Raw genomic sequence first — 55668 nt, 5'->3', positions numbered from 1 at the left:
TCCCGCGAACTGCCGGGCGATGCGCGCGTCCTCGCCGAGGCGGGGGAGCGGCTGATCGCGGTGCGCCTTTCCGACCTCGGGGGCTCGTCCCCGGGCGCCGAGAGGCCGGAAGCCGACGCGGACCGCCCGGACTCCGTGCTGTACGTCAGCGGTGAGCGCGAGAGCCTCACCGCGCGGCTCGTACGGGAGATGGGACGGCCGCTGCTCGTCGTACCCGGTGTCGCGGCGGAGGCCGCCGCTCGCCTCGGCCGCGGCCGCGCGGACGCGGTCCGGCACGTCGACGACGCCGCGTTCTCCGTGACCGTGGACGGCGAACTCGTGAACGCCGCGGCCCTCGGCGAGCCCCTGGTCGAGGAACTGCCCTGGCTCACCCTCGCGGTCGGCGTGCTCGCCGACCACGTGGCGGAAGGACCCCGGCCGAGCGACGCCGAACTGGCCGGGCTGACCGCCGCGGTCCGCCGCGTGCGCCTGCACCGCTACCGCACCTGGGAGATCGCCCTCGACGGCAGGCCGGTCACCATGCCGGGGCGGCTCGGCGGGGTCCTGCCCCTGCCCGACGCCAAGCATCCCCTGCTCCTCACCCGGGACGCCGAGCCGGGCTGGGCCGAGACGGCCCGGCTCGCGCCCGCCCTCGCGGATCTGCTCGGGCACCGCGACTTCGGCATCCGGCTGCGCCTCGCCGCCCTCCACCTCGCCTCCTGCCACGCCGATCCGCGCACGCCCGCGCCCGACGAACTCGCCGACGCCCTCGGCGTCACGCGCTCCCAGGTCGACGAGACGAGCCGGCGCGTCGACGGAGCCGTCGGCGGGGTCCTGGAGCGCTGCTTCCCCCTCCTCGTCCATCTGCTCGGCCCCGCCGCGGCGCAGGACCTGACCGTGCCGCCGCCCCGCGACACCAGGGAGTTCCAGACCGCGCTCGACGGCTGTGCCGACGAACTTCCGCTGCCGCCCGAGGAGTTCGTCCGCCTGGCGCGCACGGCCCGGGACCTGGACGAGCTGCGGCTCCTGCTTGACATCGACTTCGCCGCCCTGAACGACACCCTGCGCACGCTGCCGGGCCCCGGCCCCGTCAGCCACGCCGAGGCCCACGAGGAGGCGGTGCGCGGCCATCTGGACCTGCACCGCAAGGCCCTCGTGAACCGGCTGCGCTGGGCCGCCCTCGACGCCTTCGACGCGTGCGAGCCCCTGCCGGCCTGGCCGGCGCTGCGCTCCCTGGACTGGATCACGGCCCCGGAGGCATGGGCGTACACCGTGGACACCGCCGAACCGCCGCTGATCGAGGCCCACGTGGAGGAACAGCTCGCCCTGCGGCTCGGCGCGCCCGCTCCCCGCGAGGGCGAACACCTGCCTCCGGTCGACCAGGTCCGCAGCGGCAACCGCCGCGCCGTCGTCGGGGCCGTCGCGGACCTCGTCGCCCTGGTCGAGGCGGCCGGGCACCCGCTGCCCGAACCCCTGGCCGCGGCGAACCCGGCCGAGGCCGTCACCGACCGGCTCGACGCGTCCGGAGCACTGGACTTCCGCCTCCTCGCGCCGGACGACGTCGTCGGCCGGCTCGCCGCGCTCGGCCACTGGCCGGACGGCATGCCCGCGACCGTCGCCCTCGACGCCCACGGGCTCACCGCGGCCGCCCTGGACCGGGTGCGGAACGCGGCGGAGCACGAACGCCGTGAGCGGGAGCGCCGCAGCCGCACCCTCTCCGTCGGCGGCAGGGACATCGACCTGCGCACGGACGACCTCACCGACCTGACCGCCACGCTCCAGCGCGCCCTGGACCGGGACGGGATCCCCGGCCTCGGCGGCGGCCGCGTCGCCTTCACCCGGCCCCAGGAGCTGCCCCCGGCGCGCCGCCCGTCCGGCGGCGGCCGCCGCGGCACCGCGGGCCGCCGGGGCGGCGCGGACGCCGGGCTCTCCCCGGCCCAGCGCGACGCCATCGGCTACATGGGGGAGTGGTACGCCTACCACTGGCTGTGCCGGGGCTACCCCGAGGCCGCGGACGAGACGAGCTGGGTGTCCACGAACCGCCGCAGGCTCTTCCCGGGGTCCGCGGGCGACGACGGCCTCGGCTACGACTTCGAAGTCGGCTCCGGCAAGCGGCCCTTGATGTTCGAGGTGAAGGCGACCCAGGGCGACGGCGGCCGGCTGGACCTCGGCGAGAGCGAGGTCCGCGCGGCCCAGCGGCACGCGGGCAACGACCGCTGGCGGCTCCTCGTGGTCACCTGCGTCCTGGAGCCGGAGCGCGTGGGCGTCCGCATGCTCCCGAACCCCTTCGGCAGGCGCGGTCGCGGCCGCTACCGGGAAGAGGGCGGCGCCCTGCGCTTCTCGTACCGGTGGTGATCGGCGTCGCGGAGGCTTCTTTAGTACATATGTCTTGAAGTTCGCCCGGCCTGAGCGGGTCGGTGAAACTTCCACTTCTTGAGCCGGTTCGTGCGCCGACCAGGGGCTTTGCGGTGGGTGATGTGCGCGCAATGTCCGTATTGCGCTGATGTCTGAGTCGTTGTACAGTACGTATGTACCACTCATTCGGGGGCTCTCCCCGAGGTCCTGCCCCCAGCGAAAGGCTCGTCATGAAGATCGCAGTTCTCGGTACCGGCGGCGGTGCCCGTGAGCACACCGCCAAGCTCGTCGAGCTCGGCCACGAGGTGTTCGTCGGCACCCGCGACCCGGAGGCCACCCTGGCCCGCACCGAGCCCGACATGATGGGCAACGCGCCCTACGGCCAGTGGCTCGCCGACCACCCCGGTGTCACCCTGCTGAGCTTCGGCGACGCCGCCGCGGCCGCCGGCGAAGTCGTCATCAACGGCATCGACGGGCACAACGCCGTCGCCGCCTTGACGGGCATCGCCACCAGCCTGAGCGGCAAGACCCTCATCGACTACGCCGTGCCGTTCGTCTACCAGCACGAGGCCGAGCACCCCTGGCCCACGCCGTGGGGCGTCATGCCGAAGCTCGACCCCTGCGACACCGACAGCCTCGGCGAGCGGATCCAGCGCGCCCTGCCGGAGGCGAAGGTCGTCAAGAGCTTCGTCACCCAGGAGCAGTCCACCGTCGTCAACCCGAAGGCCGTCGGCGACGGCGACCACACCATGTTCGTCGCCTCCGACCACGACGACGCCAAGCGGACCGTCACCGAGCTGCTCCAGTCCTACGGCTGGACCGACATCCTCGACCTCGGCCCGCTCGTCTGCTCGCGCGGCATGGAGATGTACGCCCACATGCACTCGGCCATCGGCTTCGGGCTCGGCCAGCAGTTCGGCGGCCACTTCGGCGTCAAGGTCGTGCGCTGAGCGGCCCGCCGCCGACGCGACACGACCAGAAAGGACCTGCCATGACCAGCACCGACACCACCGGCACCCCGTTGGCGGGGAAGATCATCTGCCAGGCCCTGTGGGCCGAGGACGGCCGCCGGCTCGCCGACTTCTACGCCGCCGCCCTCGGCACCGAGGTCAGCGCCACCTTCCCCGACGAGCACGGCACCGACGTCGCCTTCGCGTTCTACGTGGGCGAGGCCATGCACCTCTTCTACACGAGCGCGTCCTTCACGGCCCCCAACTGGCCCGAGGATCCGCTGCCCTTCCACATGGACCTCGTCTTCGACGACGCGCGGGCCGCGGAGGAGCGCCTCCTGGAACTGGGCGCGACCAAGCCCGACTTCCAGCCCGGCGGCGAGCACTGGACCGTCCTCTTCGACCCGTCCGGCCAGCCGTTCTGCGTCCACGGCGCCCGCTGACCCGGCCGCACGCCCGATCGACCACCAACCCCGGGATCCCGCATGACCGCCCTGCCCGGCGTCACCGCCGCCGAACGCCGCTCCCGCCTGGTCCAGCGGCACCTGCTCACCGCCGCCACCAGGGCCGCCTCCGCCCGGGAGGTCGCGCACGCCCTGACCGGCCTGCACGCCACCGACCCGGCGACGGTGTTCCTCGCGGCGGCCGCCCGTATGCGGGCCCCCACGGTCGCCGCCGTCGACGCCGCGCTCTACGACCTGCCCGCGGGGCCCGGCACGGAGCCGGACCTCGCGCGCGTACGGTGCATGCGCCGCACCATGTTCGTGGTCCCGGCCCCACTCGCCCCGGCCGTCTGGCACGCGACCGCCAAGAGCAACGACCCGCACCGCGCCGACGCCACGGCGAAACTGCGCGAGACCCTGGGCTGGGACGAGCGGCGCTACGCCGACGTGGAACGCGCCCTCCTCGACGCCCTCGCGGCGCGCGGCGAGGCCACCGCCGCCGAACTGGCCGCCGACGTACCGGACTTGCGCGAACAGTTCGTCGTCAACCCCGGGAAGTCCTACGCGTCGCGACAGCGGGCCAGTTCACCGGTGCTCGGCGTGCTGGCCGCCGAGGGGCGGGTGCGGCGCTCCCGGCCTGCCGGCTCGTGGACCTCCGCGCAGTTCCGCTGGGCACCGGCGCGGCCGCTGCCGCCGCTGCCCGCCGCCGAAGCCAGGGCCGAACTGGCGCGCCGCTATCTGGCGGCCTTCGGACCGGTCACCGTCGACGACCTGAAGTGGTGGACGGGCTGGACGCTCACCGCCACCCGCGCCGCGCTCGCGGCCGTCGCCGCGCAGGCCGTCGAGATCGACGAGGGCACGGGCCACGTGCTGCCCGACGACGTGGACCCGCTGCCCGCCGCCGCGCCGGAAGTCGCGCTCCTTCCCGGGCTCGACCCCACGGCGATGGGCTGGCGCCACCGCGACTGGTACCTCGACCCGGCGCACACGCCCGAACTCTTCGACCGCAACGGCAACATCGGGCCCACGGTCTGGTGGGGCGGCCGCGTCATCGGCGCCTGGTCCCAGACCTCCGACGGACACCTGCGCCACCGCCTCCTCGCCGACCCGGGCCGCGAGGCCCGGGTGGCCGTCGAGGAAGCCGTCGGCCGCCTGGCCGCCTTCCTCGACGGCACCCGCGTCACCCCCTGCTACCGCACCCCGCTCGAACGCCGCCTGAGCGGCGGGTGAAGCCGCTGCTCAGCACGCCTGCGGCCGCGTGCGTGCGCGGGCGGGCGGCACCGCGCGCAGCGGGCCGCGTCAGGCCGTGAAGGCGTTGAGGCGCGCACCGGTCACCGGGGCCTCAGGCTTGAAGGTGTAGTCGAACGTGTACGTCGCCTCGTGCGTGCTCGTGAAGTGCGGGCACACCAGCGGGCCGATCTTTCCGCCCTTCGCGCCCATCTCGATCCACCAGCCCGCGCAGCGCCCGTCCGGCTTGCCCCAGCCGCCGCCGGGCAGCAGGTCCTCGACCCAGCCGGTGACACGCGTGGTGCCGTCGCTCTGCGGACACAGCGATATCTCGCCGCGCCCATAGGACTTCGTGTCGGCTGCCGTGACGCACGTCGACGCGGCGGCCGGTGCGGCCTGGGCGGTGGGGGCGGACAGCAGCGCGAGGGCGCCGACCGCCGCGGTCGCTCCGGTCAGGGCCAGGGTGCGGGCAGAGCGTCTCATGGGTCGATCCTTCTCTTCTGAAGCGGCCTTCGGGCCGTCGGGACGGCGGGTATCGATGCACTGGCTCGGGGGGTGCCGACAAGGCGGCGATGATCATGATCACGTGCCGGGCCCCTCGGCGTCCAGCCTTGACCGGGGGGTTCGCCCCGCACGGCGCTCGCCCTGCGGCGGAACTCCAGGACGGCGTCTCCGCCGTGCGGGGGAGGCGAATCATGCGCAGGTCCGATCTCCGCGCACGACGGGTCCGGGACGCTGATCCCATGGCGATCAGCGGGACGAGTCCGACGACGGCGGTCGAGGGGGCCGGGACGATGAGGGCCGGGACGATGAGGGTCCGACCGTGACGGTGTGGCTCATGTCGTTCCCGGCGTTCGCGTGTCTGCTGGCCTTGTTCGCCCTGGTGGAGACCGCGTGGCGGTGGTTCGCGGGCCTCGGCCTGATTCCGTGGCTGCGCAGGCGCGCGGGGCGCTCGTTGTCGAACATCGCCTTCGACGAGTTCACGGCGGTCGTGAACGGGAACAAGACCGCGGAGCTGGAGCAGCGGCGGGTGGAACTGCTGCGGCGGGACGACGAGAGCGACGGTGCGCCGCCTCGCTCGAGCGTCGACCTGACCCACGGCACCGCGTTCATCGTGGCGCCACGGGAAGCGGACAGCCCATGACCGGGGTTGCGCCGTCCGTGCCGTGGGGGCGTATCGCATGCCTGTGGGCAAGACCTGGACGCCGGCCCTCTGGAACCCCTGGTTCATCGCCGGAGGGCTGGCTTTCGGCCTCGCCACCCTGGCTCGTCGGCCTGGGGTGCGGGCACGGAACATGTGTGCGTCGTACAGGAGTTAGCCTCGCCCCATGCACTGGGACGAGAAGCGCCTCCTGGCGGCGGAGGTCGACGCGGTCCACGGCCTCGTGCCCGGCTCCGGTGACCCCCCGAGGGTCCGCGACCCGACGGTGCTCGCCGTGTGGGCCTGGTCGCCGCGGGCGCGGCTGCTGGCGCTCGGGCCCGGTGCGCCGCGCGAGGGCAGCGCCGGAGCGGCGGCCATCGACGGCGGGCCGAGCTGGGTCTTCCCGGCGCACGTCGACGTGCCGCCCGCCCCGCTGCCCGTCGTCGTGTCCACCCCCGAAGGGCGGCGCGCCGCGCGGCGGTTGATCCGCCCCGGTAACTGGCGGCCCGGCGAGTGGGGCGAACTGATCGGCGGGCGCCTCGGGGAGTGGGCCATGGCCGTCCACGGCAGGGAGCCGGTGTCGATCTGCCACACGCCCGCCGCCGGTGTCACCGCCGCCGAGGCGGGCATCTGGACGCGCCCGGACTTCCGCGGCCGCGGCCTCGCCCCCGCCTGCGTCGCTGCCTGGTCCCACCGCGAGCGCCGGAACAAAGAAGTGCTCTTCTACAGCACCACCGACACCAACCACGCCTCCCAGTCCGTCGCCCGCCGCCTGGGCCTGCGCCGCCTCGGCTGGATCTGGACCGCACGGTGACCGGGCGTCGCCGTGGGGTCGTGAGTGAGCCGGGCGATCGACAATGAGCCGGGCGGTCATCTGCGAACCGGCCGTTCGTCAGTGAACCGGCCGCTCGTCAGCGAACCGGCCAGTGGGCTGACGATCCGTCACCGTGCTTTTGTCCGAGACTGGTTGCGCCGTCCCCCTTGCGAGCCTTGTGGGTGATGGACACCTCCCCGCGCCGCCGGGACAGTAGCGACTCGTCGGCAACTCCTTACGCCTCTTCGCGTCCTGGCGCCGCGTGCTCCGCGCCCCGGGGTCCCCGGCACCGGGCGCGAAGGGGTTCCACGGGAGTCCCGCGAACGACAGAGGTCCCTCGAACCACGGAAAGGGGAGCAGTGTGAGCGGCAGCCACGTAGGGGAGCCCGCGCCGCAGGTGGCCGGAGCGGGCCAGGACGAACCCGCGGGCCCGGGCGTGGCCCCGCCCAGCGCCCTGTCGGAGGGCGCGGACCAGGCCCCGGAGGCCGGTGCGAGCGCCCTGGCCCCCGCGGTGCTCGAAGCCGCGGACGACGAGGCGGTCTGAGTTCGGCGGCCGGACGCGGCGAGCGGCAGGACCACAGGAGCGGACAGACCACAAGCAGCGGAAAGAGGGGACATGAGCACGGTTATCCGGCGGGTGTTCAACGGCAATGGACGCGGCAGCTTCGTACAGCCCATCAACTCGCCCGTCGCCTTCAAGGGAAGCACCATCGTCGCTTCCATCACCGAAGTCGACGCCAACGGCGACTCCTTCGTCGGCAGCGCGCGCATGACGGTGCACAACGTGGCCCCGAGGGACGGCCAGTACGTCATCTGGGTCAACATCGAGTGGCCGGATCCTCTGAGGTACCGACTCAACGTCCTTGTCAGCAACGACTAGCGCGGGCCGTGGCCCCGTCCCGGGGGCGGGGCCACGGCGGTCCGGGCGGCACCGGTTCAGTCGATGACGGCCGTGGCCTCGACCTCGACGAGATGGTCGGGCACGTCCAGGGCCGCGACGCCGAGGAGCGTGCCCGGCGCCACCGGAGTCACCCCCAGCTTCGCGGCGGCGCGGGCGATCCCCTCCAGAAGGAGGGGCATCTTGTCGGGCCTCCAGTCGACGACGTGGACGGTCAGCTTCGCCACGTCGTCGAAGGAGCCGCCGGCCGCGGCCAGGGCGGTGCCGACGTTGAGGTAGCACTGCTCGACCTGGGCCGCGAGGTCGCCCTCGCCGACCGTCACTCCCTCGGCGTCCCAGGCGACCTGCCCGGCGATGAAGACCAGCTTCGACCCCGTCGCGATCGACACCTGCCGATAGGCGTCGACCTCGGGCAGTCCGGTGGGGTTGACGAGAGTGATGGCCATGGTGTGCCTCCGAAACCAAGACGCGAGTGCTCTCTCGCGGTTACTCGGGAACCGTAGGAGAGCAGCCGCTGACATGGAAGGACGCACTTTTCGGTGACTGAGGAACCTCAAGGTGACCCAGCGGTCCTGACGATGGATCAGCTGCCAGTGAAGACGGCGTCGCGCCGCTCGGCGAAGGACCGGAGCCCCTCGGCCCCGTCGGAGGTCGCGACGAGCCGCGCGATGTCGGGGCGCATTCCCGGCCGGGGAGGATGCCGGGACCGGGCCCTGACCGTGCGTTCCGCGCCTCAGTGCAGCCGGCCGGGCTCGTAGCCGCCGGCGGGCTGCTGGATGATGACGTTCCCCCGGTTGAAGGCGTTGATGAGCGCGATGGCGCACACCAGGGCCGCGAGCTGGTCCTCGTCGTAGTGCTTGGCGGCGTCGGCCCAGGCCTCGTCGGTGACCCCGCCCGCCGCGTCGGCGATGCGGGTGCCCTGCTCCGTGAGCTCCAGGGCGGCCCGCTCGGCCTCGGTGAACACGGTCGCCTCGCGCCAGACCGCGACCAGGTTCAGGCGCGTCGCGGTCTCCCCGGCGTGCGCGGCGTCCTTGGAGTGCATGTCGACGCAGAAGCCGCAGCCGTTGATCTGGCTGGCGCGGAGCTTCACCAGCTCCTGGGTGGCGGCGGGGAGGCCCGACTCCGCGAGCGCCCTGTCCGCCGCGACGAGGTGGCGGGCGAACTTCATCGCGACGGCGTTGGTGAAGAAGTTCAAGCGAGCAGTCATCGTGCGCTCCTGTGTCGTTGTTGCGCTTCCACACCCTTGGACGAGACAGCCCCGGCCGTCTGTGACATCCGTGCGTGTGACGGGCGTCTCATCACCTGGCACGCTCGGGGTGGCGCCGGCATTCCGGCAGCCGTCCTGTGCGGCTGTCACAGATCCGGCCGCTGCCCTGTCTTGATGGTGTGCGCCTCGGCGCACCGGATCCGGTGGGGTGCCGCCCGCACCCCTTCGGACACGTGCGAGCGGACGACAGCGAACGGAGACAGTGATGAAGATCGTGGTCATCGGCGGTACGGGGCTCATCGGCTCCCAGGTGGTCGCGCTGCTGCGCGACCGAGGTCACGAGGTCGTGGCGGCCGCCCCCTCCACGGGTGTCGACACCTTCACCGGCGACGGCCTGGCCCCGGCCCTCAAGGGCGCGGACGTGGTCGTGGACGTGTCGAACTCCCCGTCCTTCGAGGCCGACGCGGCCCTCGACTTCTTCACGCGCGCGGCACGGAACGTGACCGCCGCGGAGCGCGACGCGGGCGTCCGCCACCATGTCGCGCTCTCCATCGTCGGCGTCGACCAGGTGCCCGACTACGGCTACTACCGGGCCAAGGTCGCCCAGGAGGAGGCCGTGCGCGCCGGCGGCGTGCCGTACAGCATCGTGCGCGCCACCCAGTTCTTCGAGTTCGTAGGCCCGGTGATGGACATGTCCACCCAGGGCGAGGAGGTGCGCCTGCCCTCGCTCCGGCTGCGCCCGATCGCCTCCGCCGACGTCGCCGCGGCCGTGGCCGACGCGGCGCAGGGCGCGCCGTCGAACGGCGTGCGCGACATCGCGGGCCCCGAGGTCCACCGGCTCGACCGGCTCGGCGAGATCGCCCTGACGGCCAAGCCCGACGGCCGCTCCGTCGTCACCGACGAGACCGCCAGCCTGTTCGCGGGCTTCCCCGACGGCGTGCTCACCGGCGACGCCACGGTGCACCCCGCCGCCACCCGCTACGAGGACTGGCTCCGGCGGAACTGACCGGCGCGGCTTCTGCCCCGGGGGCTACGACCGGCCGGTGCGCGCGCGTACCGACCGCTCGTACGCCCGCAGCTTGTCGGGCGCCAGGACCCAGTAGAGGCCGTCGATTCCGTCCGGACCCACCGTGACGCTCACCAGGGCGACGGCGGTCCCGTCCCGGACGAGCAGCAGGCTGGGCAGGCCGTTGGCCTCGACCAGGACGTACTCGGTGCCGGGGAAGAACTTCTTGGCGAAAGAGGTGACGCGCGCCACGCGCCCGGCGCCCACGACCTCGAGACGGGCCACGCCCCGCATGCCGTTGCCGTCCGCGTAGGAGACGACATCGGCCGACAGGACGTCCTCGAGCGCGGCGACGTCACCGTCGCGCGCGGCGGCGACGAAGGCTTCCAGGAGCCGCCGGTGCTGCGCCGCCTCGACGGGTTCGCGGCGCTCGGCGGCCAGGTGCTTGCGGGCCCGGCTGACGACCTGCCGCGTGTTGGCCGGGCTCAGCCGCAGCATGCCCGCGATGTCGTCGTAGGCGTAGTCGAACGCCTCCCGCAGCACATAGGCCGCCCGCTCCACGGGGTTCAGCTTCTGCAGGACGAGGAGCACGGCCAGCTCGACGGCCTCGCCGCGCTCCGCGCCGAGCTGTGGGTCCACGCTGGTGTCCACGGGCTCCGGCAGCCAAGGCCCCACATAGGCCTCGCGGCGCACCCGCGCCGACTGCGCCACGTTGATCGCGAGCCGCGTGGTGATCTTCGCGAGGAACGCCCCCGCGTCCAGGACCGCGCCCCGGTCGGCGCCCTGCCAGCGCACCCACACGTCCTGGACCACGTCCTCGGCCTCGGACACGCTGCCCAGGACGCGGTACGCGATGCCGAAGAGGCGGGGCCGCAGCCGCTGGAAGGCGTCCGCCGCCTCGTCCAGCGAGTCGTAGGTGAGCTCCCGGTGCTCGTCCATCGTGCCTCCGCAGGTGTCGACCACCGTGCCCCCGCCCAGGCGGGCGGCCCGCCCACGGTGATCCTACGGCGATCACGCGGCCAGGATCCGGGCACCCGGCTCTGTATCCGCCGTGTATCAGGGAGCGCTTGATCGGCCCTCGGACCGGGGCGCGGCACTGTGCCCGCTGAGCGCGGGCTACGCACCGGTCTCGACATGCCTGACCTGCGGATTCGTAAGGTGACGCAAGGGTGGGAGGCGTGTCGAGGACCCCACCGCGGCCCGGTCGCCGTGCCCGGTGTCTGCCGTATCGTTCCCTTCAGGTCACCGGCCGCACCGATGCGGCCGGCACCGCCGTCGCCTCCCCGCCCACGAACAGGAGCCACCCGCCCGTGTCCTCGTCAGCCCCGGCCGGTGCCGCCCCGCCCGCTGTCCGCGTGCTGCTCGTGGAGGACGACGATCTGATGCGCCGGTCCTTCGCCGTCGCCCTCGAGCGCTACGGGTACGCGGTGGGCGTCGCGGCCGACGGCCTCACGGGCCTCGAACTGTTCCGCGACGAGAGCTTCGACCTGCTGATCCTGGACGTGATGCTGCCGGGGCTCGACGGGATCGGCCTGTGCCGCAGGGTCCGCGAGACCAGCCTGGTGCCCGTCCTGATGATGTCCGCCCGCGGCGACGGACTCGACGTCGTCGCCGGCCTGGAGGCCGGGGCGGACGACTACGTGGTCAAGCCCGTCGACACGTACGTCCTCGTGGCCCGCATCCGCTCGCTGCTGCGGCGGGCGACCTACGCGCCCGTCCCGGCACCCGGGAACACCGCGGCTGAAGCGCGGCCGCCCGAGGGACACGCGCTGGTGTTCGGCGACCTGACCATCGACACCGAGGGCATGGAGGTGGCCGTCGCCGGAAGCCCGGTGGCGCTGACCCCGACCGAACTGAAGCTGCTCCTGGAGTTCGCCGCGCGCCCGGGCGTCGTCCTGGAGCGGCACACCCTGCTGCGGGACGTGTGGGAGTACGGCTGGGACGGCGACAGCCGCGTCGTGGACCTGTGCGTGCAGCGGCTGCGCAGGAAGCTGGGCCGGGACCGCATCGAGACGGTCCGCGGCTTCGGCTACAAGCTGCGGCGCTGACCGTGCGTCCACTCCTTCGGCTCCGGCGGGGCCGCACCTCCCTGCGCTGGAAGATCGCCGCCCTCGCCGCCGCCACCGCCTTCCTGGTCGTGGCCGCGGTGGGCGTGTTCGTGCACGTGTGGACCGGGCGGGACATCCGCGACCGGGCCGACGCGCGGGCCGTGAACAGCGTCTACTCGGCCATGGACGTCTACCGGCGTACGGGAACCCTGGTGGACGGGGCGCGGCTGGATCCGGCCGGACTGCCCGCGGCGCTGCGCGACCCGGCCGACGGCGACCGGCACACGGCGTACGACGGACGCGTCGAAGGAAACGTGGGGCCGAGCGTCTGGGCCGCCCAGCGCGTGGCGGGGCCGGGCAGCCCGGTGCTCGCCTTCCAGGTCAACATGAGCAACGACCTCCACACCCTGCGCCGGCTCGACGCGACCATGACGGTGGCCTCGCTGCTCGCGCTCGCCGCGGCCGCGCCCCTCGCGGTCCACGGCGCCGGGCTGCTCGCCCGGCGGCTGCGGCGGGTCTCCGAGACCGCGGGCCGCATCTCGGCCGGGGACCTCGACGCGCGCACCGGACCCACCAAGGGGCGCGACGAGGTGGCCGAGATCGCCGCCACCGTCGACCGCATGGCCGACTCGCTCGGCAGACGGCTGCGCACCGAGCGGCAGTTCACCGCGGACGTGGCCCACGAGCTGCGCACGCCCGTCGGCGGCCTCCTGGCCGCCGCCGACCTGCTGCCGCCGGGCGAGACGGAGGACCTGCTCCGGGCCCGGGTACGGGATCTGCGCGGCCTGGTCGAGGACCTCCTGGAGATCTCCCGCCTGGACGCCGGGGCCGAACAGCCGGTCCGCGCCCGGGTGCCGCTCGGGGCCGTCGTCGCCGAGGCCGTGACGCGCACCGGCCACGCGACCGAGGTCACGGACGCCACCGCGGTGGGCGTGCACGGCACGGCGGGCGATCCGACGGTGGAGACCGACCCCCGCCGTCTGGAGCGCATCGTCAGCAACCTCGTCAGCAACGCCCACCGGCACGGGGCCGCTCCGGTTCACGTCACCGTCGAGGAGCGCACGGTCGTCGTCCGCGACCACGGCCCCGGCTTCCCCGACGACCTGCTGCGCCACGGCCCCCGCCGCTTCCACACCGGCGCGACGGAGCGCGGCTCGGGCCACGGTCTCGGCCTCACCATCGCCCTGGGACAGGCCCGGCTGCTCGGCGCCGAACTGCGCCTGGACAACGCCCCGGACGGCGGCGCCGTCGCCACGCTGCGCCTGCCCGACTGACCGTCACGACAGCCCCCTACAGAACCGATACACACCGAAGCGGGCGCCGATACACGCTGGCCCAGGCCCCGATACGTCCTCCGGACACCCTTCGAAGTGCACTTGCCCGCACCCGAAGAGGAGCCTCCGTTGACCGCCGACGCCCTTGCCCCGTACGCGCCCCGCTCGATGCCGGGGATCGCGGCCGCCACCACCGACCTGTCGAAGGTCTACGGCCGCGGCGACACCCGGGTCGTCGCCCTCGACCGGGTCAGCGTCTCCTTCCGCGAGGGCGAGTTCACCGCGATCATGGGGCCCTCCGGCTGCGGCAAGTCCACCCTGCTGCACTGCGCCGCCGGGCTCGACACGCCCACCTCCGGCTCCGTACGGGTCGGCACCACGGACCTCGGCACGCTGGACGACCGCCGTCTGACCCAGCTGCGGCGCGACCGGATCGGCTTCGTCTTCCAGGCGTTCAACCTGCTGCCGACGCTGACCGCCCTGGAGAACATCACGCTGCCGCTGAGCATCGCGGGACGCCGCCCCGACCGGCAGTGGCTCGACCGCGTCGTCTCCATGGTCGGTCTCTCCCAGCGCCTCGGCCATCGTCCCGCGCAGCTGTCCGGCGGGCAGCAGCAGCGCGTCGCGGTCGCCCGTGCCCTGGTGTCGCGGCCCGCGGTCGTCTTCGGCGACGAGCCCACCGGCAACCTCGACTCCCGCGCAGGGGCCGAGGTCCTCGGCTTCCTGCGCGACTCGGTGCGCGAGCTCGGCCAGAGCGTGGTCATGGTCACCCACGACCCCGTCGCCGCGGGCTTCGCCGACCGCGTGCTCTTCCTCGCCGACGGCCGCCTGGTCGACGAGATGACCCGGCCGACACCGGACCGGGTCATGGACCTGATGCTGCGCACCTCCGGCGGGGAATCCGGCGCTTCAGGCGCCTCGGGAGCCCGCACCCGCTGAGCCGGCCCACCCCTCCAGGACCGAACCCACCCCCGCCCCGCTCGCGGTCGCCGAGCCCACGCCTCCCTCCCCGGAAGTCACCCATGTTGAGAACAGCCCTGCGCGGCATCCTGGCGCACAAGGCCCGTCAGATCATGACCGTCCTCGCGGTCTGCCTCGGCGTCGCGTTCGTCAGCGGCGCCCTCGTCTTCGCGGACTCCACCACCGCCGCCCACCGTGCCGCCGCCTCGAAGAGCTTCGCCGGCATCGCGGTCACGGTGACCCCGAAGGCCTCCCCGTCCCGGCCCGCCGCGCACCAGGAGGCCACCGCGCTCGACGACGCCCTCGCGCGCAGGCTCGCGGACGTCCCCGGTGTCGCCGCGGTGCGCCCGGCGGCCGACGGCACGGCCACCATGAACGCGGCGGACGGCACCCCGCTCCGCGCCGGGAAGACATGGGCCAACCTGGGCGCCGCCTATGTGCCCGGACCGGACGGCAAGGACGCACGGCACCCCCTGGCCGAGGGCCGCGCCCCCAGGAACAGCGGTGAACTCGCCGTCGACCGCGGCACCGCCGCCGCCGGGCACCTCCGCCTCGGCGAGGCGGTCACCCTGGCCACCGACGGGCCGGTCATGACCAAGCGGCTCGTCGGCATCGTCACCACCGACGACACCCGGGTCACCGCTGGCGGCACCCTCGCCCTGTTCGACAAGGCCACCGCCCAGAAGCTGTACGCGTCCCCGGGCCACTACACCGGCATCGACCTGTCGGCCGCACCCGGCACGTCCGCGCCCGACCTCGCCCGGCGGGTCACCGACGTCCTCCCCGCCGACCGCGCCGAGGCCGTCACCGGCGCCGCCCAGGCCGACCAGCAGTCCGTCCTCGTCGACACCCTGACCCGGGGCTACGCGAAGCTGCCGCTGGTGTTCGCCGGAGTCTCCCTGTTCGTCGGCTCGTTCCTCGTCGTCAACACCTTCACCATGCTGGTGGCGCGGCGCACCCGCGAGATCGCGCTGCTGCGGGCGATCGGCGCCTCCCGCCGCCAGGTGTCCCGCTCCGTCCTCCTGGAGGCGCTCCTGGTCGGCCTGATCGCGTCCGCCACCGGCTTCCTGCTCGGCCTCGGCGTCGCGTCCGTCCTGCCCGACGTGCTGAGCACCGGCGGGGACCGGCTGCCCCGCGGGCCGCTGGTGATCGGTCCCGCCTCCGTCGTCGCGGCGCTCGGCGTGGGCGTCGGCGTCACCGTGCTCGCCGCGTGGCTGCCGTCCCGCAGGGCCGCGAGGGTCGCGCCGATCGAGGCGCTGCGCACGGCCGCACAGCCGCCCTCCGCGGCCCGGACCCGGGTCCGCGGCGCGGCGGGCCTCGTCCTCCTCGCCGTCGGCGCCGGGTGGCTGGTGTCGCTCACAGGGGCGCGGGACGCCTCGGAGGACAACCTGCGGAGCGCGATGTTCGGCTGCGCGCTGTTCGTCGTCGGCCTGACCGTGCTCGCACCGCTGCTCGCCGCGCCCGTGATCCGCCTCGCCGGACGGCTGACCGGCCGCTTCGGCGTCATCGGCAAGCTCGCCCGGGAGAACGCGCTGCGCGACCCCCGCCGCACCGCGGCCACCGCGGCGACCCTGATGGTCAGCACCGCCCTTGTCGCCGGGCTCGCCGTCATCGGGCACTCCACCGGCCAGGCCCTCGACCGGCAGGCCGCGGCCGGGCTCGGCGCCGACTACGTGATCAGCTCCCGCACCCCCACGGCCGCCATCGACCCGGGCGCCGTACGGCGCGTGGCCGAGGCGCCCGGCGTACGGACCGCGTCCGCCGTGACGGACTCCACCCTGTTCGTCGGCGGTGGCGTCCGGGAGATCTCCGGCGTCGACCCGCGCACCGTGAACGCCGTCATGAAGCTCGACTTCGTCAGCGGCTCCGGCAAGGACATCGGACCGGGCCGGATCGCTGTCTCCGCCACCTTCGCCCGGGAACAGGGCGTGCGCACGGGCGGCCGCATCGCCGCCCGTACGGGGCAGAGCCAGCGGGTCGAGCGGTACACCGTCGTCGGCGTCTACCAGGACAACCCCGTCGCCCGCGACGCCCTCGGCGCCCGTTCCGATGTGGCACGCGACAGCCTCGTCCCCGGCTCCGTCCAGCGGATCCTCGTCCGCACCGACGGCGGCACGGTCTCCGAGGCCGCAGAGCGGCGGCTGCGCACCGCCGTGGGCGACAGCCCCCTGCTGACGGTGCGGGACCGGCCGCAACTCGTCCGCGAGGCCGCGGGCACCATGGCCGACCTGCTGAACGTGGTGTACGGGATGCTGGCGATCGGCGTCGTCATCGGCGCGCTCGGCATCGTGAACACCCTGGCCATGTCGGTCACCGAACGCACCCACGAGATCGGCGCGCTGCGCGCACTCGGCATGGACCGCGCGGGAGTCCGGCGGATGATCCGCGTCGAGGCGGTGACCGTCGCCGCGTTCGGCACCGCACTGGGCCTCGCGGGCGGCCTGTTCGCCGCCTGGGCCGTCGGCTCGCTCGCCAACGGCGCCCTGGAGCAGTACTCCTTGCGGCTGCCCTGGGGGACGCTGCTCCTCATCTGCCTGCTGTCCCTGACGGCCGGCGCGCTCGCGGCCACCGCCCCGGCCCGCCGCGCGGCCGCCCTGAGCCCGTTGGAGGCCGTCGCCGAGGCGTGAGACACGGCTACCGGCCCGCGGGTGGGGAACGTACCCCCACCCGCGGGCCGCTCACCTGCTGAGGCGTCAGATGCGGCTGTCCTCGACGACCGGCACCAGAGGAGTGCGCGGCTCGGGGCGCGTGGTGTTCACGTCCGCCGAGCGCGGGGCGCCCTTGGAGCTCTTCGCGGCCGGGGACGGCTTGCTGCCGCAGAAGGCCGGTTCCAGGGTGTTCGTCAGGCCCTGCGTCACCGCGCTGTTGTTGGAGGCGTTGGCGAAGACCACGACCGTGCGGTCGCCCTCGCGGGTGGAGAAGGACTGGGTCTGGTAGCCCTGCACGATGCCGCCGTGGCCGTAGACCTTGCCGCAGGACAGGGCGATCTCGCGCAGGCCGAGGCCGTAGCTCACCTTCGCCGTCGGCGTGGGCAGCACGGTCGTCATCGCGCTCCGCGACTTGTCGGAGATCAGCTCTCCGGAGTCCCCGGCGAGGAGCGCGGTCAGGAAGCGGTCCATGTCGGCGGCCGAGGAGATGACGGCGCCCGCGCTGCCCACCCAGGAGCCGTTCTGCTTCGTGGAGTCGAGCAGCGGCTTGGTGCGGTCGTCGTTCGTCAGGTAGCCCGTGACGTGCGCCCCGGAGATGGTCTTCTTCGGGACCACGTACGTGGTCTTCTTCAGGCCGAGCGGCTTGAGGATCTCCTTGCGCAGCACGTTCGCGTACGTGTCGCCCGTGAGGTGCTCGATGGCCATGCCGAGGACGACGTAGTTGGTGTTCGAGTACGCGTACTTGGTGCCCGGCGCGGACTGCTGGCCGTGCTTGACCGAGCGCGCCACGAGGTCGGCGGGCTCGTACACGGTGTTGCGGATGCGCTTCTCGAACGCGGCGGTGGTCTCCTCGCCGGGCTGCTCGAGGAGGTCGTTGGTGTGGTCGTAGATCCCCGAGCGGTGCTGCATCACCTGGCGGACGGTCATGTTCCAGTCGGCGGGCAGGGTGCCGGCCGGGAGGTAGTCGCGCACCGGCTTGTCCAGGTCGACGCGGCCCTGGTCGGCCAGGCGCAGCACCAGGGCGGCGGTGAACATCTTGGTGTTGCTGCCGACCCGGAAGCGCCACTCGCCGTTCATGGGCGTGCCGTCGAGGTTCGCCTTGCCGACGGCGACGGTGCGGTCGACACCCGGGGTGTCGTGGTCCCGGATCACCGCGAACGCGCCGGGCGCGCCCGCCGCGACGGTGCGCTCCAGGGCGGCCTTGACCCCCGCCGCGTCCGGCACCGGCTGCGCGGCGGTCTCGGCGGCCGACGCGTGGGCCGTGCCCACCGCCGCGAGCATCACACCGGTCACGGCCACCGTGGCCGTCCGTACGAACCCAGTTCTCACCATGGGAGTTCCCCCAGCCTTGCCTGCGTCTCGAAGTGGTCGGGGCCCGCAGGAGCCCCACGTGATCGAGATCGTATAGGGCACGGGTGACCGGCTGTTTCTGACGCGTCGTGAGGCCGGCGTCCGTCGGCGTGCCGTTCAGCCGGGGGCGGCCGCCCGGTCGGGAAAGGGCCTCCTCACCGGTGGGGTGAGGAGGCCCGTCGCGCGCGGCGTGTTTCGTCAGCCTTCTTGCAGGCGCGAGCGCAGCAGCTTCTTGCCCATCTCGGCGCCCTTGCGGCTGTCGGCCTGCGCCTTGCGGAACAACTCCGCGACCTCGGTGTCCTTGGCACGCTCCGCGTCCTGGACGTACGCCTCGAGCCGCAGCGCGTTGCTGAGGCACGCCTCGACGTACCAGACCAGGTTGTAGTCCTTGTCCCGCGTGCCGGTGACGTCGCCGGTCTCGGTGCGGCTGGTCATGCTGGACCTCCCTCGTGTCGTGTACTGGGGCTTGACGCGCGGTGGAGACCGTCGGGTACCCGGGGAGTTCCGGCGTACACGGGGCGCGGGCCGGTCAGCCGTCGGCGACCGGGCGGTAGCGGACGTCCACGGCTGCCGACGGGTCCGCGCCGCCGAGCAGTTCGAGCCGTACGGGGGCGCCGCCGGGGTTGTCGAAGAGCCGGATCCCGTCGCCGAGCAGCACCGGCGCGACGTGCAGGGCGATCTCGTCGATCAGGCCGCGCTGGAGCAGCTGCCGGCCGATCGAGGCGGAGAGGACCTCCAGGTTCCCGCCGTCCGCGGCGTCGAGCCCGATGCGGACCGCCTCGGCGACGTCACAGCACAGGAACGTCACGCCGTCGGCGGGCCGAGCGTCCTCCGGATGGTTCGTGAGGACGAACACCGGCCCCTTCCACCGGCCGCCGTAGATGCCGGAGGTGTCGGGGAACGCGTCCCAGCCGTCCCTGCCGCCCAGGACGGCGCCGGTCGTTCCCGCGTACTCCTCTTCGAGACCGGGGCGGAACGAGGTCCCCGCCATCCAGTCCATGGCGTGGTCCGGCCCCGCCACGAACCCGTCAAGGGACATCGTGAAGTGCCAGAGCACCTTGCCTGCGGCGGTCTGCGCGCTGGGCATGATCGACTCCTCTCTGCAGCGATCCGTACTCCGCCAGACCGGCCCCGCACCGGAAACTCATCGCCTGGGGGGGGCGTTTCCGAGCGCTGCCTACGCACAGGGTCGCGAAGCCGTCCGGCGTGACACGATGACGGCCGTGCTGCGCAGGCCGTCCCGGCCCGGCGGAGAGCGGGGACGCCGGGTGACGGGTCCCCGACGTACCCCTCGGTGCATCAACTCCGCCGACGTGCGCGACGGGCGTTCCGGCGGGTGGCATCCGTGCAGGTCGCCCGGTCCGCGGGGGCGGGGGCAGAGGGGGGCGGGGGCGGTGGTGGGTGTGCAGGCGGGGCGGGGGTGCATCAACTCCGGCGGGGGCTCGGATCTGGTGCCACCATGCTGCGCAACGGGCGTACGCCGTCGCCCAGTTGGCCCCGCGCCCCGCGTGGCGCACGGGCCGGAACATCAGCACCCCTAGATCCAGAGGTAGTCCATGCACAAGTCGCGCCGACGCCTGTCGTGCGTCGTCCCCACGCCCCCGGCCCGGTCCACCGGTGAGCAGACCGTCATCGTCGTCGTGGTGCTCGTCCTCGGTGCCGCCCTCGCGCGCGCCGGGCTGCCCGTCGTCGTGATCGCCGAAGTGCTGACGGCCGCGGGCCTGGTCGGTGCCCAGTTGGCCCGGCGCGCCCCGCTCGCGCCGGACGCGCGGTGACAGGGGCGGCCGTGGGACGCCCGGAGAGGCCGGTGACCACCGCCAACCCGAGCCTGGAGAAGCTGGCGGAGTGGCTGCGCGCACAGCGGCGCGCCGCCGGACTGACCCACCGGGAGCTGGCGGGACGCTCCGCCCACGCCTTCTCCGACACCACGTTCTCGCGGGCCACCACCGGGACCCGGATCCCCCGCTTGCCGGTGGTGGAGGCCTACGCGCGGGCCTGCGGCGCCTCGGTCAAGCACGCCCGGAGCCTGTGGCGGGCGGCGCGCTACGCCGAGCACCGGCAGCGCGACCCGCGCGCGGGCGTGCCGAGACCGGACCGCGTGTACGACAGGGACGCGCTGATCCACGCCCTGCAACAGCTGTACTACAAGGCCGGGGCGATGCCCATGGACGAGATGGAGCACCGCGCGGGGGACCACGGCGAACTGCCGCACAGCACGGTGCGCCGCATGCTGGCGGGCAAGTCCATGCTCGACCTCCAGCAGCTCTTCGCGTTCCTGCGCGTGTGCGACGTGACGGGCGGCGAGTGGGAGCAGTGGCGCCTCGCCTGGCTGCGCGCCTGGCGCCGCTGCGAGGTGCTGCGTGCCGCCGAGCGACTCAACCGCACCCTGCGGGCCTCCGCCCACGACCACCCGGGGCCGCACGGCCACGCCCGTCCCGCCGAAGCGCCGCGACGGCCCGCCCGGGCACCGCGCCCGTACCCGCCGGTGGCCCTCGCCATGCCGCTGTTCCAACCGACGGCGCCGGCGCTCGCGCGGTCCAGGTGAGCCGTCGTCGCGCGGAGGTCCCCGCGGCGCGCGCGAGCCCGGCGGCGCGTGAGAATCTCGACGCCATGACGATCACGTACGAGTGGCGGGGCGACTTCGACAACGCGGCCGTCAACGCGCTGCACGCGGAGGGCTTCGGCCACCGCGTCCTGGACATCGACTGGCTCGGCCAGGTGGGCCGCCACAGCCTCGGCTGGGTCTGCGCGCGTGACGGCGACGCACTGGTGGGCTTCGTGAACGTGGCGTGGGACGGCGGTGTGCACGCGTTCATCCTGGACACGCTCGTCGCCGCCGGGCGGCGGCGCTCCGGGATCGGCGCCGGGCTCGTCGCCGAGGCCGCCCGGCGCGCCCGCGCGGCCCGCTGCGAGTGGCTGCACGTCGACTTCGACGACGAGCTGCGGCCGTTCTACTTCGAGGCCTGCGGATTCAGGCCCACCCCCGCGGGGCTCATCGCGCTCTGAGCGCGTGAACCGGGGGCCGCCGGGACAGAGTTCCGTGCCCGTTCGTCCGCGCGGGCTGCCCTCGGTGCTCTGGGGGAGCGCGGGCCCGGCGCGTCAGGGTGGAACGGCGGGTTCACCCTGCACCGCGTGTGACCCGCACCGAACCTGAAGGACGAGCGAGGAGACAACCATGAAGTCCTGGCGTACGCGTGTCGGTGTCGGTCTGGCCGTCGGGGTGGCGGCGGTCGCCGTCCCGCTGACCAGCACCACCGCCTTCGCCGCCGGTCCGCCCGGCGCCGGCTGGGCCCCCGTCGGCGCCGAGGCCTACCCCTCGAAGGCGGCGTGCGAGGCGTCGGAGCTGCCGTCGGCCCGGGCGAACGGGTACAACGAGGTGTGGTGCGACGACAGCCAGCGCATCATGCCCATCTACTACCGCTGACGTCACCGGCCGCCGACGGCCCGCAGCGACGGGCCCACGTGCCGCAGCCGCGGCACGAGAAGCGCGGCGGCCAGGCCCAGGTAGACGTAGGTCAGGACGAGGCGGGCGCTCTCCGCGGGCAGCAGGAACTGGGCGACGAAGAGGCCGAAGAGGGTGGCCGCCTCCCAGAGGCGGAAGCGCAGGTCCAGCAGGATCACGACGGCGAGCACCGTCTGCGCGGCCGTCAGCGCGACCTCGTCCACCTGGCGCCCGACGAGCGGCATCCCGAGGCCGCCGCCTCCGGCGAGGTAGGCGACGGGCAGCAGCCCGACGAGCAGCGTCCACTGGTTGACCTTGCTGGAAAGGAGCGCCCCGAGCCCGTCGTCGGCCCGCAGCCGCCAGGCGAAGACGACCGCCACGATCAGCTCCGGCGCCTCGGTGGCGAGCGGCGCGACCCACTGCACCAGCAGGAACCGGTCGACGCCCAGGGAACTGCCCGCCGAGATCAGCGAGGTGGCGAAGGGCTCGGCGGCGGCGAAGATCACCGCGGCCGCCGCGACGAAGAGCGCGGTGGTCGTCAGTCGGCGCCCGCGCCGGGGGAGCCGGGCCAGACGCGCGGGCACGCCGGTGAACTCCTCGTCGTCGCCGGGGCCCGAGCGGGCGACGTGCCACAGGTAGAAGCCGTACCAGGGGATGATCAGGAGCGGCACGTACCAGGCGATCTGGCGTGTCAGCGGCAGGACGAAGGCGAACACCGCGGCGACGGCCAGGAAGCCGATGTCCACGCGCCGGTGCGCGCCGAGCGTGGTGCCCGCGAGGGCCGGGCGGGCCCCGCTCCGGCGGGCGGCCAGATAGCCCGCGAGGGCGACAAGGGGCCAGCCCACGCCGATCAGGAGCCGGTTGGCGCCGGTCATGTTCGCCGCCGCGTACGCGGCGTTGGCGGGGTCGCTGCCGCCGGTGTACGCGAAGTACAGGTCCACGGCGTACTCCGGCAGGACGGCGATGAAGGCGAGCAGCGCCAGGGCGAGCGCGCCGGAGATGTCGGCGCGCGCGGTCTCCGCGGCCCACATCAGCAGGACGGCGGCGGCGAGGACGCCGAGGCCGAAGACCAGCAGGCCCACGACGGGCCCGGGCTCGGCCCCGCTGAGCCGCAGCACGACGGCCGGGGCCGCGCCGAGGGCGGCCAGCAGGAGGCGACCGCGCACGGCGGGCGCCCGGGCAGGGGCGGCGGGGGAGAGCGGGGTCAGGGTCATCGCGGTCTCCGTCGGCGACAGGGGGGGAGAGGTTCCGGCACCCCTCCACACTCCCCGCGCCCCACCCGGAACACGAGGTATGTTCGGGAGCAGACATGGTCAAGAACGGACAATCCCCTGTGCTGCCGATCAGCGACATCGGCTACCGGAACCCGCACTGCCCGGCCCTCGGCATCGACGTGCGCACGCTCGCCGAGGAGCGCGCACACGCCCCCGACCAGGGCGGCACCGGACCGCAGCGCCTGGACTTCCACCTGCTCGTCCTGGTCACGCGGGGGCACGGCACCCACATGGTCGATTTCGTCGGCCACGCCTGTCGTCCCGGCACCCTGCTGTGGATCAGACCCGGCCAGGTCCACGCCCACGCCCGCGAGCGGGGTCTCGCCGCCCGCCTCGTGCTGTTCACGCCCGACTTCCCGCCGCCCCTGCGGATCGGGCGCCTCCTCGACGACCCCTTCGCCCCCGCGCACTGGCGCGCGCGGGGCCCGGACCTCGACGACCTCACGCGTCTCACCGATCTGCTGGGCGGCGCCCACGACGCGTACGAGACGGGGGCGCGCGACCTCGGCACCGATCTGCTGCGCCACACCCTGGCGGCGCTGCTCCTGCGGATCGCGCTGCTCCCGGAGCCGGAGGGGGAGCCCGCCCCGGTCGGCCCGGGCGAGCTGTTCGGCCGCTTCCGCGCGGCGGTGGAGGAGGGCTTCGCGACCGAGCGCTCGGTGGCGGTGTACGCCGCCCGCCTCGCCACCACGCCCAAGACGCTCACGCGGGCCAGCCTCGCCGCGACCGGGCGGCCCGCGAAGGCCGTCATCGACGCGCGCGTGGCTCTTGAGGCCAAGCGGCTCCTGGTCCACACCGACCTGAGCGCCGCCGCGGTCGGGCGCCGCCTCGGCTTCGACGAGGCGGCGAACTTCGGCAAGTTCTTCCAGCGGACGACCGGGTGGACGCCCGGCGACTTCCGGGCGGCACCCGACGGCGGGTCCGGGCGGGGCGGCTAGACGGCGGCGTCGCCGTCGTCCGTGCGCGCCCCCACCGTCACCACGATCTTGCCCACCTGCCGGCCCGCCTCCAGGTAGCGGTGCGCGTCGGCGATGTCCTCCAGCGGGAAGGTGCGGTCCACCACGGGCTCGAACGCACCCGTCCTGAGGCCGGAGGCGACGAACGCCTCGGCGCGGCGCAGCCGTTCGGGAACGGTGGTGACCTCGTGCAGGGTGTAGGTGCGGATGTTCAGGGCGGGCATCCCGAGGTCGAAGCCGGGGTACGGGGTGACCTCGCCGCTCAGCGCCCCGTACAGGAAGAGCGTGCCGCCCGGGGCGACGACCTTCGCCAGGTCCGCCACCCCCGGACCGGCGACGGCGTCGAAGACGAACTCGGCGCCCCTGCCGTCCGTCAGCGCGCGGACCCGCTCGACGACGTCCTCCTTCTCGGTGACGACGACCGCGGCCGCGCCCGCCTTGAGGAGCGCGTCCTTCTTGGCTTCGGTGCGCGTGGTGGCGATGGGCACGGCCCCGACCCGGCGGGCCGTCCGGATCGCGGCGAGCCCCACGCTGCTGGAGGCCGCGGTCAGCACGACGGTGTCACCCGCGCGCATCCCGCCGACGTCCACCAGGGCTCCGTACGCCGTCAGATAGGGCATCCACACCGCCGCGCCCGCGATCGCGTCGAGGCCCTCGGGGCGGTGCACCACCGCGGCGGCGGGGACGATCGCGCGCTCGGCGTAGACGGCGTAGTCGTTCATCGAGAACGCGGGCACCACGCTGACCGCGTCGCCGACGCGGAACCCCGTCACCCCGGCGCCGACGGCCTCGACCACACCGGCGGCCTCCGCGCCGAGCCGCGCAGGGAACTCCCGCGCCCCCTCGATGTAGTGGCCGCCGCGGAACAGCACCTCGGCGCGGTTGAGCCCGATCGCGTCCACCCGGATCAGCACGTCACCGGGGCCGGGCGCGGCCACCTCCACGTCCTCGATCCGCAGCACATCGGCGCCGCCGTACTCGTGGAACCGCACCGTCCTGGCCATCACGCGTCGTCCTTCCCCCTGGTGGGGCGCCGCGCACCGCGACGCCGTCGATCACTGAAGCCGAAAGTACGACGACTGTCAAACTTCGATGGTCGTCGTACTTCGGTCTCCCGTGCGCACGCCCCGATGAACACCCCCCGTCGTGCCCGGCCCCCGGCTAGCATCGTCGCCGACGGTGCCGGGCGGCAGGCGGGGGCGGGGGATGCGGGGCGGTATGCGGTATCGGGCCGAACGGATCGCGTTAGCCGTGATGGCCGGGTCGGGCATCGTGGTGGTGCTCGCCGATCTGCTGGGCTGGCTGGACGAGTTGGCCCCGGGAAGCACCCTTCCCAAGGTCACCCTCCTCATCCTGAGCACCGTGACGCTCTTCCTGCTCCTGGAGTTCGACCGGCTCAAGGTGCTCGACGACGTGCACGCGCAGCTGTCGAAGCTCGACATCGACGCCCTCGCCCGCGAGTTGAGGCAGCGCCACTACGCGGGTGTGGTCCGGGTGCACGAGCGGTTCCCCGACGACAGGTTCGCCACGCTCGTGGACGGGGCCACGCGCGAGGTGACCATCCTGCAGACGTGGATACCGAACCTCGACGAGTTCGACCGCGGTCTGCGCAAGGCCCTCCTGGACCGGCAGGTGCGGGTGCGCGTCCTGCTCCTGCACCCGTCGTCGCCGGTGGCGGGCCTGCGCAGCGAGGCCCTGCGCACCGTGCGCGACCCGGCCCGCGACGGCGACGTCAGGGCCAACATCGAGCAGTGCCTGTCCACGCTCGCCTCGCTGGTCAACGACGCGGGGGACGAGGACCGCGCCCGCCTCGAAGTGCGCGTGTACAACTCGCTGCCGTCGGTCGCCGTCTACAAGGTCGACGAGCACTACCTGGTGAGCTCGTTCCTGCACGGACGACTCGCCATCCGCTCCACCCAGATGGAGATCGAGGGGTGCGCCACCGTGATGGGCAGGGAGGTGCAGCGGGAGGTGGACACGCTCTGGAGCATCGGCTGTGCCGTGGATCTGAGCGATTGGCGCGGATCCATCGGAAGAATCAACCTGTGAACCGGGAAGAGAGCACAGCCATGCCGCAGCAGAACGGATCCGACCGACGTGACGGACGTGACGGGACGGTGAGCGGGGCGGGCGTGCTCGGCGCGCCGGGCGCCGCGGGCGGGCTCGACCGCCTGGACGCCTTCGAGGACGACCTGGTCGAGCGGTTCGACCAGCACCCCGTGCTCGCGAACATCGCCTCGCTGCCGGACGACGTCTTCGCCGACGTCCTGCTGCAACGCCGTTTCGTGTCCCTCGCGTTCACCCCTTGCTACGACCTCGCGATCGACCTCCTCAGCGACGAGGCGGGTCTGCGGATCGCGCGGGTCATCCTGCGCGAGGAGTACCCCGACAGCCACGGCCACACCCGCTCGCACCGCGAGGACATGACCGAGGACCTGCGCCAACTGGGCATCCCCCAGCGGGCGATCGTCACGTCGAAGCCCTCGGCGGCCACGCGCGGGGTCATCCTCGACTCCCTCGAAATGATCGCCGAGGCGGGCGCCGAGGCGGACGCCGACGTGCGGATGCTGACGCTCCTGCGCTTCTGGGGCGAGATCCTGGTGTCCGTCGAGTACGGAAGGCTGTGGGAGCGCATGGGCCCCCTGCTGACCGGTGACGGCGAGAACCGCTCGCGCTTCTACTACCCGCACTACTCGCACGACGCGAAGGCCAACCCGCTCGCCCGGGTCTCCCTGCTCTCCACCACCCACGCCGACCGCCTCGGCCGCCGGCTGAGCGAACTCCTCGCCCGCGAGCCGTCGTACGACGGCTTCAAGGAGATGGAGGAGCGCTCGTTGCGCCTCAAGACGGACTTCTACGACCAGTTCCTGCCCGCCCTCGGGGGCACCGGGGCCTGACGCGGCGCGGGCGGTGCCGCGAGGGGGCGCCAGGGGTCCGGGGCCGTGACGTACGCGAACACCGTCGTCGCGCAAGGGAGATGATCCGGCGAGCCGAGCGCGATCTCGCCCCGTTCGACGGCCGCGGTGAAGTTCCGCCGGAAGTCCGGGCCGTTCAGGCACAAGCCGTCGAGGGCGGCGCGGGAGAGCGTGATCGTCGCCTGCGGGGTGCCCGCGAGGAGGTCCCTGCCCGGGACGTGGACCAGCACGCCGTTGCGCAGCGTGGTGGTGCACTCCCGCTCGGGGGTGCCGGTGACGCGCCAGCGCAGGACGATGGGGGAGCGCTGTTCGTCGGCGGCCCGGGGACCGTCGATCCTGCGGGCCACCGCCGCGAAGTACTGCTCGACGCTGAGGTTCCTGACCAGGTCGCCGGTCTCCTGGCGGGCGTGGCGCGCGACGCCTGTGGCCAGTTCGCGGGCGCCGCCGAGGTAGAGGTTGCGCCAGGCGCCGTCCCCGGCGCCGTAGCCGAGCTGGCTGAGCGCCTTGGTCTGGAGCCGTCTCGCGGGGCCGCTCCGCTCGGGGCAGCCGAAGATGACGTGGTTCAGGAGCTCGGCGGCCCAGCGCGGATCGCCCTCCCGGTAGGCCTTGCGCGCCGCGCTGACCACGGCTTCGGGCCCGCCGATCACCTCCACGTACCGGCGGCCCGCCTCGGCCTGCGGATACGGCCACAGATGCGCCGGGTTGCCGTCGAACCAGCCCAGGTGGCGCTGGTGGACGGCCGTGACGTCCTGGCTGACCGGGCCGTGGCGGCCGCGCGTGTACCAGTGGTCCGCGAGGGCGGCCGGGAGCCGCAGCTCCTCGGCGATCTCCGGGCCGTTCCCGCCCCCGTTGATCAGCCGTAGCGTCTGGTCGTTCAGGTACGCGTACACGTCCCGCTGGACGCTCAGGAACTCGGTGATCCGCTCCTCGCCCCACACCGGCCAGTGGTGGGCGGCGAAGGCGACCTCGGTGTGCCCGGCGAAGCTCTGCGCGGTCTCGGTCAGGTGGCGCGACCAGGCGTGGGCGTCGCGGACCCGCCCGCCGAGCGGCGTGTGCGGGGCGCCGTCCGCCATGCACAGGGCCCTGAGCTGCGGGAAGTAGAGGTTCATCGCCGCCGGGGCCGCGGCGCGCGGGGTGCGCTGGGCGACGATCCGGATGCCGCCCACGACCTGCCGGTACAGGCCCGGCCGCCAGGGGACGGCGTCCTCGCCCGACCACTGGTCGCGCTCCACCGGCCCGTGGTCGGCGGCGCCCACGCCGACGGTGGGCGGGATCAGCGTCACCTCTCCGGTGGAGCGGGTCAGACCGGGCCCCGAACCGGCTTGCGCGTACGGGTTCTTGTCGAGCCCCGCCGCGTACGTGTACGCGGCCCGGCGCGCCACGGCCGGGCCCGCGTGCACGTGCTCCCCGGCCACCTGCTCCAGGAACCCGTCCGGAGCGATGACCGGGATGTCGGGCACCTCGCCGCCGCGCTCGTCGAAGAGGCCGCGTACGCCTCCGAAGTGGTCGACGCCGCTGTGGGTGTAGACGACGCCGATGACGGACTTACGGCTGCCGGTGGTCTCGCGGTAGAGCCGGAGGGCGTGCTGCGCGGTCTCGTGGCTGGCGAGCGGGTCGAGCACGAGGATCCCCGCGGTGCTCTCGACGATCGTCATGTGGGAGAGGTCGTAGCCGCGCACCTGGTAGATGGCGTGCTCGGGCGTACGCGCCACCAGGAAAAGACCGGCGATGGCGGCGAGGCGGCTCCGGCGCCACAGGTGCGGGTCGACCGAGGGCGGAGGTGTGTCGCCGCGGTGCAGGAACGCATAGCCCGCGAAGTCCCACACCGGCCGGCCGCCGGGCACGCGGGACGGGATGGCGGGGAGGGGCGGGACCGCCAAGTGGCCGCGCGTGGCGTCCTCGAAGTCGTCCGCACCGGGCGGGGCGCACGCGGCCCTCTCGCGGTTCGCTTCCGCGACGGACGAGGACACCTCGACGGGCTGGGGCATACGGCTGCCTCCTGGGGGTTGGGGGTGAGGGGGTGGCGCGCGTACGGGGCGTTCGCGTTCGCACGAGGCGCGTTCCGTACGCGAAGGACGCTAGTCAGATCCCTGAACGGTGAGCAAGTAGGTGATTGCGGAGAGTGAGGGGGCGGGGGTGGCTCTGGCTGGAAGACGCCCTCTCTCCCCGGGATTCCGCTTGTCTTCCTAGGGTCACTAGGTTAAAACTAGGACCCCTAGGAAAGCGGGAGGGCGCATGGTGCGGGCCGGACTGACACCGGAGTCGGTGACGAGGGCGGGCGCGGAGCTCGCGGACGAGGTCGGGCTCGACCGGGTGACGATGTCGCAGGTCGCGCGGCGGCTCGGGGTGAAGGACGCGAGCCTCTACTCGCACGTCCGCAACCTGGAGGACCTGCGCGGCCGCATCGCACTCCTCGCGGCGGACGAGAAGACCATCCGCATCGCGGAGGCGACCGCGGGGCTTTCCGGCAAGGACGCCCTTGTCGCGTTCGCCGACGCCTGGCGGGAGTACGCCCACGCCCACCCGGGCCGCTACACCGCGACACAGACCCCGATCCCCATCGACCCCGAACTCGCCGCCCGGGCCCCCGGGCCGCGGCGCGCGGTCGAGCTGACGTACGGCATGCTGCGCGGCTACGGCCTCGCCGAGCCCGATCTGACCGACGCGGTACGGGTGCTGCGCAGCACCTTCCACGGCTTCGTCGCCCTGGAGGCCGCGGGCGGGTTCGCGCACCGGCGCCCGGCGCAGCAGAGCTGGGTCCGCGCCCTCGACGCCCTGCACGCCCTCCTGGAGCACTGGCCCCCGTCCCGAGAAGGAGACCCCCGATGACCGGACCGACCACCGGAAGCCTGCGCGTGAACGGCGCGACCCTGCACTACGAAGTGCGCGGCCGGGGCCCGCTCCTGCTGCTCATACCCGGAGGGGCGGGCGGCGCGGCCGCCTTCGACGGGGTCGCGGACGGCCTCGCCGCCGACTGCACGGTCGCCACCTACGACCCGCGCGGCATCTCCCGCAGCACGCTGGACGACCCCGACGCCGAACAGCGGGTGGCCGAGCACGCCGACGACGCGTACCGGATCCTTGAACTCCTCTCGCCCGACGAGCCCGCCCGCGTCTTCGGCTCCAGCTCGGGCGCGATCGCCGCCGTGCACCTGCTCAGCACCCACCCCGACCGCGTCGCACGCCTCGTGGCGCACGAGCCGCCGCTCGTGGAGGTCCTGCCCGACGCGGCCGACCACCGTGCCCTCGTCGCGCGCGTGCAGGAGGCGTTCCACGCCGAGGGGCTCATGGCGGCGATGACCGTGTTCGCCGCCGGGCTCACGCGGGGCGGGAGCGCCGCCCCGGCCGAGGGCGGTGCACCGCAGGCGCCCCGACTGCCGCCCCAGGCGGCGGCGCGGGCCGAGCGGACGATGGCCAACCTGCCGTACTTCGTCACGCGCATCGTGCCCCCGTTCATGTCCCACACCCCGGACGTCGACCGGCTGCGGGCGCTGTCGGACCGTCTCGTCCTCGCCGGCGGCCAGGACTCGCGTGGCGAGCTGGCCTACCGCCCGGCCGCTCTCCTGGCCGAGCGCCTCGGCACGGAGATGCTGCACTTCCCCGGCGGGCACACCGGCCTGACCACGCACCCGGAGGAGTTCGGCGAACTCCTCCGGAAGACGTTCAGCGCCTAGGGCGTGTCCGATGGGTCGGCGCGGCGTCGCGACGCCTGGCACGCACGCTCGCCGCGTTGCCGAAATGCCCTAGTAGCTCCGCTACGAGGACATCCCGGCGCCTTGCGATCGCACGCACCAGACGCCGCTCCTTGCTCCACGCCGACCCATCGGACACGCCCTAGCCCACAGCGGCGAACACCGCGTCGCGGGCGTGCTGTTGGGCGAGGCGCTCCTGCTCGGCGGTCCACCCCGCGCCCCGGCGCAACGCGGCGAACTCGGCCGTCAGCGTCGTGTCCGACGTGGTGCGGGTGTCGGTGCTGATGGTGACGGCGAGACCCTCGGCGAGCAACCGGGTGGCGGGGTGCCCGGCCAGGCCGGGCACGGCGCCGGTCTGGACGTTGCTGGTGGGGCACATCTCCAGGGCGAGCCGGTCGCGGCGGAGCCGGTCCAGGAGCGCCGGGTCGCCCACGCAGCGCACGCCGTGGCCGATGCGGCGCGCACCGAGCACGTCGATCGCCTCCCACACGCTCTCCGGCCCCGCGGCCTCCCCGGCGTGGACCGTGCACGGAAGGCCCGCCCCGTGCGCGAGGTCGAAGGCCTCGCGGTGGGCGCGCGCCCGGTGGAGCCGCTCGTCGCCCGCGAGATCGAGACCGGCGACCTCGCCGCGGTGCCGCACGGCGGCCTCGGCGACGGCGAGGCTGTCGTCGGGGGACTGGTGCCTTAGACAGCACAGCAGCAGACCGGTGCGCACGCCGGTCGCGGCGCGCCCTTCGGCAAGGCCCTCCGCGACGGCGCGTACCGCGTCGTCCAGGGTCATGCCCCGCTCGCCGTGCAGTTGCGGCGCGAAGCGGACCTCGCCGTGGACGACGTGATCCGCCCGCCAGTCCTCCACCAGCTCGCGGGCGGCCCTCCGCAGCGCCTCGGGCGTCTGGAGCACGGACAAGGGCACGTCGATGTAGGTGAGGAACCGGCCCAGACTGCCGCAGCGCGCGGGCGCGGTCACCAACTCCCGCACGGGCCCGTCCAACGGCACCCCCTGCGCACGGGCGAGTTCGGCCACCGTGCCGGGTCGGACCGAGCCGTCGAGGTGGCAGTGGAGTTCGTGGCGCGGGGCGGGAGGCGTCTCACAGGGCATCAGATGGTCCAGCCAGTAGAGGAGTTGTGGGCTCGGGCGCGGGCAGGGGCCTGCTGGAAGTGCCGGAGGAGCAGGGCTCCCGCGGCCCCACCGGGGCCGATGGGCCGGGCGACGGCTCGGCGGCGGACGGTGTCGTCGGCACCACGCCCCGCGCCACCCGCTCCGGATGCAGGTCGGAGAGCACCAGATGGCCCCCGGGGCGCAGCACCCGGGCGAACTCCGCGAAGCCCGGCCGCAGAACGGGCACGCGCGTCCGGGCCAGGGAGCACACGACGAGGTCCACGGCGTCGCCGGTCACCGGCAGTTGGTGAAGGCCGCCCAGGAGGAACGCGCCGCCGGGCACCCGGTCGCGCGCCCGCGCCAGCATGTCCGGTGTGCTGTCCACCCCGATGACGTGGTGCCCGCGCCCGGCCAGGAGCGCCGCGACGAACTCCCGGTCGGGGGGCCCGTGGTGGGCGTCCTCCTCAGCCGCCCGGGGCTCCCCGAGCTCGCCTGTGAACGACCGCAGCGAGGCGATGCCCTCAAGCCCCAGCAGATGCTGATACATCACCGGGCCGACGCTAACGAAGCCGACCGCACGCCCACCACCGAATATCGGTTGACGCGCGCGGCCCCGGAGCGTTCCATGGCCTGCGCGTCCGCACCCGTGCGGACGTCGAGGAACCGGCCCCGGAAGGCATCCATGAGCACCCTGCACGCCGACGAGCCGCGCGTCGACGCCGTTCTCGTACGACGGCTGATCGCCCAGCAGTTCCCGCAGTGGGCGGAGCTGCCCGTCGAGGCGGTCGCATCGGGCGGTACGTCGAACGTGATGTACCGGCTCGGCGAGGACATGGTGGTGCGGCTGCCGCGCCGGTCGGGGTCCGTCGACGAGGTCGCCAAGGAGGACGTGTGGCTGCCGAGGCTCGCCCCGTCGCTCCCGGTGCCCGTGCCCGTCCTGCTGGGGGAGGGGCTCCCGGCCGAGGGGTACCCCTGGCGTTGGACCGTCTACCGCTGGATCGAGGGGGAGAACCCGGTCGTCGGCCGGATCGCCGAACCCGGCGCGCTCGCCACCGCGCTCGCAGAGTTCGTCGTGGCCCTGCAAGGGATCGACCCGGCTGACGGGCCGCCCTCGTACCGCGGCGAGTCGCTGAAGGAGAGGGACGCGGAGACCCGCGAGGCGCTCGCGGACCTGCGCGGCGTCATCGACACGGACGCGGCGGCCGCCGCGTGGGAGGCGGCCCTGCGCGCCCCCGAGCGGACCGGACCGCCGGTGTGGATCCACGCGGATCTGCAACCGGGGAACCTGCTGATCAGCCGGGGGCGGCTGAGCGCCGTCATCGACTTCGAGTGCCTGGGCCTCGGCGATCCCGCCGTCGACCTCATCGTGGCGTGGTACGTGCTGCCCGCCGGCGTGCGCGACGCCTTCCGGGCCGCGCTGCCGCTGGACGACGCCGCCTGGGCGCGGGGCCGCGGCTGGGCCCTGTCGATCGCGCTGATGGAGCTGAGCTACTACCGGAACAAGGACCCGAGGATGGCGACGGTCGCACGCCACGTCGTCGACGAGGTCCTCGCGGACGCGGCGCGCACCGCCTGATCCCGGGACGCGTCAGGCCCGGTCCGCCAGCAGGTCGTCCAGTTCGGCCGCGAAGAACCGGTCCGGGTCGAAGCCCATTCCGGTGAAGTGCCCGGCGAGTTCGAGCGACAGGACGCCGTGCAGCCGGGCCCAGAAGGACAGTGCCCGGTGCAGGGCCGCGGGCGGGGCGGGGTGGTCCCCGGCCCAGTCCCGGTGGCCTTCCAGGTGCGTGTGGAACGCCGTCGCGGAGCCGGCCGGGGGGAGCGCCGCACTCGCGTCGAGCAGGGTCGCCATGATCTCGCGGGCGATGCCGGTGAAGTCCTCGGGCGCGTGGTAGCCGGGGACGGGCGTGCCGTAGACGAGGAAGTACCGCTGGGGGTCCGCCAGGGCCCACTCGCGGAGGGCGTGGGCGAGCCCAGCGAGGTCCGCACCCTCCGCGGCGGCCGCGCGGACGGCGTCGGCGAGGCCGCGGTACGCGTCCCGGATGAGTTCCGTGATCAGCTCGTCGCGGCTGGCGAAGTAGCGGTAGAGCGCGGGGCCGCTCATGCCCATCTGTTTGGCGATCGCGTTGAGGGAGAGGGCGGACGCCCCCGCCGTGGCGATCTGCTCCCAGGCGTGCTCCTTGACCTCCGCGCGCACCTGGGCGCGATAGCGCTCCCGGGGGGTCTTCGCGCCGGTTGCCGCCATGGCCTGCCGCCTTCCGTCCGTCTTCCCTCGGCTATATCTTCGAGGTTTGGTGAGAAGCTATCACGCAGTCTCTTGACCCCTCCCTTGCGCGTCGTCCCGCTCGTCGTCTGCGCCGGGCGCGGTCCTACCGGTCCTGAGAGAGGTCGTACAGCTCGGCGAACAACGAGCCGGGGGTGGCGCGCAGTTCGTCGAAGGTGCCCTGCTCGACGATGCGGCCGTGGTCGAGGACGAGGATGCGGTCGGCGAGGCGGGTGTTGTCGAGGCGGTGCGTGACGATCACCGTGATGCGGTCGCGGCGCTGCTGCCGCAGGGCGGTGAAGATCTGGTGCTCGCCGCGCGCGTCGAGCTGGCTGGTGGGCTCGTCCAGGATGAGGACGGCGGGCTTGCGGTAGAGGGCGCGGGCGCAGGCGAAGCGCTGCCACTGGCCGCCGGAGAGCTCCGAGCCGCCGAAGTACTCGCGGGCCAGGAGGGTGTCGAGGCCGTGCGGCAGCTCGTCGACCGCCTCGCGCAGACCGACCTGGTCGACGGCCTCCCACACCGGGTCGTCGTGATCGGTGCGGGGCTGGCCCTGGGTGACGTTCTCGCGGGCGCGCAGAGGCCACTTGGCGAAGTCCTGGGTGACCACGCCGGTGTGCCGCCACACGGCGTCGGCGTCGAGTGCGCGGGTCTCGGCCGCGTCCCACAGGACGCGGCCCTTGTCCGGCAGGGTGACGGCGGTGATCAGGTTCATGAGGGTGGACTTGCCCGCTCCGTTCACCCCGACGACCGCGACGACTTCCCCGCGGGTCAGGGTCAGGGACAGGCCGTCCACGGCGGGCCGGTCCTTGGAGGGGTAGGTGTAGGAGGCGTTGTCCACCCGCACCTCGCGGGGCGCGTCCGGCAGGCGGGTGCCGCGCTGCTGCGCGGCTCGTCCGGTGCGGTCGAGGAAGCTGTGCAGGTCTTCGAGGTACATGCCGGTGTTGAGGACGTTCGCGGCGTAGCTGACCGCGTTCCCCAGCGAGGCGATCACGGCCCGGAGGCCGACGACGGCGGTGGCGGCGACGGCCAGGCCGATGTGGCCGTGGGTCGCCAGATAGGCGAGGACGCCCCAGGTGAGCGTCTGGAACAGGCCGCCGACCGCCGACGCGGCGAGCACGGTGCGTGCCGTGCGGGGAGCCGCGGCGATGGTGCGGGCGTCCATGCGCCGGGAGATCGCGGCGTACCAGTACCGCACGTAGTCCGTCATGCCGTTCGCGCGGACCTCGGTGGCGTGCTTGGGTGTGGTGGCCCACCAGCGCACCATGTGTCGTACGTTCTGGTCGCCGATGTTCAGGTAGTGCGTGCGGTAGCTGATCCGCGCGGCGACGATCTCGCCGACCCCGGCCGGGACGACGGCGAGGACGATCAGCGGCAGCAGGACGGGGTGCAGCACGGTGAGGGCGCCCATGGCGCCGGTGATCTGCATGAGTGCGGACATGCACCGCTGGACGTCGGTGACCACGTTGGCGGTGCGCTGGACCCCGGCCTTGGCGGCCGTCTGGGCGTCGTGGAAGCCGGGTTCCTCCATCGCCGTGAGCTCGGCCCGGCACACCGTCTCCACGAACCGGGTGTCCGCCTCCGTGGTCAGCTTCGGCGTGACGCGGCCCGACCCGTAGGCCGCGAGGACCGTGAACACCCGGGCCACGGCGGCGGCGGCCACCATCACCGCGAGTGCCGGGAGCGCGGCGTCGATGCGCGACGCGGCGTCCGCCCCGCCGAGCAGCGGGCCCATCGCGCGGGCCGTCGCGGCCAGCGCCACCGCCTGCGCGACCCCGGCCGCCAGCTGGCAGACCCCCAGCAGGAGCACGGCGGGCCGGTCCACCCGCCAGGCCATCTTCAGCGTCCACCACACGGCTGCCGGAAGCCGTCGCACCACGGTGCGCACGGTGATCCCGGCCAGCCGGTTCGCCACGTCCTTCGCCTCGAACCGCAGATCGGCCGGGGGAGGGGGCGGGGGTGGTGTGGTGGCACTCGTGTTCGTGGAGTCGGACGTCGTCAACTGCGCACCTCCTGGTAGGCGTTGGGGTCGGACGGGCGATGCCGGGCACAACGACGAACGCCAGAGGTTCGAACACACGTGTTTGAGACGGGGTGGATTTCCCTCCGTTGCGCGGCACGGGCCGCGTGCGCGATGCACCGACCCGTGCGGCGAACGGCCCGGCCCTGAGCCGATCAGTGGCCGAAACGCCGACCGACGGCGATCCCGCCGAACCCGGCGGCCGCCTCCGTGCCTCTTTCGTGGGGGCTCCTTGGTGCGGGCTCCTTGGCGCAGGCCGGGCCGGGATGCCATAGGGCTTCCCTATGGCAGCTGATGGGATTTCGTCTTTGCCCCTCGTTCCTTTCCGTACGTACGGTTCTTCAAGCGGACCACGAAGCAGGGGAATTGAAGGGATCGGTGGCATGACCACATTGCGGAGCGGAACGGAAAAGGCAAACGGGGCGCGGGAATTCGCGGGAAAGCGGGCCCTGGTCACGGGCGGCTCTCGCGGAATCGGAGCGGCCATGGTGCGTCAGCTCCTGGACGCGGGCGCCGAGGTGCTCACGACGGCCAGATCGGCATCGGCCACGGTGCCCGACGGAGCCGCCTTCGTGGCGGCCGACGTGCGGACACGGGCCGGGGCCGAGACGCTCGCCGCGGCCGCGCGGGACGTGCTCGGCGGGGTGGACCTCCTGGTCCACAACGCGGGCGGGGCCGCGCCGCACAAGGGCGCCCTTGCCATCCCCGACGAGGAGTGGCAGAACGCGCTCGACCTCAACTTCCTGGCCGCGGTGCGCCTGGACGCGCTCCTCGCGCCGGAGATGAGGGAGCGGCGGTCAGGGGCGATCGTGCACGTCTCGTCGGCCGCGGTCCCCACCGTGGCGCCCCCGTTCCTCCACTACACGACGGCGAAGGCGGCCCTGGAGAACTACAGCCGCGGCCTCGCGCAGGAGCTGGCCCCGTTCGGGGTCCGGGTCAACACCGTGTCGCCCGGCCGGACCGCCACCCCCGGCGGCGAACGGACGCGGGAACAGTGGTCGCGTCTGACCGAGGGGCCGGGCCAGGACACCACCACCCCTCCGCTGGGACGCGAAGGGCAGCCCGACGACATCGCCGACGCGGTGCTTTTCCTGCTCTCCGACCGGGCGAATTGGCTGACCGGGAGCAGCCTCGTGGTGGACGGCGGCGAATTCCCCAGGGGATAGCTCCCTACGGGAATGCGGGAATGCGGGAATGCGGGCAGCGAGGCGGCGGGCGGCGAGAAATCAGGAAAGGGAAGGCGGTGCGGGGCGCCCGTGCCTGGCAAGGCGTGCTTCCGACGCCGCCGGCGCCCGGCACCGCCCTCCCGGCTGGCCCTCCCCACCCTCCTCGGCCGCGAGGCGTCCCGGCATCCGTGACCGGCGTGTTCCGTATACGTACGCGACACGTCCGGGAAGTGGTGCGTCGCGCCGCTGGATGCCGCGGAGTGCGGCCGCGTACGTACGTATGCGGCCTGTGGGGGAACCGCGAGCCGGGAAGGGGCCGTCGGGTCAGTCCTCCAGGGCCTCTTGGACCTCGGCGCGCGAGGTGAGGTCCAGCTTGGCGAGGATGCGCTCGACGTGCGTGTCGGCGGTCCGCTTGGAGATGACCAGGCGTTCGGCGATCTCCCGGTTGGAGAGCCCGCCCGCGACGAGCGCGGCGACCTCGCGCTCGCGCGGGGTGAGGGCGTCGGCGGCGCGGCCCCGGCGGGCGCCGGGCACGCCCCGCGCCGACGCGGGCGCATCGAGGTCGGCCCGCACCGCCTCCAGGACGTCCGTCCCCGTGAGCCGCGCCCCGAGGCCGTGCCAGCGCGCGAACGCGGCGTCGCCGAGCGTGCCGCGCACGGACCGCTGCACCGCCTCCTGCTCGTCCAGGAGCGAGGGCAGCATGGCCACCGGGTCCCCGGTGAGGCGCCGCGCGCTCTCCGCGTACCCGAGCAGCCAGGCGGCGCGGGCGTACCGTTCCTGCCCGGCGGCGTGTCCGGCGAGCCCCAGGCAGCACAGCGCGGCGACCAGCACGTCCCCGACCTCGCTCACGGCGTCCAGGGCCTGCCGCAGCGGCGGGGCGCTCTCCTCGTGCCGCCCGGCGAGCCACAGGATGACGCCCTGCACCATCAGCGTCGAGGCGTAGAGCTGCCGGTCCCCGGTGTCCTTGAGATGGGCGAGCCCGGCCGCGCACAGCTCCAGGGCGCCCTCGACGTCGCCGAGCACCGCCCGGAGGAGCGCGCCTTCGTAGTGGACGACGCCGATGCCGAGGCCGTCCCCGGCCGCCACGATCCGCAGCCGCCCCCGCTCCAGCATCGCCAGGCCCTCGTCGACCTCGCCGCACAGCGCGCGCATCGCCCCCAGGTACGGCTCGGTGAAGAGCACCACGCGCGGCTCCCCGCAGCGCACCGCCACGTCGCGCGCCTCCTCGAAGAGGCCGGGCGCCGCCGCGAGGTCGCCGCTCCACACGGCGAGGACCCCGGAGAGGAAGAGGCCCCACGCGCGCTCCCCACGGTCCTCCGGCACCAGGTCGAGCCCCTTGGCGATCCAGTACCGCCCCTCCGACAGCGTCCCCGCGGCCCGCCAGAACGGCGCCAACTGCGCCGCGAGCCACAGCCCTTGCGGGGCGCGCTCCGGCGTGGCGAACGCGTGCCCCAGGGCCGCGCGCAGATCCGCGACCGCGTCCCGGGCCTCCCGGTACAGACCGGCCTGCGCCGGGGTCAGCAGCTCGTCCCACAACCGCTGCCCCAACTCCTGGTAGTGCGCGAAGTGCCGCTCCCGCACGCGCGCGCCGCCGCCCGGGTCGCCCGCTTCGTCTTCGTCGGCGAGCCGCTCCCCGCCGTAGGCGCGGATGGTGTCGAGCAGGCGGTACCGCCCCGCGCCGCCGCCCAGGTGCTGCACCACCGACTTGTCGACGAGCCCGACGAGCGCCTCCAGGACGTCCCGCGCCGCCAGTTCGCCGCCCGCGCACACCCGCTCCGCCGTGGCCAGCTCGAAGGGGCCCGCGAACACCGACAGGCGCGCCCACAGGAGCCGCTCCGCGGGCGCGCACAGCTCGTACGACCAGTCGATCGCCGTACGCAGCGTCTGGTGCCGGGCGAGTTCCGTGCGGCGCCCGCCGGTGAGCACCCCGAACCGCTGGTCGAGGCGCGCCACGAGCTGCGCGAGCGGCACGGCCCGCAGCCGTACGGCGGCCAGTTCGAGGGCGAGGGGAATGCCGTCGAGGCGCTCGACGAGCGCCCGCACCTGCGCCCGGTTGGCCTCGTGGACCGTGAAGTCCGGTACGACGGCGGCCGCGCGCTGCGCGAACAGTTCGACGGCGTCGTCCGCCGGGAGCGGCGCGAGCGGCAGGCACCGCTCGCCGGGCACGTCCAGGGGCTGACGGCTGGTGGCGAGGACGTGCACGCCCGCGGCCTCCCGCAGCAGCACGTCACAGAGCAGCGCGCACGCGTCCACGAGGTGCTCGCAGGTGTCGAGGACGAGCAGCAGGCGGCGCGCCCGCAGATGCGCCACCACCGCGTCGAGCGGCTCCATCCCCGGCTGTTCGGGCAGGTCGAGCACGGCGGCGAGGGTCGCGGGGACGAGTTCCGGGTCGCGCAGGCCCGACAGCTCCGCGAGCCACACCCCGTCGGGGAAGCGCTCCTCGACCTCGGCGGCCACGCGCAGCGCCGTGCGGCTCTTGCCGACGCCGCCGGGCCCCACGAGGGTGACCAGCGGCGCCCGCGCGAACGCCTCCCGGACCAGGGCGAGGTCGTCGGCACGCCCGACGAAACCCGTCCGCTCCACGGGCAGTTGCCCGCCGCGCCGCTGCGCGAAGCCGAATCCCATCCGCGGTCGACCTTCCGGTTGAGGAGGTTCCACGGTCCCACCAGGGGGCACGGTCCGCACGGCATAGCGGCGCGCCGGGGGTGATCGAGTTGAGTTCGACGGCCTCCAGTTCGAGCGACCGCGGGCGCGCTCGCCCGGCGTACGGAGGCGGCTGGGCGGAGCGCGGCTACCGCTGCCGCAGATGGTCCCGCAGGGCGCGGGCGACCTGGGCCATGACGGCGTCGGCGCCGGGCTGGGCGCCCGCCGGGACCAGGGACTCGGTGAGGGCGGCGACGGCGAAGGTCTGGCCGTCGGCGTGCTCGACCACGCCCACCTCGTGGCGGAGGTTGAGGAGGGTGCCGGTCTTCGACGACCAGGTCGTCGCGTCGGAGCTGAAGTCCGGGGTGAGCCGGTGCCGGATCAGGTTGTTGCCCATCAGCTCCCTCACGCGCCCGGCCACCTCGGGGTGGATCGCCGACGGCGTCCACAGGGCCTGGAGCAGGTCGACGTAGGCGCGGGCGCTGCCGGTGTTGGCGCGGGTCGTGTCGAGCTGGGGGAGCCGGTGCCCGCGGCCGCTGGTGCCCGCGTCGATGGCCAGGGCGTGGGCGAGGTGGACCTGCGCGGCGGTGAAGCGCTCGGTGGGGGTGTCGGTCAGCTCGCGCGTGTCGTGCCGGACGGCGAAGCCGCGCAGGCCGAGGTCGTCGAGGACGGCGGCGACCCGGGCGGGCGGGGTGAGGTCGAACAGCGCGTCGGCGGCCGCCCCGTCGCTCACGGACGTGCTCAGGTACAGCAGGTCGTCGATCGCGATGCGGGCGGGGTGGCGGAAGCGGCTCACGCCGGTGGGGCCCGGCGTGGTGATCCGGCCGGGCCGCATGTCGAGCGCCGTCGCCCCGTCGAGCTCGCCGCGCCGGATGCGCTCGGCCGTGGCGAGGGCGAGCGGGATCTTGACCAGGGAGGCGGCGGGCAGCTGCGTGTCGGGTTCGAGGCCCAGCTCGTCCCCGGTGTGGAGGTCCCGTACGAGGAAGCAGCCGTGCAGGCCGCCGTCGCGCAGCTCTTGGCGCAGGTCGCGCAGGAGGGCCTCGGTGTTCACGCGGTCTCTCCTTGTGCGGTGGGCTGCCGGGTGGCCGTAGCCGTGGCCGTCGTCCGGAGGTCCGGTGCGGTGGTCGCCTGGACGTCGGCGCCGAGGCAGCGGGTGATGGCTTCGCCCAGGCGGGCCCGGAGACGTTGCGGATCGCCGTCCGCCGCCGCGGCGAGGGCGAACCCCCGGCTGAGCGCGAGCTCGCCGATCGGCCGCCAGACCAGGCCGAGTTCCGCGGCCTGCGCGGGCGAGCACAGCAGGAGGTCGTGGCCGCAAAGGGCCTCCGCCGCGGCGCTGGTCAGGTCCGGCGCGGCGACCAGCTGGGCGGGGCGCAGGCCGAGCGCGTCGCGCAGCCGGGTCAGCGGGTCGCGGATGTGCGGCACGTCGTCCTCGGGCTGGATCCAGACGCGGCGCGCAGGTCCGGTCGCGCCGCGGCCGAGCCGCAGCGTCTCCAGATAGACGCGCCGCACACCGGGGTCCCGGGCACCGGCGAGGCCGAGGGGCACGGACCACACGGCCTCGTCGGCGGGCACCGCGAGCAGCGCGGCGCGCACCTGCTGGGCGTGGACCAGCTCCCGGCGCTGCGTCGGCGGGGCGACGCGCAGCTCCAGCGTGACGCCGTGCTCGCGCGCCTCGGCGACCAGGCGGGCCAGGGCGGCGGTGGGGCAGATCCCCGGCACCGCGAGCCGCCACGGCTTGCGCTGGGCGGCCTCCGCCTCGCTGAGCAGCACGTCGGCGGCCTGGACGAGCTGTCTGGCCGTCGGCAGCATGTCCCGGCCGAAGGGCGTGAGGACGGCCCGCCGCGAGGTCCGCTCGAACAGCGGCTCGCCGAAGCGCTCCTCGAGCGCGGCGACGCGCCGGCTCGCCACCGACTGGGACATCCGTGCGGCGGCCGCTCCCACGGTGAAACTGCCGCGCTCGCTGACGCTGACGAACGCCCGGCACGCTCCTACGAGATCCACGGTCCGCACCCTATGCCAGAACGGCATGAAACCGCGCACAAGCGTATTGGACCGCATGGGAGACAGGGCGCGAAGGTGGTCCCGGCACTGATCACCACACGTCGGGACGGGGCGTGCCGCCCCGTCCCCCGTGCCCCGCGCACGGGGCTCCTTGGAGGTTGACCATGCAGCACTCCCGCGTCCGGCGCGCCGCCCTCGGCGCGCTCGCCACCCTCGTTCTCGTCCCGCTCGTGGCCTGCGGCCAGGGCGACGCCACGGCCTCGGCGGCCGAGCGGCCGTCCGCCGACCGGACCGGGAAGGCCGCGCCGAAGGGGGACGCGAAGGCGTACGCCCGCGCCTTCAGGAAGCTGGAGCACAAGTTCGACGCGCGGCTCGGCGTGTACGCCGTCGACACCGGCACCGGCCGCGAGGTGGCGTACAACGACAGCCGCCGCTTCGCCTACAACTCCACCTTCAAGGCCCTGGCCGCGGCGGAGGTGCTGCGCCAGTACGCGCCGGACCGCCTCGACCAGGTGGTGAAGTACTCCAAGGACGATCTGATCGCCAACTCTCCCGTCACCGAGAAGCACGTCGACACGGGCATGACCCTGCGCGCGCTGTGCGACGCTGCCGTCCGCTACAGCGACAACACCGCGGCCAACCTGATGTTCGACAAGCTCGGCGGCCCCAAGGGCCTCGACGCCGCGCTGGAGCGGATCGGCGACGACGTGACCCGGATGGACCGCGTCGAGCCGTTCCTGAGCCGGTGGGTGCCGGGTGAGAAGCGGGACACGAGCACGCCGCGCGCCCTGGCGAAGGACCTGCGCGCGTACGTGCTCGGCGACGTCCTCGCCGCGCCCGAGCGCGCTCAGCTCGCCACGTGGCTGAAGACCAACACCACCGGGGACCACGTCATCAAGGCCGGGGTCCCCAAGAACTGGGTGGTCGGCGACAAGACGGGAACCGGCAGCTACTACGGCGCCCGCAACGACATCGCCGTCGTGTGGCGCCCCGGCGCCGCCCCCCTCGTCGTGGCGATCCTGTCGCACCGCGGCGACAGGGACGCCGCCCCCGACGACAAGCTGATCGCCGAGGCCGCATCCGTGGTCGCCGGTTCGCTGTCGTAGCCGCCGCCAGGGAGCCGCTGATGAACGACACCGAAGGAACCACCTACGGCCGCGGAGCCCCGGCCCGCAAGGCGCGGGCGGCCGCCGCGGCGGCCGTGGCCGTCGCACTCGCCGCCGGCACGGCGTACGCCGCCGAGCTCGGGCCCTTCGCGCCGGAGCGGACGGAAGCCGCGCCCGAGGCCGTTGCCAAGGCGCGGGCGTTCCTCGCCGACTGATCGGCGGGCCGCCCGGCACGGGCGGCCCGGCTGACGTCGAGCCCCGCGGAGGCGGAGCGCGTGCTGCGCGACTTCACCGCGGGGCTCGCCATCGGCAAGCCCGCGCTGCGGGCGGGCCGGGCGACGGCCGACGAGGACGGCACCGTGACCGTCCCCTTCACCGCCAGGATGCCCGTCACCGGCCTCGGCACCTGGACCTACCGCTCGCGACTGCCCCTGCGGGAGCGGGGCGACGGCACCTGGACCGTGGACTGGAAGCTGTCGGTCGTCCACCCGAAGCTGAGCGACACGCACAAGTTCCGCCTGGAGCGCGAGGACACCTCCGGCGTGCGGATGAACGACCGGAGCGGGGCGGCGCTGTCCGGCGACACCCACCCGTCCCTCGCCCCCGTCCTGGCCCAGCTCTCCGGTGCCGCCGGAGCCGGGCCGCGCGGCGCGATCCACCGCGTCGACCGGGCGAGCGGCGAAGTCACCGGCACGGAGGCCACCTTCGGCGGCAAGCGCGCCAAGACCCCGAAAGGCCCGGTCGCCACGACCATCGACCCCTCCTGGCAGTCCGCCGCCGAGCGGGCCCTCGCGGCCGGGGCCAAGGGCAAGGACGCCGCGCTCGTCGCCCTGCGGATCGACAACGGCGAGATCCTGGCCGTGGCCAACTCCCCGGCCACCGGCTTCAACCGCGCCCTGTCCGGCACGTACGCGCCCGGCTCCACCTTCAAGATCGTCACCACGGGCGCGCTGCTCCTCAACGACGCCGTCGAGCCCGGCGACACCGTGGACTGCCCGCGCTACCTCACCGTCGGCAAGCAGTTCCACAACGTGGAGAAGTCCGAGCACCGCGGCGCCACCTTCCGCGAGGACTTCGCCGAGTCCTGCAACACCGCCTTCATCAGCCTGCGCGACAAGCTCGCGGACGACGGCCTCGGCCGGGTCGCCGAGCGGTACTTCGGCATCGGGCAGCGGTGGCGCACGGGTGTGCCGTCCTTCGACGGGGCCGTGCCCGCGCCCCGGGACGGGACCGAGAAGGCCGCGGCCATGATCGGGCAGGGCCGCGTCCTGGCCAATCCGCTGGTGATGGCGTCGGTGACGGCCACCGCCGCCTCCGGGACCTTCCACCAGCCCACCCTCACCCGGGGCCAGAAGGACACGACGCGGACCGAGGACCTGCCCCGCGACGTAGTCACCCGGCTGCGCGCGCTGATGCGGACGACCGTCACCGACGGCACCGCCCGGGGTCTCGCCGGGCTGCCCGGTGCGGTCGGTGCCAAGACCGGTACCGCCGAGGTCGCCGACGGCACCCCGAACAACGGCTGGATGGTCGCCCACCGCGGCAACGTCGCCCTCGCCGCCGTCGTGGAGAAGGGCCGCACGGGCGGCGCCTCCGCGGGGCCCGTCGTCAAGGAGGTGCTGGCCGCCGTGGACTCCGACCCGTCGTGACGGTCCTGCCGTGACAGCCGTGTCAGTGGCCGTGTCAGGGCGCTGACAGGGGGGTGACAGGCCCGGCCGCGACGGTAGGGGCATGAAGAGTTCGGCAATCGCAGTCTCGGGACTGCGCAAGACGTACGGCGACAAGGTCGTGCTCGACGGCATCGACTTCGAGGTCGCCGCGGGATCGGTCTTCTCCATGCTCGGCCCGAACGGGGCGGGCAAGACAACGACGGTGAACGTCCTGGCGACGCTGGCCACACCCGACGCCGGGACGGTCCGCGTCGCCGGGCACGACGTGGCGACCGCGACCAAGCAGGTGCGCGCCGCCATCGGCGTGACCGGACAGTTCGCCGCCGTGGACGAACTGCTCTCGGGCCGCGAGAACCTCCAGCTGATGGCGGACCTGAAGCGCGTGCGCTCCGGCGGCCGGGTGGTCGCGGACCTCCTGGAGCGGTTCGACCTGGTGGAGTCGGCGGACAAGATGGCCGCGACCTACTCCGGCGGGATGCGCCGGAAGCTGGACCTGGCGATGACCCTGGTCGGACGGCCGCGGATCATCTTCCTCGACGAGCCGACGACGGGGCTCGACCCGCGCAGCAGGCGCACCATGTGGGCAATCGTCCGCGACCTCGTGGCCGAGGGCACCACCCTCTTCCTCACCACCCAGTACCTGGAGGAAGCCGATCAGCTCGCGGACCGGATCGTCGTGCTCGACCACGGCCGCCTGGTCGCCCAGGGAACCCCCGACGAGCTCAAGCGCCGGCTCCCCGGCACCCACGTCCGGCTCCGGTTCACCGACCGCTCCGCGCTCGACGCGGCGGCGCGGATCCTGCCCGGGGCCGCCAGGGACGAGCAGGAGCTGATCCTGCGCGTGGCCAGCGACGGCGAGTCGAAGTCGCTGCGGGCCCTGCTCGACCGGCTCGACCAGCACGCGGTCAACGCCCAGGAGTTCTCCGTGCACACGCCGGACCTCGACGATGTCTTCCTCGCCCTGACCGGGCGCCCCAGCACGGAGGCGATCTCCCAGTGAGCACGATCCCCACGGCCCTCGCCGATTCGACGATCATGCTGCGCCGCAATCTGAAGCACACCCTGCGCAACCCGCTGGTGCTCTTCAACGCGGTCCTGTTCCCGATCGTGATCATGCTCATGTTCGTCAAGGTCTTCGGCGGCGCCTTCTCCGTCGGTGAGGACTACGTCGACTACGCGACGCCGGGCATGCTCGTGATGGCCGTCAGCTACGGCCTCGGGTCCACGGCGGCCGCCGTGCACGACGACATGGCGAAGGGCATCATCAACCGGTTCAAGGCCATGGACGTGTCCCGCGGCGCCGTCCTCACCGGCCAGGTCGTCGTCACCACCGTGCGCTGCCTGGTCGCCAACGCGGCCATCGTCGGCGTGGCCTTCGCCATGGGGTTCGACCCGGCCGCGAGCGCCCTGGACTGGCTCGGCGTACTCGGCCTCGTCGTTCTGCTCACCTTCGGCGCGAGCTGGCTCACCGTCGCCCTCGGCCTGGCGGCGAAGAGCGCGGAGTCGGCGGGCCTCGCCACCGTGCCGCTGATCATGCTGCCGTTCCTGAGCAGCGCGTTCGTCCCCGCGGACACGATGGGCGCGGGCGTGCGGCAGTTCGCCGAGTACCAGCCCTTCACCCCGATCATCGAGACGCTGCGCGGTCTCCTCGCGGGCGACCCGTCGACCGGCGACGCGCTCGCGGCCGTCGCCTGGTGCCTCGGCCTCGCGGTCATCGGGTACGCGTGGGCGATCGCCACGTTCAAGAAGCGAGCGTGACCTCGATCAGGTCGGACCAGCCGGTCCCCGCCCCCTCCCGAGCCGCCTCGGCGAACCGCGCGTCGCCGAGGCGGCTCCGCGCCGCCCGCTCGACCCGCGCCACGTCCGGGTGGGAACGGTCGGGAAGGCCGCGCACCCGCGTGCTCGCCGCGAGCAGGCGTACGGCCTGTTCGTGCTCGTCACGGCGCAGGGCCAGGTCCGCGACCCCGACGAGCACCTGCGCGATCAGCGGCGCGTGCCCCGAATCGGACGCCGCCGCACAGGCCGCCGCGCGGTGCGCCCGGGCCTCGTCCAGATCGTCGGTGAGGTAGGCGAGCAGGTCGTGCGTCACCGCGCGGATGCCCGCCTGCTCCGCCTCGCGGCCCAACGCGGCCGTCACGAGGTCGAGTTGCCGCTGCGCCTCGCCGGCCCGGCCGTCCCAGCGGGCGAGTTCCGCCTTCGCGAGGGCCAGCAGGGCGAGCGCGCCCGGCCAGGTCACGCCCTCCGCGCACCGCTGCGCCTCGGCGAGGGACGCGGCGCTCGCGGCCCGGTCGCCGTCCAGCCAGTACAACTGCGCCTGCCGCGACCGCAGCCGGATGACGTCCTCCGCGGCACCGACCTCCGTGACGACCGCGATCGCCTCCTCGTAGTACGCGCACGCGGCGGCGAACTCACCGCGCACGGCGCTCCGTTCCGCCAGCTCGCTCACGGCGAACGAGATCCCGAACCGCTCGCCCAGCGCCCGGAACTCGGTGAGCGCCCGCTCCAGATACGGGTCGGCGTCCCGCGCCTCGTGGCCGAGCACGATCCGCGTCTTGCCCAGGTGCAGCCGGGCGAGGGCGCGCACCCAGGGGTCCTCGTCGTCGAGCAGCGCTTCCCACGCGGGCAGGAGCGCGGCGGGCTCCCGCAGCATGCGCTCCACCGGGGCGACGAGCCCGATCGCCGGGTGCCGGTGCGGGGCGTCCACGCTGCCGCGGCTGTACCGGTACGCCTGGTGGATCCACTCCGCGGCCACGTGCTCGTCGCCGAGGCCGGAGGTCACGAACATCGAGCCGAGGGCGTACGCCGTGGCCCGGAACTCGTCGGGGACCTCACCCGGAGTCCTGGTGGCCGCCGTGATCAGCTCGATGCCCTCGGTCTTGTGGCCGCTGAGCCACCAGTACCAGCCCGCGGCCGCCGCGAGCCGCGTCGCCGCCCGCGCCTCGCCCGCCGCGAGCGCGCCGCGCATCGCCGCGCTGATGTTGTCGTGCTCGGCCCGCAGCACGGCGAGCCACTCCAACTGCTCGGCGCGGCGCAGGTGCGGCTCCGCGCTCTCGGCCAGTTCGGTGCAGTACGCGAGGTGCGCGAGGCGCGCCCGCTCCGCCTCACCGGCCTCCGCGAGGCGGTGCCCGGCGTACTCCTTGATCGTGCCGAGCATGCGGTAGCGCCCGTCTTCCTCGGCCCGCAGCAGCGACTTCTCCGTCAGCGAGGTGAGCAGCTCCAGGACCTGCTCCTGCACGACGGCATCGGCGCCGTCGGCCCCGTCGTCCGGGGAACCGGCGCAGACCCGCTCGGCCGCCTCCAGGCTCGCCCCGCCGGTGAACACCGAGAGCCTGCGCAGGACCGCCCGCTCGGCCCCGGTGAGCAGCTCCCAGCTCCAGTCGACGACCGCGCGCAGCGTCTTGTGGCGCGGAAGCGCGGTGCGGCTGCCGCCGGTCAGCAGGCGGAACCGGTCGTCGAGCCGGTGGGCGAGCTGGTCGAAGGACATGGTCCGCAGCCGGGCCGCGGCCAGCTCGATCGCCAGCGGCATCCCGTCGAGGGCCCGGCACACGCGCACCATCGTCGCCAGCGTCCCGGCGTCGACGGCGAGGTCCCGGCGCACGGCACCGGCCCGGTCCCGCAGCAGCCGGACGGCGGGCGAGGACGCGATGGCGTCCGGGTCCGCGTCCCGCTCCGGCAGGGCCAGCGGCTCCACCGTCCACAGCGCCTCCCCGGTGATGCCGAGCGGCTCCCGGCTCGTCGCCAGGATCCGCAGCCGCCGGCACTCCCCGAGCAGCCGGTGGGCGAACACCGCGGCGGATTCGACCACGTGCTCGCAGTTGTCCAGGATCAGCAGCGCGTCCCGCTCGCGGATCGCGGCGACGAGCCGGTCCGTCAGCTCCGCGTTCGGCGCCTCGCCGAGCAGGGTGTCCCGCAGGTCGAGCGCGGCGAGCGTCGCCTGCGCCACGTCGCCGTCCGGGCCGACGGCGGCGAGCTCCACCAGCCAGGCCCCGTCCGGTACGTCGTCGAGCAGCGTGCGCGCGGTCTCCGTGGCCAGCCTGGTCTTGCCCGCGCCGCCCGGCCCGATCAGGGTGGTGAGCCGGTGCTCGGCGACGAGTGCGCGGACCGCGGCGACATCGGCGTCCTTGCCGACGAACGTGGTCAGCTCGGCGCGCAGATTGGTCCTGCGGCTCGCCTCCCGAGGCTCCGGCTTCCGTTCCGCGCGCCCCAGTTCGCCCCGCAACAGCGCGAGGTGCAGCGCGGCCAGGTCCGGCGAGGGGTCGACACCGAGGGCGTCGGCCAGCGCCTCCCGGGCGCGCTGGTACGCCTGGAGCGCCTCGCTGTCGCGACCGGCGGCGACCAGGGCGCGCATCAGGGAAGCGACGAGCCGTTCCCGCACCGGGTGCGCGGCCACCAGGTCGGTCAGCTCCGTGACAAGGTCCGGGCCGCGGCCGAGGGCGACCTCCGCGTCGAGGCACTCCTCGGTGGCGTTCAGACGCAGCGCTTCGAGCCGCACGGCGGCGGCGTCGCACGCCTCGCTGTCCTGCAGACCGATGTCCTGGAGGGCGGCGCCGCGCCACAGACCGAGGGCCTCGCGCAGCACCCGTACCCGGCGGGAGGCGTCATCGGCGCGGGACCGGCCCGCGCCGACGAGGCGTTCGAACCGTACGGCGTCCACGGCGTCGGGCTCCACGCGCAGCCGATAGCCGTCGGGCTGCCCCTCGATCACCCCGTCCGGCAGCAGCTTCCGCAGCCGGGACACCAGGCGTTGCAGCGCGTTGGTCGCGTCGGCGGGCGGGTGTTCGCCCCAGATCCAGTCGACGAGCGACGCCTTCGGGACCACGTGCCCCGGCTTGAGCGCGAGGGCGGTCAGCAGCCCGCGCAACCGTGCGCCCGGCACGTCGGCGGCGACGCCGTCGTCCGTGCGAACCTCCAGTGGACCCAGCATCCCGATCTGCACCCGGTGATTTTGCCATGCTCACGGCTGGGCGATCCGTGCGGAGGGTGCGGCCCGACGCTCGACTACTCCTGGTCCGGGCGCGAGGGAGCCTTCCTCGGCCCGAGGCGACGGCCTTCGACGGCGGCTCGGTGCGCGGAGGTGACGACCTCCTGGTCGACGGCGCGCTGCTCACGGGTGTCGAGGGCGTCCGCACGGCGCAGGGCCGCCGCGCTGCGCTGCAGCCGCGCCTCGCTGGCGTCGATCAGGGCCTGGGCCCGCGCGATGTGTTCGTAGGACCGCTGCCGCTCGGAGGGCACTGCTTCGCGCAGGGAGCGGGCGTGCTGGTCCGATCTGGACTCGCGTGCGTCGAGGCGGCGTTCGCGCTCGTTTGCGTCGGCCTCGCGTGCGTCGGCGTCGGTGTCGCGGGTGTCCGCCGCCGCCTCGCGCACGTCGGCGACGCGGTCGCGTTCGTCCGCCTCGGCGGCACGTGCGTCGGCGGCGGCATCGCGGGTTTCCGCGGCCTCGGCGCGGATGTCGGCGCTGTGTTCGCGCGCCTCGGCGTCGGCCTCACGCGCCGCTGCCTCCGCGTCGCGCGCGTCGGCGCGGCGTGCGCGTTCGTCCGCTGCGACGTCTCTCGCGCCCGCGGCGCGTTCCCGCTCGTCAGCGGTCTCCTCACGCTCGCGCAGGAGAGCTTCTCGCCGCTCGGACCAGTCCTCGGCCCGGCGTGGCGGATCGGCCGACGCCCCAGTGTCCACACCGCCAGTATGCGCCGCCGCGGACCGGGGGAGAAGCGGCGATCGCGTCTCGGGGCCCCGCGGGCCGGAATCAGCGGGTCAGGGCCGCCCGGGCCACGGCCAGGGCCTGCTCGGCGTAGCCGCGGCCGAAGAGCACGGCGTGCACGAGGAGCGGGAAGAGCTGGTGCGGGCCGACGCGGTCCCGCCAGCCGTCGGCGAGCGGTGCTACCTGCTGGTAGCCGTCGAGGATGCGTTCCACGTGCGGGCAGCCGAACAGGGCCAGCATCGCGAGGTCCGTCTCGCGGTGTCCGCCGTGGGCCGCCGGGTCGATCAGGCGGACGTGTCCGTCGGCGCCCCACAGGACGTTGCCGTTCCACAGGTCCCCGTGCAGCCGCGCGGGCGGTTCGGCGGGTCCGGCCAGCTCCGGAAGGCGCTCGCAGACGCGCTCGACCACGGCGGCCTCGGCGGACCGCACCGTGCCGTCGTCGACGGCGCGGCGCAGATAGGGCAGCACCCGGTGCGCGGCGTACCAGCTCGGCCAGTCGTCTCCGGGGATGTTGCGCATCGGGGCGAGCCCGATGTACGCGTCCTGGGGCCCCGCGGGCGGCGGGGCCCCGAAAGCGGGCGCCCCTGCGGCGTGCAGCGCGGCCAGGTCCCGGCCGAACCGTACGGCCGCGTCGGCGCTCGCCCGGCCGGGCGGCACGCGGTCGATCACCAGCCAACTGCCGTCGTGGCCGTGCACGGTGGGGACGCGGACCGTCCCGGTGGCGGCGAGCCAGCGAAGGCCCGCCGCCTCGGCCCGCACCGCGCCGGGAGCGTCGGCGCGCTTGACCACGACCACCCGCCCGCCGTCCAGGACGACTTCGGTGAGCGCGCCGGACAGCGGCCGTTCGGCGGTCGCCGCGAGCCCGGTGAGCCGGGCCGCCACGGCACCGGGGCCGCGGCCGGAAGCGGGGCGGGCGCTGCTCATGGTGCTCCTGGGTGCTCACGTACCGCCTGTTGGTCCTGCGCGGCCGCACGCTCGCGCAGCACAGCGGTGGCGATCTCCACGAAGTCGGCCACCGGCCCCTCGCCCCCGCCCTCCGGCACGGCGAGGCAGGTCTCGACCGGCGGCGCGTCCGTGACGGTGAGGTGGACGAGGTCGGGCCGCGGGTAGGAGCGCGCGACGCTCAGCGGTACGAGGGCGATGCCGTGCCCGGCGGCGACGAGCTCGAACTTCTCCTCGACGGACGACGTCCGCCGCCGTCGCGCGTCCAGGACGGTCTCGCCGTCGAGGTCCGCCGACAGCAGCTCCTCGCGCCCGGCGAGGCGATGGGTGACGGGCACACAGGCCACCTTGGGCTCGCGGCCGATCGGAACGACATGGAGCCCCTTCGTGTCGAACGGCCTGCGCAGATGGCCGACTTGGGCCCGGCCGTCCCGCAGCGGGGCGTCGACCTCCCACCAGCGCGACGGGACGAGGCCGACCTCGACGTCCGGGTGGCGCGCCGCGAACGCGACGATCGCCTCCGACACATGAAGGCCGGGGGAGAAGGCGATGACGATGCGCCGGACGCCCCGGTCGGCGTCCCGCACCCGCCGCAGGGCCGCCTCGACGGCCGTCGTGAGGCCGCGCGCCTCCTCGTGGAGCCTGCGGCCCGCCGCGGTCAGCTCCACGCTGCGCGTCGTACGGACGAAGAGCGCGCAGCCCAGCTCCTGCTCGAAGGCCCGGATCTGGCGGCTGAGGACGGGCTGCGCGATGTACAGCCGCTCCGCCGCGCGGCCGAAGTGCCGGTGGTCCGCCACGGCGACGAAGTAGCGGAGCTTGCGCAGGTCAAGATCCATGCCCTGAGCGTATCAATCGTCAACGGAAGGTATTGGACGCCGTGTTGGGGCGCGCCGAGACTCGACGCATGATCGTCATCACCACCCCGACGGGGAACATCGGCAACCAGGTCCTGCACACCCTGCTCGACGAGGCGCCCGCGCACGGCGAGGAACTCCGCGTCGTCGCCCGGGATCCCGCCCGGCTCACCCGCACGGTCCGCGAGCGCGTCGACGTCGTGCCCGGCTCGCACCGCGACCCGGGCGTCGTCGACCGGGCCTTCGCCGGCGCGGACGCGGTGCTGTGGCTCGTCCCGCCGGACACCCGGGCGCCGAGCCTGGAGTCCGCGTACACCGGATTCACGCGCGCCGCCGCGCGGGCGTTCACGGCCCACGGCGTACGGCACGTGGTCGGGGTCTCGGGGCTCGGCGGCGGCACCCCCGTGGCCGGTCGCGCCGGATTCGTCACGGCGTCCCTTGCCATGGACGACCTCATCGCGCGCACGGGCGTCGCCTACCGGTCGCTCGCCTGCGCGTCGTTCATGGAGAACCTGCTGGGCGAGGCGGACTCCCTCCGCGACGAGGGGGTGTTCACCGACACCTCGGCCGCCGGCCGCAAGGCCCCTCTGGTCAGCACGCGGGACATCGCGGCGGTCGCCGCCCGGCTGCTGCTCGACCGGTCCTGGACGGGCACGGCCGCCGTGCCCGTCCTCGGTCCGGAGGACCTCTCGCCGGACGACATGGCCCGCGTCATGTCCGAGACCCTGGGCCGGGCGGTCCGTTACGAACGCCGCTCGTACGACGCCCTCGCCGCGGAGCTGAGCGGCCACGGCGTCGGCGACGCGTTCGTCCAGGGCCTCGTCGAGATGAAGCGCGCCAAGGAGGCGGGTCTCGACGACGGCGCGCCCCGGACCCCGCAGGGCGCGAGCCCGACGACCTTCCGGGCGTGGTGCGAGCTGGTGCTGCGCCCTGCCGTGGCCGCCTGAGCGCGCGGCCCCTCGTGCCCCGCGCGGGACCCCTCCCGAACCCCGCGCAGGACACTGCGACGGCGCACCCACGACGTCGACGGACAGGACAGGACGGGGCAGGGCGATGGCGGTTTCCCGGTTACGGACCGACGCGGTGACGAAGGGCCGGCTCGGCCCGCGCGTCATCGCCGACCTGAAGGCCGGCCTGTGGCCGGTCGACTGCCAGAGCTGCGGCAGGCCGCTCGGGCGGTGGCCGGCGGCCGCCCTTGAGGTGGTGGCGGAGGAGGGGGACGGCTTCGCCGTCGCCTCGCTGCACCATCCGCGCTGCCGCCGCCCGGCCTGGCAGGACGGGCAGCCCGGCGCGTCCGTCGAGCGGCCGCTGCTCTCGTGGCGCGCGGGCTGCACGCTGCTGCCCCCGAGCGGCCTGCCGACCTTCCTGGTGAACCCGTCGTACGAGTGCGCTCTGCTGCGCCGGGCCGACGACACCGGCTGGCGCGTGGCCACGCTGGAGCCGTTCGTCGCGCTGGGGCTCGCCCTTGACTTCCCGTCACGGAGACCGCCGGTGGTCCCGGCCCTGTCCGCCGCGCTCGACGGGGACCGGATCTCCGTCGACGTACGGCACGAGGGCGGGGTCCTGCACGCCTGGCACGACGTCCCGATCGGAGCCGACGTCGCGGACGCCGTCCGCGCGTCGGGGGACGTGCTCGTGGCGGTGACGACGCTCCTGGACGTGAGCAAACCCTTTCCGCTCGACGTGCTGCTCGCGCTGCTCGGAGCGCGCCGGGTGGCGCTCGGCCCGGCGCGGCTCACCTCGGTCCGCCGCTCGGGGACCGACCGGGCGCTCCGCGCCGACGACTTCTCCGCGGACGTGCGCCGCAGGTCCTTCGCCCTCGCCTACGGTCTGCTCAGCCTCTCCCGGCCGCCGCGGGACGCCGTGGTCGCGGCCGCGTTGGCGCTGTGCGAGGGCGACGAGGCACCGGTGCGGGAGCTGCGCGGCCACGCCAAGCTGACCGCGCTGTTCCTGGTGAGCCATCTGTACGCGCTCGGCTCACGGGACGCCGCGCGCGCGGTCCGCCGGGGCGGCGGCGTCCACGTCATCGCCCCGGACGCCGTGCGCGCCAAGGAGTACGCCGACTTCTTCGCCGCGCTTCTGGAGGGGGCGAGGACCATGACGGTGGCCCGCCTCGGCGCCGAGCCCCTGTCGGCCGAGGGCGGCGCGGCGTATCTGGCGGACATCGTCATCGGGACGGGCGAGGAGTTCGCCGCCTGCTGTGCCGCGTATCGCGAGGCGGGCCCGGAGTTCGCCCTCCACGCCGGGCGCGGCCGGCTGGCCCTGCTCGTCGAGGGGAGCGGCACGGATCCGGGGCCCGAGGCGCTCACGCGCCGCTATCCCCGCCTTGCCGTCGTGTGAGCGGCCCGGACGGGGGAGGGGTGTCCATGAACTTCCCTCGGCGCGTGGGCCTTTCGGCGGAGACTTTTCGGCGTGCCCGCCTATCGCGTCAAGCGGTAGTGAGGTTAGCCTAACCAAATATTGCCCTCGGTCACGAGGGAGCTTGGGTGATCACTACGGCTGTATTAGGTTAGGCTTACCTAACCGATACGGGGGGAGTCGCCCATGCCTGACCACATACCCGGCGCCCGCGCCGCGCTAGCCGACAGAACCGCCCTGGTCACCGGGGCGGGCCAGGGCATCGGAGCGGCGGTCGCCCAGGCGCTCGCCGCCGAGGGCGCCCGGGTGCTGGCCACCGACCGCACCGCCGAAGGCGTCAAGGCGCTGGCCGCCGACTGGGCCGCGGACCCGGCCCGGTGGGGCGAGGGCGCGGGGGGCACCATCACCGCCGAGGTCATGGACGTCACCGACGCCGCGTCCGTCGAGGCCGTGGTGGCCGAGGCCGAGCGCGCGCACGGCCCGCTCGACATCCTCGTGAACGTCGCCGGAATCCTCCGCCCGGGGCCCGCGGCCGAACTCACCGACGCCGACTGGGCGGACACCTTCGCCGTGAACACCAGCGGCGTCCTGCACACCGCACGCGCCGTCACGCCCCGCATGGCCGCGCGCGGCCGGGGCAGCGTCGTCACCGTCGGCTCCAACGCCGCAGGGGTGCCCCGCACCGGCATGGCCGCCTACGCCGCGTCGAAGGCCGCGGCCGCCATGTACACCAAGTGCCTCGGCCTGGAGCTCGCCCGCAGCGGCGTGCGGTGCAACGTCGTCGCCCCCGGCTCCACCGACACCGCCATGCAACGGGCCCTGTGGGCCGACGAGGCCGCACCGCGGCGGGTCATCGACGGCGACCCCGCCACCTACCGCACCGGCATCCCGCTCGGCCGCATCGCGGAACCCCGGGACATCGCGGACGCCGTGGTCTTCCTCGCCTCCGACCGCGCGCGCCACATCACCATGCAGGAGCTCTACGTCGACGGCGGCGCCACGCTCCGCTGACGCGCCGCCGCCACACCGTCCCCACCGCACCGCCCCTTCCTCCTCCTCCTTCTTCCTTTTCTTCGTCAACAGCACACCCACGCCCACCGTGTCCGTACGCCCGCACGCCCACGGACCGTGAGAGAAACGGAGACCCTCGTGTCGACGGCACCCGATGTCGCCACACACGTCCCGGCCCCGGCCGCCCCCACCAGGGGCATGGACCCGGCCCGCCGGACGGTGGAAGCCGAGCAGGGCCACCCCGCCGTGGGAGCCGCCACCGCGCTC

General features: G+C 74.2%; 52 protein-coding genes and 1 pseudogene (2 of these 53 running past the window's edge). 32 read left to right on the top strand and 21 right to left on the bottom strand.

The window, feature by feature from the left end:
- The 4 genes from CP982_RS04130 to CP982_RS04115 all read left to right on the top strand — a co-directional run.
- Positions 1–2334 carry the 3' portion of a sacsin N-terminal ATP-binding-like domain-containing protein gene (locus tag CP982_RS04130; RefSeq protein ID WP_150509212.1) on the top strand. Its footprint begins 3075 nt before the window's first position, so only the last 2334 of its 5409 coding nucleotides appear in the window; its start codon lies off the left edge, out of view; the stop codon is at positions 2332–2334.
- Positions 2335–2564: 230 nt separating this feature from the next.
- On the top strand, positions 2565–3284 hold the full coding sequence (locus CP982_RS04125) for an NADPH-dependent F420 reductase (protein ID WP_150509211.1): 720 nt from the start codon (positions 2565–2567) through the stop codon (positions 3282–3284).
- Between the two features lie 41 nt (positions 3285–3325).
- Positions 3326–3727: a VOC family protein gene (locus tag CP982_RS04120; RefSeq protein WP_150509210.1), complete on the top strand. Its 402-nt coding sequence runs from the start codon at positions 3326–3328 to the stop codon at positions 3725–3727.
- 42 nt (positions 3728–3769) lie between these two features.
- Positions 3770–4957: a winged helix DNA-binding domain-containing protein gene (locus CP982_RS04115; protein WP_150509209.1), complete on the top strand. Its 1188-nt coding sequence runs from the start codon at positions 3770–3772 to the stop codon at positions 4955–4957.
- 69 nt (positions 4958–5026) lie between these two features.
- Here CP982_RS04115 and CP982_RS04110 read toward each other — a convergent pair whose 3' ends face one another.
- Positions 5027–5437: a hypothetical protein gene (locus CP982_RS04110; RefSeq protein ID WP_150509208.1), complete on the bottom strand. Its 411-nt coding sequence runs from the start codon at positions 5435–5437 to the stop codon at positions 5027–5029.
- A 340-nt stretch (positions 5438–5777) separates the two neighbouring features.
- Between CP982_RS04110 and CP982_RS04105 the strand changes: the two genes are divergently transcribed.
- From CP982_RS04105 to CP982_RS04090, 4 genes are all read left to right on the top strand, one after another.
- Positions 5778–6098 carry a DUF6191 domain-containing protein gene (locus CP982_RS04105; RefSeq protein ID WP_150509207.1) on the top strand — a complete coding sequence of 107 codons (321 nt, stop codon included), beginning with the start codon at positions 5778–5780 and terminating at the stop codon, positions 6096–6098.
- A gap of 184 nt (positions 6099–6282) precedes the next feature.
- Positions 6283–6909 (top strand): GNAT family N-acetyltransferase, encoded by a 627-nt coding sequence (locus CP982_RS04100; RefSeq protein ID WP_150509206.1) that lies wholly within the window; start codon positions 6283–6285, stop codon positions 6907–6909.
- A 361-nt stretch (positions 6910–7270) separates the two neighbouring features.
- Positions 7271–7453: a hypothetical protein gene (locus tag CP982_RS04095; protein WP_144001344.1), complete on the top strand. Its 183-nt coding sequence runs from the start codon at positions 7271–7273 to the stop codon at positions 7451–7453.
- A 72-nt stretch (positions 7454–7525) separates the two neighbouring features.
- Positions 7526–7789: a hypothetical protein gene (locus CP982_RS04090; protein WP_150509205.1), complete on the top strand. Its 264-nt coding sequence runs from the start codon at positions 7526–7528 to the stop codon at positions 7787–7789.
- Positions 7790–7845: 56 nt separating this feature from the next.
- On the opposite strand, the gene CP982_RS04085 is transcribed toward CP982_RS04090, so the two are convergent.
- Entirely contained in the window at positions 7846–8253 is a 408-nt protein-coding gene (locus tag CP982_RS04085; protein ID WP_150509204.1) for a RidA family protein, read from the bottom strand.
- A 287-nt stretch (positions 8254–8540) separates the two neighbouring features.
- Positions 8541–9014 (bottom strand): carboxymuconolactone decarboxylase family protein, encoded by a 474-nt coding sequence (locus CP982_RS04080; RefSeq protein WP_150509203.1) that lies wholly within the window; start codon positions 9012–9014, stop codon positions 8541–8543.
- A 265-nt stretch (positions 9015–9279) separates the two neighbouring features.
- On the opposite strand from CP982_RS04080, the gene CP982_RS04075 reads away from it, so the two are divergent.
- The gene (locus tag CP982_RS04075) at positions 9280–10020 is read left to right on the top strand and encodes an SDR family oxidoreductase (protein ID WP_150509202.1); all 741 of its coding nucleotides are present in this window, start codon (positions 9280–9282) and stop codon (positions 10018–10020) included.
- 24 nt (positions 10021–10044) lie between these two features.
- Here the strand turns inward: CP982_RS04075 and CP982_RS04070 are convergent, their stop codons facing one another.
- The gene (locus CP982_RS04070; RefSeq protein ID WP_150509201.1) at positions 10045–10959 is read right to left on the bottom strand and encodes a sigma factor; all 915 of its coding nucleotides are present in this window, start codon (positions 10957–10959) and stop codon (positions 10045–10047) included.
- 443 nt (positions 10960–11402) lie between these two features.
- On the opposite strand from CP982_RS04070, the gene cseB reads away from it, so the two are divergent.
- The 4 genes from cseB to CP982_RS04050 all read left to right on the top strand — a co-directional run bounded on the left by cseB (position 11403) and on the right by CP982_RS04050 (position 16929).
- A complete protein-coding gene (gene cseB / locus CP982_RS04065) occupies positions 11403–12068 on the top strand; it encodes a two-component system response regulator CseB (RefSeq protein WP_221514647.1) in 666 nt (221 codons plus the stop codon).
- Positions 12069–12070: 2 nt separating this feature from the next.
- The gene (locus CP982_RS04060; protein WP_150509200.1) at positions 12071–13342 is read left to right on the top strand and encodes a HAMP domain-containing sensor histidine kinase; all 1272 of its coding nucleotides are present in this window, start codon (positions 12071–12073) and stop codon (positions 13340–13342) included.
- A 168-nt stretch (positions 13343–13510) separates the two neighbouring features.
- Positions 13511–14281, top strand: a complete 771-nt coding sequence (locus CP982_RS04055) for an ABC transporter ATP-binding protein (RefSeq protein ID WP_150515298.1) — start codon at positions 13511–13513, stop codon at positions 14279–14281.
- A gap of 83 nt (positions 14282–14364) precedes the next feature.
- Positions 14365–16929, top strand: coding sequence for an ABC transporter permease (locus CP982_RS04050; protein WP_150509199.1), 2565 nt, complete (start codon positions 14365–14367; stop codon positions 16927–16929).
- Between the two features lie 66 nt (positions 16930–16995).
- Here CP982_RS04050 and CP982_RS04045 read toward each other — a convergent pair whose 3' ends face one another.
- From CP982_RS04045 to CP982_RS04035, 3 genes are all read right to left on the bottom strand, one after another.
- A complete protein-coding gene (locus CP982_RS04045) occupies positions 16996–18282 on the bottom strand; it encodes a serine hydrolase domain-containing protein (RefSeq protein WP_150509198.1) in 1287 nt (428 codons plus the stop codon).
- A gap of 216 nt (positions 18283–18498) precedes the next feature.
- Positions 18499–18735 (bottom strand): hypothetical protein, encoded by a 237-nt coding sequence (locus CP982_RS04040; RefSeq protein ID WP_150509197.1) that lies wholly within the window; start codon positions 18733–18735, stop codon positions 18499–18501.
- 94 nt (positions 18736–18829) lie between these two features.
- Positions 18830–19387, bottom strand: coding sequence for a dihydrofolate reductase family protein (locus CP982_RS04035; RefSeq protein ID WP_150509196.1), 558 nt, complete (start codon positions 19385–19387; stop codon positions 18830–18832).
- A 469-nt stretch (positions 19388–19856) separates the two neighbouring features.
- Here CP982_RS04035 and CP982_RS04030 point away from each other — a divergent pair, with 469 nt between their 5' ends.
- The 4 genes from CP982_RS04030 (at position 19857) to CP982_RS04015 (ending at position 21724) form a co-directional block, all read left to right on the top strand.
- Positions 19857–20075, top strand: a complete 219-nt coding sequence (locus tag CP982_RS04030; protein WP_150509195.1) for a hypothetical protein — start codon at positions 19857–19859, stop codon at positions 20073–20075.
- A 32-nt stretch (positions 20076–20107) separates the two neighbouring features.
- Positions 20108–20845, top strand: coding sequence for a helix-turn-helix domain-containing protein (locus CP982_RS04025; protein WP_170316351.1), 738 nt, complete (start codon positions 20108–20110; stop codon positions 20843–20845).
- A gap of 65 nt (positions 20846–20910) precedes the next feature.
- Positions 20911–21306, top strand: coding sequence for a GNAT family N-acetyltransferase (locus tag CP982_RS04020; RefSeq protein ID WP_150509193.1), 396 nt, complete (start codon positions 20911–20913; stop codon positions 21304–21306).
- 169 nt (positions 21307–21475) lie between these two features.
- Complete coding sequence (locus CP982_RS04015) at positions 21476–21724, top strand: hypothetical protein (RefSeq protein ID WP_150509192.1); 249 nt, start codon at positions 21476–21478, stop codon at positions 21722–21724.
- A gap of 2 nt (positions 21725–21726) precedes the next feature.
- On the opposite strand, the gene CP982_RS04010 is transcribed toward CP982_RS04015, so the two are convergent.
- The gene (locus CP982_RS04010; RefSeq protein WP_150509191.1) at positions 21727–22956 is read right to left on the bottom strand and encodes a sodium:proton exchanger; all 1230 of its coding nucleotides are present in this window, start codon (positions 22954–22956) and stop codon (positions 21727–21729) included.
- 95 nt (positions 22957–23051) lie between these two features.
- Between CP982_RS04010 and CP982_RS04005 the strand changes: the two genes are divergently transcribed.
- The gene (locus CP982_RS04005) at positions 23052–23954 is read left to right on the top strand and encodes a helix-turn-helix domain-containing protein (RefSeq protein WP_150509190.1); all 903 of its coding nucleotides are present in this window, start codon (positions 23052–23054) and stop codon (positions 23952–23954) included.
- Here the strand turns inward: CP982_RS04005 and CP982_RS04000 are convergent.
- Positions 23951–24976, bottom strand: coding sequence for a zinc-dependent alcohol dehydrogenase family protein (locus CP982_RS04000; protein WP_150509189.1), 1026 nt, complete (start codon positions 24974–24976; stop codon positions 23951–23953). The genes CP982_RS04005 and CP982_RS04000 overlap by 4 nt on opposite strands.
- A gap of 214 nt (positions 24977–25190) precedes the next feature.
- Here CP982_RS04000 and CP982_RS03995 point away from each other — a divergent pair, with 214 nt between their 5' ends.
- Together CP982_RS03995 and CP982_RS03990 are read left to right on the top strand one after the other, a co-directional pair.
- Positions 25191–26021, top strand: a complete 831-nt coding sequence (locus tag CP982_RS03995; RefSeq protein WP_150509188.1) for a hypothetical protein — start codon at positions 25191–25193, stop codon at positions 26019–26021.
- A gap of 20 nt (positions 26022–26041) precedes the next feature.
- Positions 26042–26869 (top strand): hypothetical protein, encoded by an 828-nt coding sequence (locus CP982_RS03990; protein WP_212669177.1) that lies wholly within the window; start codon positions 26042–26044, stop codon positions 26867–26869.
- On the opposite strand, the gene CP982_RS03985 is transcribed toward CP982_RS03990, so the two are convergent.
- On the bottom strand, positions 26827–28875 hold the full coding sequence (locus CP982_RS03985; RefSeq protein ID WP_150509187.1) for an alkyl/aryl-sulfatase: 2049 nt from the start codon (positions 28873–28875) through the stop codon (positions 26827–26829). The genes CP982_RS03990 and CP982_RS03985 overlap by 43 nt on opposite strands.
- A 247-nt stretch (positions 28876–29122) precedes the next feature.
- Here CP982_RS03985 and CP982_RS03980 point away from each other — a divergent pair, with 247 nt between their 5' ends.
- Together CP982_RS03980 and CP982_RS03975 are read left to right on the top strand one after the other, a co-directional pair.
- A complete protein-coding gene (locus CP982_RS03980; RefSeq protein ID WP_150509186.1) occupies positions 29123–29716 on the top strand; it encodes a TetR/AcrR family transcriptional regulator in 594 nt (197 codons plus the stop codon).
- Positions 29713–30561, top strand: a complete 849-nt coding sequence (locus CP982_RS03975) for an alpha/beta fold hydrolase (protein WP_150509185.1) — start codon at positions 29713–29715, stop codon at positions 30559–30561. Before CP982_RS03980 ends, CP982_RS03975 begins: the two co-directional genes overlap by 4 nt.
- Positions 30562–30721: 160 nt before the next feature.
- On the opposite strand, the gene add is transcribed toward CP982_RS03975, so the two are convergent.
- Positions 30722–31678 (bottom strand): adenosine deaminase, encoded by a 957-nt coding sequence (gene add, locus CP982_RS03970; RefSeq protein ID WP_150509184.1) that lies wholly within the window; start codon positions 31676–31678, stop codon positions 30722–30724.
- Positions 31668–32225: a class I SAM-dependent methyltransferase gene (locus CP982_RS03965; protein ID WP_150515296.1), complete on the bottom strand. Its 558-nt coding sequence runs from the start codon at positions 32223–32225 to the stop codon at positions 31668–31670. The genes add and CP982_RS03965 overlap by 11 nt, the downstream gene beginning before the upstream one ends.
- 135 nt (positions 32226–32360) lie before the next feature.
- Here CP982_RS03965 and CP982_RS03960 point away from each other — a divergent pair, with 135 nt between their 5' ends.
- Positions 32361–33254, top strand: a complete 894-nt coding sequence (locus CP982_RS03960) for an aminoglycoside phosphotransferase family protein (protein ID WP_150509183.1) — start codon at positions 32361–32363, stop codon at positions 33252–33254.
- A 12-nt stretch (positions 33255–33266) separates the two neighbouring features.
- Here CP982_RS03960 and CP982_RS03955 read toward each other — a convergent pair whose 3' ends face one another.
- Both CP982_RS03955 and CP982_RS03950 read right to left on the bottom strand, forming a co-directional pair.
- Positions 33267–33920, bottom strand: a complete 654-nt coding sequence (locus tag CP982_RS03955) for a TetR/AcrR family transcriptional regulator (protein ID WP_150509182.1) — start codon at positions 33918–33920, stop codon at positions 33267–33269.
- A gap of 124 nt (positions 33921–34044) precedes the next feature.
- The gene (locus CP982_RS03950) at positions 34045–35937 is read right to left on the bottom strand and encodes an ATP-binding cassette domain-containing protein (protein WP_229878840.1); all 1893 of its coding nucleotides are present in this window, start codon (positions 35935–35937) and stop codon (positions 34045–34047) included.
- A 401-nt stretch (positions 35938–36338) separates the two neighbouring features.
- Here CP982_RS03950 and CP982_RS03945 point away from each other — a divergent pair, with 401 nt between their 5' ends.
- Positions 36339–37121 (top strand): oxidoreductase, encoded by a 783-nt coding sequence (locus tag CP982_RS03945; RefSeq protein ID WP_150509180.1) that lies wholly within the window; start codon positions 36339–36341, stop codon positions 37119–37121.
- A gap of 324 nt (positions 37122–37445) precedes the next feature.
- Here CP982_RS03945 and CP982_RS03940 read toward each other — a convergent pair whose 3' ends face one another.
- From CP982_RS03940 to CP982_RS03930, 3 genes are all read right to left on the bottom strand, one after another.
- Positions 37446–39746, bottom strand: a complete 2301-nt coding sequence (locus CP982_RS03940) for a LuxR C-terminal-related transcriptional regulator (protein WP_150509179.1) — start codon at positions 39744–39746, stop codon at positions 37446–37448.
- 166 nt (positions 39747–39912) lie between these two features.
- Positions 39913–40815: a serine hydrolase gene (locus CP982_RS03935; protein ID WP_150509178.1), complete on the bottom strand. Its 903-nt coding sequence runs from the start codon at positions 40813–40815 to the stop codon at positions 39913–39915.
- Positions 40812–41765 (bottom strand): LysR family transcriptional regulator, encoded by a 954-nt coding sequence (locus tag CP982_RS03930; protein ID WP_229878839.1) that lies wholly within the window; start codon positions 41763–41765, stop codon positions 40812–40814. The genes CP982_RS03935 and CP982_RS03930 overlap by 4 nt, the downstream gene beginning before the upstream one ends.
- Positions 41766–41929: 164 nt before the next feature.
- Between CP982_RS03930 and bla the strand changes: the two genes are divergently transcribed.
- The 4 genes and pseudogenes from bla (at position 41930) to CP982_RS03910 (ending at position 46299) form a co-directional block, all read left to right on the top strand.
- Positions 41930–42871: a class A beta-lactamase gene (gene bla, locus CP982_RS03925; RefSeq protein WP_150509176.1), complete on the top strand. Its 942-nt coding sequence runs from the start codon at positions 41930–41932 to the stop codon at positions 42869–42871.
- Between the two features lie 20 nt (positions 42872–42891).
- A pseudogene (locus CP982_RS03920) lies at positions 42892–44520 on the top strand (penicillin-binding transpeptidase domain-containing protein).
- An 82-nt stretch (positions 44521–44602) separates the two neighbouring features.
- Complete coding sequence (locus CP982_RS03915; RefSeq protein WP_150509175.1) at positions 44603–45541, top strand: ATP-binding cassette domain-containing protein; 939 nt, start codon at positions 44603–44605, stop codon at positions 45539–45541.
- On the top strand, positions 45538–46299 hold the full coding sequence (locus CP982_RS03910) for an ABC transporter permease (protein ID WP_212669176.1): 762 nt from the start codon (positions 45538–45540) through the stop codon (positions 46297–46299). The genes CP982_RS03915 and CP982_RS03910 overlap by 4 nt, the downstream gene beginning before the upstream one ends.
- Here CP982_RS03910 and CP982_RS03905 read toward each other — a convergent pair.
- The 4 genes from CP982_RS03905 to CP982_RS03890 all read right to left on the bottom strand — a co-directional run bounded on the left by CP982_RS03905 (position 46283) and on the right by CP982_RS03890 (position 52014).
- Positions 46283–49477: an AfsR/SARP family transcriptional regulator gene (locus tag CP982_RS03905; RefSeq protein WP_150509174.1), complete on the bottom strand. Its 3195-nt coding sequence runs from the start codon at positions 49475–49477 to the stop codon at positions 46283–46285. The two genes, CP982_RS03910 and CP982_RS03905, sit on opposite strands and share 17 nt — an antisense overlap.
- Positions 49478–49539: 62 nt before the next feature.
- Positions 49540–50211 (bottom strand): hypothetical protein, encoded by a 672-nt coding sequence (locus CP982_RS03900; protein WP_150509173.1) that lies wholly within the window; start codon positions 50209–50211, stop codon positions 49540–49542.
- A gap of 70 nt (positions 50212–50281) precedes the next feature.
- The gene (locus tag CP982_RS03895; RefSeq protein WP_150509172.1) at positions 50282–51160 is read right to left on the bottom strand and encodes a fructosamine kinase family protein; all 879 of its coding nucleotides are present in this window, start codon (positions 51158–51160) and stop codon (positions 50282–50284) included.
- Positions 51157–52014, bottom strand: a complete 858-nt coding sequence (locus tag CP982_RS03890) for a LysR family transcriptional regulator (protein ID WP_150509171.1) — start codon at positions 52012–52014, stop codon at positions 51157–51159. The genes CP982_RS03895 and CP982_RS03890 overlap by 4 nt, the downstream gene beginning before the upstream one ends.
- Positions 52015–52082: 68 nt before the next feature.
- Between CP982_RS03890 and CP982_RS03885 the strand changes: the two genes are divergently transcribed.
- From CP982_RS03885 to dhbC, 4 genes are all read left to right on the top strand, one after another.
- Entirely contained in the window at positions 52083–52979 is an 897-nt protein-coding gene (locus CP982_RS03885; RefSeq protein WP_150509170.1) for an NAD(P)H-binding protein, read from the top strand.
- A gap of 136 nt (positions 52980–53115) precedes the next feature.
- Positions 53116–54372: a hypothetical protein gene (locus CP982_RS03880; protein ID WP_150509169.1), complete on the top strand. Its 1257-nt coding sequence runs from the start codon at positions 53116–53118 to the stop codon at positions 54370–54372.
- Between the two features lie 204 nt (positions 54373–54576).
- Positions 54577–55401, top strand: a complete 825-nt coding sequence (locus CP982_RS03875; protein ID WP_150509168.1) for a 2,3-dihydro-2,3-dihydroxybenzoate dehydrogenase — start codon at positions 54577–54579, stop codon at positions 55399–55401.
- Between the two features lie 138 nt (positions 55402–55539).
- Positions 55540–55668: the start of an isochorismate synthase DhbC gene (gene dhbC, locus CP982_RS03870; RefSeq protein WP_150509167.1), read on the top strand. It continues 1134 nt past the right edge of the window; the window shows 129 of its 1263 coding nt (coding positions 1–129); its start codon is at positions 55540–55542; its stop codon lies beyond the right edge, outside the window.

The sequence above is a fragment of the Streptomyces spectabilis genome, from assembly GCF_008704795.1.
Classification (GTDB): Bacteria; Actinomycetota; Actinomycetes; order Streptomycetales; family Streptomycetaceae; genus Streptomyces; species Streptomyces spectabilis.
Note: the sequence above shows the minus strand (reverse complement) of the source record. Positions and strands in the feature narration are given on the sequence as shown.

Excerpts from the sequence above, each read along its gene's own strand:
- CP982_RS03985 (WP_150509187.1), bottom strand. The coding sequence starts at position 28,875 with ATGCCCCAGCCCGTCGAGGTGTCCTCGTCCGTCGCGGAAGCGAACCGC.
- CP982_RS03975 (WP_150509185.1), top strand. The coding sequence starts at position 29,713 with ATGACCGGACCGACCACCGGAAGCCTGCGCGTGAACGGCGCGACCCTG.
- CP982_RS03990 (WP_212669177.1), top strand. The coding sequence starts at position 26,042 with ATGCCGCAGCAGAACGGATCCGACCGACGTGACGGACGTGACGGGACG.
- CP982_RS03995 (WP_150509188.1), top strand. The coding sequence starts at position 25,191 with ATGCGGTATCGGGCCGAACGGATCGCGTTAGCCGTGATGGCCGGGTCG.
- CP982_RS03890 (WP_150509171.1), bottom strand. The coding sequence starts at position 52,014 with ATGGATCTTGACCTGCGCAAGCTCCGCTACTTCGTCGCCGTGGCGGAC.
- CP982_RS04115 (WP_150509209.1), top strand. The coding sequence starts at position 3,770 with ATGACCGCCCTGCCCGGCGTCACCGCCGCCGAACGCCGCTCCCGCCTG.
- CP982_RS04085 (WP_150509204.1), bottom strand. The coding sequence starts at position 8,253 with ATGGCCATCACTCTCGTCAACCCCACCGGACTGCCCGAGGTCGACGCC.
- CP982_RS04045 (WP_150509198.1), bottom strand. The coding sequence starts at position 18,282 with ATGGTGAGAACTGGGTTCGTACGGACGGCCACGGTGGCCGTGACCGGT.
- CP982_RS04055 (WP_150515298.1), top strand. The coding sequence starts at position 13,511 with ATGCCGGGGATCGCGGCCGCCACCACCGACCTGTCGAAGGTCTACGGC.
- CP982_RS04090 (WP_150509205.1), top strand. The coding sequence starts at position 7,526 with ATGAGCACGGTTATCCGGCGGGTGTTCAACGGCAATGGACGCGGCAGC.
- CP982_RS04080 (WP_150509203.1), bottom strand. The coding sequence starts at position 9,014 with ATGACTGCTCGCTTGAACTTCTTCACCAACGCCGTCGCGATGAAGTTC.
- CP982_RS03980 (WP_150509186.1), top strand. The coding sequence starts at position 29,123 with ATGGTGCGGGCCGGACTGACACCGGAGTCGGTGACGAGGGCGGGCGCG.
- CP982_RS04005 (WP_150509190.1), top strand. The coding sequence starts at position 23,052 with ATGGTCAAGAACGGACAATCCCCTGTGCTGCCGATCAGCGACATCGGC.
- CP982_RS03940 (WP_150509179.1), bottom strand. The coding sequence starts at position 39,746 with ATGGGATTCGGCTTCGCGCAGCGGCGCGGCGGGCAACTGCCCGTGGAG.
- CP982_RS04015 (WP_150509192.1), top strand. The coding sequence starts at position 21,476 with ATGAAGTCCTGGCGTACGCGTGTCGGTGTCGGTCTGGCCGTCGGGGTG.
- CP982_RS03875 (WP_150509168.1), top strand. The coding sequence starts at position 54,577 with ATGCCTGACCACATACCCGGCGCCCGCGCCGCGCTAGCCGACAGAACC.
- CP982_RS03965 (WP_150515296.1), bottom strand. The coding sequence starts at position 32,225 with ATGTATCAGCATCTGCTGGGGCTTGAGGGCATCGCCTCGCTGCGGTCG.
- CP982_RS04050 (WP_150509199.1), top strand. The coding sequence starts at position 14,365 with ATGTTGAGAACAGCCCTGCGCGGCATCCTGGCGCACAAGGCCCGTCAG.
- CP982_RS04070 (WP_150509201.1), bottom strand. The coding sequence starts at position 10,959 with ATGGACGAGCACCGGGAGCTCACCTACGACTCGCTGGACGAGGCGGCG.
- CP982_RS04020 (WP_150509193.1), top strand. The coding sequence starts at position 20,911 with ATGACGATCACGTACGAGTGGCGGGGCGACTTCGACAACGCGGCCGTC.
- CP982_RS04120 (WP_150509210.1), top strand. The coding sequence starts at position 3,326 with ATGACCAGCACCGACACCACCGGCACCCCGTTGGCGGGGAAGATCATC.
- CP982_RS04125 (WP_150509211.1), top strand. The coding sequence starts at position 2,565 with ATGAAGATCGCAGTTCTCGGTACCGGCGGCGGTGCCCGTGAGCACACC.
- CP982_RS04010 (WP_150509191.1), bottom strand. The coding sequence starts at position 22,956 with ATGACCCTGACCCCGCTCTCCCCCGCCGCCCCTGCCCGGGCGCCCGCC.
- CP982_RS03895 (WP_150509172.1), bottom strand. The coding sequence starts at position 51,160 with ATGAGCAGCGCCCGCCCCGCTTCCGGCCGCGGCCCCGGTGCCGTGGCG.
- CP982_RS04075 (WP_150509202.1), top strand. The coding sequence starts at position 9,280 with ATGAAGATCGTGGTCATCGGCGGTACGGGGCTCATCGGCTCCCAGGTG.
- cseB (WP_221514647.1), top strand. The coding sequence starts at position 11,403 with ATGCGCCGGTCCTTCGCCGTCGCCCTCGAGCGCTACGGGTACGCGGTG.
- CP982_RS04030 (WP_150509195.1), top strand. The coding sequence starts at position 19,857 with ATGCACAAGTCGCGCCGACGCCTGTCGTGCGTCGTCCCCACGCCCCCG.
- CP982_RS04040 (WP_150509197.1), bottom strand. The coding sequence starts at position 18,735 with ATGACCAGCCGCACCGAGACCGGCGACGTCACCGGCACGCGGGACAAG.
- CP982_RS04110 (WP_150509208.1), bottom strand. The coding sequence starts at position 5,437 with ATGAGACGCTCTGCCCGCACCCTGGCCCTGACCGGAGCGACCGCGGCG.
- add (WP_150509184.1), bottom strand. The coding sequence starts at position 31,678 with ATGCCCTGTGAGACGCCTCCCGCCCCGCGCCACGAACTCCACTGCCAC.
- CP982_RS03915 (WP_150509175.1), top strand. The coding sequence starts at position 44,603 with ATGAAGAGTTCGGCAATCGCAGTCTCGGGACTGCGCAAGACGTACGGC.
- CP982_RS03885 (WP_150509170.1), top strand. The coding sequence starts at position 52,083 with ATGATCGTCATCACCACCCCGACGGGGAACATCGGCAACCAGGTCCTG.
- CP982_RS03960 (WP_150509183.1), top strand. The coding sequence starts at position 32,361 with ATGAGCACCCTGCACGCCGACGAGCCGCGCGTCGACGCCGTTCTCGTA.
- bla (WP_150509176.1), top strand. The coding sequence starts at position 41,930 with ATGCAGCACTCCCGCGTCCGGCGCGCCGCCCTCGGCGCGCTCGCCACC.
- CP982_RS04100 (WP_150509206.1), top strand. The coding sequence starts at position 6,283 with ATGCACTGGGACGAGAAGCGCCTCCTGGCGGCGGAGGTCGACGCGGTC.
- CP982_RS04000 (WP_150509189.1), bottom strand. The coding sequence starts at position 24,976 with ATGGCCAGGACGGTGCGGTTCCACGAGTACGGCGGCGCCGATGTGCTG.
- CP982_RS03945 (WP_150509180.1), top strand. The coding sequence starts at position 36,339 with ATGACCACATTGCGGAGCGGAACGGAAAAGGCAAACGGGGCGCGGGAA.
- CP982_RS04035 (WP_150509196.1), bottom strand. The coding sequence starts at position 19,387 with ATGCCCAGCGCGCAGACCGCCGCAGGCAAGGTGCTCTGGCACTTCACG.
- CP982_RS03955 (WP_150509182.1), bottom strand. The coding sequence starts at position 33,920 with ATGGCGGCAACCGGCGCGAAGACCCCCCGGGAGCGCTATCGCGCCCAG.